This window comes from Acidithrix ferrooxidans (assembly GCF_000949295.1).
GTDB classification, from domain to species: Bacteria; Actinomycetota; Acidimicrobiia; order Acidimicrobiales; family Acidimicrobiaceae; genus Acidithrix; species Acidithrix ferrooxidans.
On the sequence record NZ_JXYS01000031.1, the window covers coordinates 1 to 57,671 of the forward strand.

General features: G+C 47.3%; 47 protein-coding genes and 2 pseudogenes (1 of these 49 running past the window's edge). 11 read left to right on the forward strand and 38 right to left on the reverse strand.

Annotated elements, in window-relative coordinates; genetic code table 11:
• Together AXFE_RS19100 and AXFE_RS21360 are read right to left on the reverse strand one after the other, a co-directional pair.
• Positions 1-584, reverse strand: a pseudogene (locus AXFE_RS19100) (IS1595 family transposase); the annotation flags it as partial.
• Between the two features lie 562 nt (positions 585-1,146).
• Positions 1,147-1,263 (reverse strand): pentapeptide repeat-containing protein, encoded by a 117-nt coding sequence (locus AXFE_RS21360; protein WP_200891207.1) that lies wholly within the window; start codon positions 1,261-1,263, stop codon positions 1,147-1,149.
• Positions 1,264-1,789: 526 nt separating this feature from the next.
• Between AXFE_RS21360 and AXFE_RS06720 the strand changes: the two genes are divergently transcribed.
• Positions 1,790-2,026 carry a YgaP-like transmembrane domain gene (locus AXFE_RS06720; RefSeq protein ID WP_052605130.1) on the forward strand — a complete coding sequence of 79 codons (237 nt, stop codon included), beginning with the start codon at positions 1,790-1,792 and terminating at the stop codon, positions 2,024-2,026.
• A gap of 199 nt (positions 2,027-2,225) precedes the next feature.
• Here AXFE_RS06720 and AXFE_RS06725 read toward each other — a convergent pair whose 3' ends face one another.
• The 8 genes from AXFE_RS06725 to AXFE_RS19110 all read right to left on the reverse strand — a co-directional run bounded on the left by AXFE_RS06725 (position 2,226) and on the right by AXFE_RS19110 (position 10,027).
• Positions 2,226-3,167, reverse strand: coding sequence for an HpcH/HpaI aldolase/citrate lyase family protein (locus AXFE_RS06725; RefSeq protein WP_052605131.1), 942 nt, complete (start codon positions 3,165-3,167; stop codon positions 2,226-2,228).
• Positions 3,168-3,663: 496 nt separating this feature from the next.
• Complete coding sequence (locus AXFE_RS06730; protein WP_200891208.1) at positions 3,664-4,452, reverse strand: dienelactone hydrolase family protein; 789 nt, start codon at positions 4,450-4,452, stop codon at positions 3,664-3,666.
• 178 nt (positions 4,453-4,630) lie between these two features.
• Positions 4,631-5,092, reverse strand: coding sequence for a pyridoxamine 5'-phosphate oxidase family protein (locus AXFE_RS06735; protein ID WP_052605132.1), 462 nt, complete (start codon positions 5,090-5,092; stop codon positions 4,631-4,633).
• Positions 5,093-5,965: 873 nt separating this feature from the next.
• Positions 5,966-6,775: a hypothetical protein gene (locus AXFE_RS06740; protein WP_052605133.1), complete on the reverse strand. Its 810-nt coding sequence runs from the start codon at positions 6,773-6,775 to the stop codon at positions 5,966-5,968.
• 9 nt (positions 6,776-6,784) lie between these two features.
• On the reverse strand, positions 6,785-8,191 hold the full coding sequence (locus AXFE_RS06745) for a class II fumarate hydratase (protein ID WP_235347693.1): 1,407 nt from the start codon (positions 8,189-8,191) through the stop codon (positions 6,785-6,787).
• Positions 8,192-8,607: 416 nt separating this feature from the next.
• Positions 8,608-8,844 (reverse strand): hypothetical protein, encoded by a 237-nt coding sequence (locus tag AXFE_RS06750; RefSeq protein ID WP_052604442.1) that lies wholly within the window; start codon positions 8,842-8,844, stop codon positions 8,608-8,610.
• Positions 8,845-8,904: 60 nt separating this feature from the next.
• Positions 8,905-9,861, reverse strand: coding sequence for an IS1380 family transposase (locus AXFE_RS06755; RefSeq protein WP_082058548.1), 957 nt, complete (start codon positions 9,859-9,861; stop codon positions 8,905-8,907).
• On the reverse strand, positions 9,794-10,027 hold the full coding sequence (locus AXFE_RS19110; RefSeq protein ID WP_052605135.1) for a hypothetical protein: 234 nt from the start codon (positions 10,025-10,027) through the stop codon (positions 9,794-9,796). Before AXFE_RS19110 ends, AXFE_RS06755 begins: the two co-directional genes overlap by 68 nt.
• A 512-nt stretch (positions 10,028-10,539) precedes the next feature.
• Between AXFE_RS19110 and AXFE_RS06765 the strand changes: the two genes are divergently transcribed.
• The 3 genes from AXFE_RS06765 (at position 10,540) to pyk (ending at position 14,400) form a co-directional block, all read left to right on the forward strand.
• Positions 10,540-11,796 carry a C40 family peptidase gene (locus AXFE_RS06765; RefSeq protein ID WP_152625913.1) on the forward strand — a complete coding sequence of 419 codons (1,257 nt, stop codon included), beginning with the start codon at positions 10,540-10,542 and terminating at the stop codon, positions 11,794-11,796.
• A 54-nt stretch (positions 11,797-11,850) separates the two neighbouring features.
• Positions 11,851-12,792, forward strand: coding sequence for a zinc-binding dehydrogenase (locus AXFE_RS06770; protein WP_152625914.1), 942 nt, complete (start codon positions 11,851-11,853; stop codon positions 12,790-12,792).
• Between the two features lie 186 nt (positions 12,793-12,978).
• On the forward strand, positions 12,979-14,400 hold the full coding sequence (gene pyk / locus AXFE_RS06775; protein WP_052605138.1) for a pyruvate kinase: 1,422 nt from the start codon (positions 12,979-12,981) through the stop codon (positions 14,398-14,400).
• A gap of 444 nt (positions 14,401-14,844) precedes the next feature.
• Here pyk and AXFE_RS06780 read toward each other — a convergent pair whose 3' ends face one another.
• The gene (locus AXFE_RS06780; protein WP_052605139.1) at positions 14,845-15,615 is read right to left on the reverse strand and encodes an SDR family NAD(P)-dependent oxidoreductase; all 771 of its coding nucleotides are present in this window, start codon (positions 15,613-15,615) and stop codon (positions 14,845-14,847) included.
• A 145-nt stretch (positions 15,616-15,760) separates the two neighbouring features.
• On the opposite strand from AXFE_RS06780, the gene AXFE_RS06785 reads away from it, so the two are divergent.
• Together AXFE_RS06785 and pncB are read left to right on the forward strand one after the other, a co-directional pair.
• Positions 15,761-16,651, forward strand: coding sequence for a prolipoprotein diacylglyceryl transferase (locus tag AXFE_RS06785; RefSeq protein ID WP_052605140.1), 891 nt, complete (start codon positions 15,761-15,763; stop codon positions 16,649-16,651).
• Positions 16,652-16,689: 38 nt separating this feature from the next.
• Positions 16,690-17,973 (forward strand): nicotinate phosphoribosyltransferase, encoded by a 1,284-nt coding sequence (gene pncB / locus AXFE_RS06790; RefSeq protein ID WP_052605141.1) that lies wholly within the window; start codon positions 16,690-16,692, stop codon positions 17,971-17,973.
• Positions 17,974-18,143: 170 nt separating this feature from the next.
• Here the strand turns inward: pncB and AXFE_RS06795 are convergent, their stop codons facing one another.
• From AXFE_RS06795 to AXFE_RS06835, 9 genes are all read right to left on the reverse strand, one after another.
• Complete coding sequence (locus AXFE_RS06795; RefSeq protein ID WP_052605142.1) at positions 18,144-18,695, reverse strand: DUF501 domain-containing protein; 552 nt, start codon at positions 18,693-18,695, stop codon at positions 18,144-18,146.
• Between the two features lie 6 nt (positions 18,696-18,701).
• Positions 18,702-19,400 carry an SRPBCC family protein gene (locus AXFE_RS06800; protein ID WP_052605143.1) on the reverse strand — a complete coding sequence of 233 codons (699 nt, stop codon included), beginning with the start codon at positions 19,398-19,400 and terminating at the stop codon, positions 18,702-18,704.
• The gene (locus tag AXFE_RS06805; protein WP_052605144.1) at positions 19,388-19,954 is read right to left on the reverse strand and encodes a nucleotidyltransferase family protein; all 567 of its coding nucleotides are present in this window, start codon (positions 19,952-19,954) and stop codon (positions 19,388-19,390) included. The genes AXFE_RS06800 and AXFE_RS06805 overlap by 13 nt, the downstream gene beginning before the upstream one ends.
• Before the next feature lie 2 nt (positions 19,955-19,956).
• Positions 19,957-21,201, reverse strand: a complete 1,245-nt coding sequence (locus tag AXFE_RS20730) for an XdhC family protein (protein ID WP_052605145.1) — start codon at positions 21,199-21,201, stop codon at positions 19,957-19,959.
• A 128-nt stretch (positions 21,202-21,329) separates the two neighbouring features.
• Positions 21,330-22,448, reverse strand: coding sequence for a vWA domain-containing protein (locus AXFE_RS06815; protein WP_052605146.1), 1,119 nt, complete (start codon positions 22,446-22,448; stop codon positions 21,330-21,332).
• A 42-nt stretch (positions 22,449-22,490) separates the two neighbouring features.
• Complete coding sequence (locus tag AXFE_RS06820; protein ID WP_082058549.1) at positions 22,491-23,498, reverse strand: AAA family ATPase; 1,008 nt, start codon at positions 23,496-23,498, stop codon at positions 22,491-22,493.
• A gap of 17 nt (positions 23,499-23,515) precedes the next feature.
• The gene (locus AXFE_RS06825) at positions 23,516-24,334 is read right to left on the reverse strand and encodes an FAD binding domain-containing protein (protein WP_052605147.1); all 819 of its coding nucleotides are present in this window, start codon (positions 24,332-24,334) and stop codon (positions 23,516-23,518) included.
• A gap of 54 nt (positions 24,335-24,388) precedes the next feature.
• Positions 24,389-26,764, reverse strand: a complete 2,376-nt coding sequence (locus tag AXFE_RS06830) for a xanthine dehydrogenase family protein molybdopterin-binding subunit (RefSeq protein ID WP_052605148.1) — start codon at positions 26,762-26,764, stop codon at positions 24,389-24,391.
• Positions 26,765-27,223 (reverse strand): (2Fe-2S)-binding protein, encoded by a 459-nt coding sequence (locus tag AXFE_RS06835; protein WP_052605191.1) that lies wholly within the window; start codon positions 27,221-27,223, stop codon positions 26,765-26,767. It abuts the gene before it with no gap.
• A 270-nt stretch (positions 27,224-27,493) separates the two neighbouring features.
• Here AXFE_RS06835 and AXFE_RS06840 point away from each other — a divergent pair, with 270 nt between their 5' ends.
• Together AXFE_RS06840 and AXFE_RS06845 are read left to right on the forward strand one after the other, a co-directional pair.
• A complete protein-coding gene (locus AXFE_RS06840; RefSeq protein ID WP_052605149.1) occupies positions 27,494-28,069 on the forward strand; it encodes a GNAT family N-acetyltransferase in 576 nt (191 codons plus the stop codon).
• Positions 28,070-28,120: 51 nt separating this feature from the next.
• Positions 28,121-28,633 (forward strand): DUF1707 SHOCT-like domain-containing protein, encoded by a 513-nt coding sequence (locus AXFE_RS06845; protein WP_052605150.1) that lies wholly within the window; start codon positions 28,121-28,123, stop codon positions 28,631-28,633.
• A 1,024-nt stretch (positions 28,634-29,657) separates the two neighbouring features.
• On the opposite strand, the gene AXFE_RS06850 is transcribed toward AXFE_RS06845, so the two are convergent.
• The 18 genes and pseudogenes from AXFE_RS06850 to AXFE_RS06940 all read right to left on the reverse strand — a co-directional run bounded on the left by AXFE_RS06850 (position 29,658) and on the right by AXFE_RS06940 (position 54,706).
• Positions 29,658-30,206, reverse strand: a complete 549-nt coding sequence (locus tag AXFE_RS06850; protein WP_052605151.1) for a hypothetical protein — start codon at positions 30,204-30,206, stop codon at positions 29,658-29,660.
• A gap of 543 nt (positions 30,207-30,749) precedes the next feature.
• Entirely contained in the window at positions 30,750-31,286 is a 537-nt protein-coding gene (locus AXFE_RS06855; protein ID WP_052605152.1) for a molybdopterin cofactor-binding domain-containing protein, read from the reverse strand.
• A 5-nt stretch (positions 31,287-31,291) separates the two neighbouring features.
• Positions 31,292-32,236 (reverse strand): annotated as a pseudogene (locus AXFE_RS19115) (IS1595 family transposase).
• A gap of 29 nt (positions 32,237-32,265) precedes the next feature.
• Positions 32,266-34,065 carry a xanthine dehydrogenase family protein molybdopterin-binding subunit gene (locus AXFE_RS06865; protein WP_052605154.1) on the reverse strand — a complete coding sequence of 600 codons (1,800 nt, stop codon included), beginning with the start codon at positions 34,063-34,065 and terminating at the stop codon, positions 32,266-32,268.
• 474 nt (positions 34,066-34,539) lie between these two features.
• Positions 34,540-34,854, reverse strand: a complete 315-nt coding sequence (locus AXFE_RS06870; RefSeq protein ID WP_052605155.1) for a septum formation initiator family protein — start codon at positions 34,852-34,854, stop codon at positions 34,540-34,542.
• Between the two features lie 168 nt (positions 34,855-35,022).
• A complete protein-coding gene (gene eno / locus AXFE_RS06875; RefSeq protein ID WP_052605156.1) occupies positions 35,023-36,297 on the reverse strand; it encodes a phosphopyruvate hydratase in 1,275 nt (424 codons plus the stop codon).
• A 289-nt stretch (positions 36,298-36,586) separates the two neighbouring features.
• Positions 36,587-38,047, reverse strand: a complete 1,461-nt coding sequence (locus tag AXFE_RS06880) for a MazG nucleotide pyrophosphohydrolase domain-containing protein (RefSeq protein ID WP_052605157.1) — start codon at positions 38,045-38,047, stop codon at positions 36,587-36,589.
• Positions 38,048-38,881: 834 nt separating this feature from the next.
• Positions 38,882-39,910, reverse strand: coding sequence for a peptidylprolyl isomerase (locus AXFE_RS06890; protein ID WP_052605159.1), 1,029 nt, complete (start codon positions 39,908-39,910; stop codon positions 38,882-38,884).
• A 194-nt stretch (positions 39,911-40,104) separates the two neighbouring features.
• Positions 40,105-40,653, reverse strand: a complete 549-nt coding sequence (locus AXFE_RS06895; protein WP_052605160.1) for a YbjN domain-containing protein — start codon at positions 40,651-40,653, stop codon at positions 40,105-40,107.
• A gap of 46 nt (positions 40,654-40,699) precedes the next feature.
• Positions 40,700-44,191 carry a transcription-repair coupling factor gene (gene mfd / locus AXFE_RS06900; RefSeq protein WP_052605161.1) on the reverse strand — a complete coding sequence of 1,164 codons (3,492 nt, stop codon included), beginning with the start codon at positions 44,189-44,191 and terminating at the stop codon, positions 40,700-40,702.
• A gap of 15 nt (positions 44,192-44,206) precedes the next feature.
• A complete protein-coding gene (pth, locus tag AXFE_RS06905; RefSeq protein ID WP_052605162.1) occupies positions 44,207-44,785 on the reverse strand; it encodes an aminoacyl-tRNA hydrolase in 579 nt (192 codons plus the stop codon).
• Positions 44,786-44,795: 10 nt separating this feature from the next.
• Positions 44,796-45,329, reverse strand: a complete 534-nt coding sequence (locus AXFE_RS06910) for a hypothetical protein (protein ID WP_082058551.1) — start codon at positions 45,327-45,329, stop codon at positions 44,796-44,798.
• Positions 45,330-45,470: 141 nt separating this feature from the next.
• Positions 45,471-46,442 (reverse strand): ribose-phosphate diphosphokinase, encoded by a 972-nt coding sequence (locus AXFE_RS06915; RefSeq protein WP_052605164.1) that lies wholly within the window; start codon positions 46,440-46,442, stop codon positions 45,471-45,473.
• Between the two features lie 2 nt (positions 46,443-46,444).
• Positions 46,445-47,557, reverse strand: coding sequence for a bifunctional UDP-N-acetylglucosamine diphosphorylase/glucosamine-1-phosphate N-acetyltransferase GlmU (locus AXFE_RS06920; RefSeq protein ID WP_152625915.1), 1,113 nt, complete (start codon positions 47,555-47,557; stop codon positions 46,445-46,447).
• A 206-nt stretch (positions 47,558-47,763) separates the two neighbouring features.
• A complete protein-coding gene (locus AXFE_RS06925; protein ID WP_160291757.1) occupies positions 47,764-49,206 on the reverse strand; it encodes a glycoside hydrolase in 1,443 nt (480 codons plus the stop codon).
• Between the two features lie 522 nt (positions 49,207-49,728).
• On the reverse strand, positions 49,729-50,658 hold the full coding sequence (locus AXFE_RS06930; protein WP_052605167.1) for a hypothetical protein: 930 nt from the start codon (positions 50,656-50,658) through the stop codon (positions 49,729-49,731).
• Between the two features lie 890 nt (positions 50,659-51,548).
• On the reverse strand, positions 51,549-52,961 hold the full coding sequence (locus tag AXFE_RS06935; protein ID WP_052605168.1) for a M20/M25/M40 family metallo-hydrolase: 1,413 nt from the start codon (positions 52,959-52,961) through the stop codon (positions 51,549-51,551).
• Between the two features lie 107 nt (positions 52,962-53,068).
• Complete coding sequence (locus AXFE_RS06940; protein WP_152625916.1) at positions 53,069-54,706, reverse strand: long-chain fatty acid--CoA ligase; 1,638 nt, start codon at positions 54,704-54,706, stop codon at positions 53,069-53,071.
• 469 nt (positions 54,707-55,175) lie between these two features.
• Between AXFE_RS06940 and thiO the strand changes: the two genes are divergently transcribed.
• From thiO to AXFE_RS06955, 3 genes are all read left to right on the forward strand, one after another.
• Complete coding sequence (gene thiO, locus AXFE_RS06945; protein WP_052605169.1) at positions 55,176-56,303, forward strand: glycine oxidase ThiO; 1,128 nt, start codon at positions 55,176-55,178, stop codon at positions 56,301-56,303.
• Positions 56,304-56,525: 222 nt separating this feature from the next.
• Positions 56,526-56,744, forward strand: a complete 219-nt coding sequence (gene thiS, locus AXFE_RS06950) for a sulfur carrier protein ThiS (protein WP_052605170.1) — start codon at positions 56,526-56,528, stop codon at positions 56,742-56,744.
• Between the two features lie 207 nt (positions 56,745-56,951).
• A protein-coding gene (locus AXFE_RS06955) for a thiazole synthase (RefSeq protein ID WP_052605171.1) crosses the window boundary here: on the forward strand, positions 56,952-57,671 show its 5' portion. Its footprint extends 93 nt past the window's final position; the window shows 720 of its 813 coding nt (coding positions 1-720); the start codon lies at positions 56,952-56,954; its stop codon lies beyond the right edge, outside the window.

Sequence of the window (57,671 nt, forward strand, 5' to 3'; positions counted from 1 at the left end):
AAACATCTTTGGGTGATTTAGCAGTGGTATCTTTGATTACTTCCATGAAGCAATGAGTAGGAGCACCATTGCTAATCGACACTCCAATTAGGACATTGGTTTGTTTTGTTCCCTTTCCTCTTCTGCCTTCGCCATGGCTCTCACCACCTAAAAAGAACTCATCTACCTGGACGTTTCCTCCAAGTTTATATAAACCATTTCGGTCAGCCATTGCTTTTCGTAGCTTATTTAGCATCAACCAGCCAGTCGAATAAGATACTTGAACGAATTTAGCAATGGTAGTAGCCGAAAGACCACGCTTGTCGTTGGACAATAGATAGATAGCGGAGAACCACTTGGATAAAGAGATATGGCTTCGATGGAAGATGGTTCCGGAGGTAACGCTAGTTTGACGGTGACAAGATTTACATTGAAAAAGTGGAGCTCGAGATGCTGCATTTCTTCGATGGTTTGGCCTGATTAAGGTAAACTGGTCAGAGTCACACTTTGGGCATCTAAATCCCTCATAGCATAAGCAATTTGATCAAATGATCTTCACATGCTTCCTCTGAAGCGAAGCGTACCATAAAGCCTGAGATATCCACCATGCCTCCTTTATCGAACATCTGTTCTACTAAAGATTAGCTCCAATCTGGTCTCGGTGGAGGCGAAACTTACGAAACTTGATAAGTATGAAACTATTTGATATTACGCTACCAAATCAAAGAGTAAATCTATCTCGAGAACCGTCCTCCATCCAAGATATTTTATCAAACATATATAGCTCAAAATAGCAAATATCATTTAGAAAAAGCGATTCAACCACGGGCATAAATCCAAATTTATCAATGGTTTTATCTTGAGTAAATATAGTATAACATAGCGAGATAGGTATCTATAATGCATATCCAATCAGATCAATATTCAAAAATGACTACAAGCATGAAATCGTCAACCAAGCAGCCGCCAAGGTCAACTCAGTCTCTAAAAATATCCTATTTTAAATGAACAATCACAATATTCACCACCGAATCAATGGAATTGTTCTTGTGAATATCGATCTTTGAGAAAAACTTTTGCAAGGGGGACTACTGTCCACTGTCCTATCTCATAGAACGAAGATACCTACGGTGCCTACCGACATTCCAAATTGGTTTTCAACTTCCGCTAGTTAGCCCAGTTCAAGTTAGCCCAGTTCAAGTTAGCCCAGTTCAAGTTAGCCCAGTTCAAGTTAGCCCAGTTCAAGTTAGCCCAGTTCAAAAAGAATGCTATTAGTTCGGCCACGTTCTAGCGATTCAAACCCATTTCTTTCATTTTTCTAACCGCATTATCTGCTCAAATTAAATCGCAAAAACAAATTATAGATAGAGTATCTATTATAAAACTTTATTCATTCTATATTAATAATCACAACCTATCATTTGGCTACCTCCGAAAATATCACTCATCATTTATAAAATTCTACAACAAATTACTCATAAAACGTGTTAAAAATTCGACACTATCTCGAATTTCAACTCATCAATAAAAGGGTTCATCTCTAATCAAAAATGACCCCATTGTTAATTTGACGCAACCAAACTCACAGAGCTTAGTCAAACCATGCACCAGGGCGCGGGTTTGAGACTATGCATTAAAAATCAAATCGCCTTCCTCATAATCAGGCCGATCATGGCAGTGGTCTGTCCAACATTCTTCACAGCCCAATAGGCGCTCCAAAAAAGCAATAGGGCACGAAGACCTTGCCATTCGATTACAGGAATAGATATATACCATAGGGGGTATATATCTATATAGAAAGGAGATCTCATTGAAATTTATTACCTTTATGAACAGCACCACAGGGAGATCCTCGCGAATTATAGCCGGACTAATCTTGATTTTCGCGGGCTTGATTCCAGGAAAGGCCTGGATAGTGATCTCGATAGTTGGACTTGTACCTTTCGTAGCCGGAATGGCCAACAAGTGCATTCTGATTCCGCTCATCCACAACACACCGAGCAACCGAGGAGTGAGCGATGGTGGCGATCCCAAGAGCTTGAGCTAGGGTAATGCCACTAACTTAGCCACATTGCAAGCTCGATTAATTTAATCATAATGCATTAAGGCGAGCCAAAGAGAAGAGGTATCTCCATTTCATCGTCTTCCTACTTAAAGATATAAAATTCCCCGTGTATTCATGCTCTGAACAAATACACGGGGAATTGGTCAATAATCTATCGCCCTAGAGCTGTGGCGTCTTGTATTCAGTCCTCGACGACTCTCTTCATGCCAGCTCTCTCACCTCGAGTAACGAACTTGGTAGCCATCTTTCTTGATGCTTCATCGATCATCTCATCTCCGAACATTACTGCACCTTTTCGATCACCTTCGGTAGCAACTTTGTAAGCGTCCAAAATTGACCAAGCTAGCTCAAACTGTTCGGCGGTTGGCGAATACATCTCGTTAATCACTGTAACTTGATCAGGATGCAAAGCCCATTTGCCGTCATAGCCCAAGGTTACAGTACGATTGCAGTAGTCTCTAAGCGCTTGGCTGTCTTTTACCTTCAAGAATGGTCCATCAATGACCTGCAACCCGTAAGCACGTCCCGCCATCAAAATCTTCGAGAAGACATAATGAAAATGATCGCCAGGGTAATTAGGAATCTGAACACCACCCGTCAAAACAGGCATCTCCATCGAAGCTGCAAAATCAGCCGGTCCAAAGACAATTGTCTCGAGGCGGGGAGAAGCCGCACATATCTCTTCGACATTTATCAAACCTAAAGTCGATTCAATCTGTGCCTCGATCCCAATATGACCCTTAGGAAGGCCAGCGTTGATCTCAACTTGGGTTAATAGGCGATCCATGGCTATCACGTCTGCTGCGCTCTGGACTTTCGGGAGCATAATCTCATCAAGACGCTCACCAGCATTTCCGACAACTTCAATAACATCGGCGTAAGTCCACTTGGTATCCCATGCATTCACACGCACGCACAATACACGATCATCCCATTCGAGGTTACGTATCGCCTCTACCACCTTGGCCCTAGCACCCTCCTTTTCCAGAGGTGCTACCGAGTCCTCGAGATCCAAAAACGACATATCGGCCGGAATCGTTGGCGCCTTTGCAAGAAAGCGCTCAGAAGATCCGGGAACTGAAAGGCAGGAACGCCTTGGTAAATTTCTACTTCTATCAGACATTCAAAAATAATAACTCAATTTGATCACGCACTACTAGTCAAAGACCTAAAACTAAATGTCAGCCCCAAAATAAATACCAGCAAAATCCCACTAAGAGATGGGTTTGTTGAAGATAAGTGACAAACTTCACATGACATACAAACAAAAAGTCATCGATCTCAGCCGTATGCGAGAGGGCTTTTCCAGTCTCGGAAAAAAATACTCCTTCTGTTTTCATCTGTAGCCTCTAGTGAATCTCCAATAGCCCTATAAACAAGGAAGGCCGCTCAAAGGTATCTATCAATAAAAATCCAAAAAGAGTTCAGTTTTCTCGTTGATTCCAATTGAAGCCATAATTGCCCGAACTATAAAAATTATCCCAATGGATTACCTCATAAGGCAACCCATTGGGATTATTAAAAAGCAGAAAACGACCGCTACATCGTCTCTGGAGAGCAACTTCCACTCAAAAAAAGCACATCACTAATGAGTAAGCACTTTGACCTTGCACCGGTGGCTACCTAAGGGATTCCTCTAAAAACGGAATCAACCTATCCCAAGCCTGATTTGATGCAGCTGCATCATAGACCTCAGGTCTCGCATCATTGAAAAATGCGTGCTCAGTATTTGGATACACAAAAAACTCCGCATCTTTACCAAGTTCGACCAAGCTGCGTTCCAGTCCCCTGGATACCTTTGGCGGAGCAAAATCGTCGATCTCGGCATAGTGACCTTGGATGGATGCAGTTATCGCCGAATAATCTGGCGCCGCCTCTGGCCAAGGTATTACTCCATAGAACGGTGCAACCGCACCAACCGCATCTGGTCTATTGGCCGCCAAGACTAATGCCAAGCCTCCGCCCATGCAAAACCCAACGACACCGACCTTAGATGTCTCGGCCCGAACCATCAGTTCATCCACAGCACCAGAAAGATCCTTGGCGAATTTATCGATCTCAAGAGCCATCATGTACTTGCCCGCTTCGTCTGGCTCTGTCGCGACTTTGCCGTGGTACAAATCTGGTGCGAGAGCCAAATAACCAAGGGCGGCGAAACGGTCACACACGTCCTTTATGTGGTCGACAAGACCCCACCACTCTTGAATTACGACTATTGCTTTGCCATTGCTAGTGGTCGGCGTCGCGAGATAACCAACGCCATTTGTTCCATTACTTGGAAACTCAATCATTTTGCCCATAATTCTAAAGATAGCAGAAAAGTAGATCCAATTAGTTCGATGACCAAAAGACTGTGAAGCAAATGCCGCAAAATTCCTCAGAAAGGAATTGAACGATTCAAAACTCAATGATCCAAAGGCCTTTTATCGGCTCAACCCTGGGTTGAAATAGTATTTGGACAGAGATGAAAGCTCTCTGGATCTCAAAAATCTAACGTTATAATCACTCCTTCTTACAAGCAACTCTTTCGAAAGTAATCCTTAGAGCTTTGAAAACCCTAGTCGCTAGAGGTGAATGGCTGAATTCTCAATAAGCGCCGGCCAACTTCGAGTGATCCCATGAAACCATCTTCGTTGCTTTAATTATGACACCAACTCTCTTTGGAGCACTAGAGAGAAATACGAGCGATGCAGCAGGATCAGCCTCTGGGTAATATCTCGAAAAGACTGAATTTCCGATGCTCCTAACGACCTCTAAATCTCGAACTATCTCACAAGTGCCCACTATCTCGACGCCTCTAAGCTGATCATAGCTATTGCCACTCTCCACCAAACAAGTAATAGATGAGTTGCGCTCAAGGTTCTTTACCTTTTGACTCTTGGAATAGGTCCAAAATGCAAGATCATCGCCGTAAAATCCATACCACATAGCGACAAGGTGAATTGCGTTAGACGGCGAGTGAGTTGCGACCGACATTGAAGACGGAAGGTGCAAAAAGGCCGCTAATTCATCCTCGGTCATCTTGATCAGGTCTCTTCTGGTGGCCAATGTGATCTCCTATCGTAAAAAGCGTCCTAAAGTTCCAACATTAGCCAGCAAAGCGTGGTGTGTCTTGGACCTCACGGATAATTGTCAACATATCCAAGATTTGCAGGACATTGCAGGGCAATAGGAGGGAAAACTTGAGGCAAAGTGGCAAATCGAACTTCTCGTTGCTAGGCTCTGGCGCGAAAAAGCAGTCAGACAAAGATACGAGATCTGTTACCTGAAGATCCCCACCTGGGGTTTCGGCATTTGCGAATCGAACTCGTTCAAAATTTCAAAAGGAAAGTCAAACCCATTAAAATCGAGCGGAAGCCCAACCGAGATGGAGAGCTTTGACTTCAGAGAGCATCGATAGAGATCCTTACTTCGACCCTAATCAGAAAGCCAAGATCACCAAATTAAAATAAATAGGAGATCGAACCAATCGCACGCATTGCCCAAGTAGTGAGTTTATTGCACAAACGGACTTCAAGGGTCCAATGGTTTTTCTCTCAAAAAATAAATAGCACTAGAGATATAAAGTCGCACCAAGAGTCTCTCGCGCAAACCTTTTAGCAATGTCAAAAAGCAAGGATAGGAACTCTCCGGATTACAACGGCATTGCCTTGTCAGACATACCTTTATACGCCGTGAACATATATGCTGTGAATAAATCTCTCTTCTAAATGTAAAGAGATGAGATCCTTATCCTTGATTGTTACTAAGAGACTTGATATCACCTTAAAAAACCAATAGATCGCCTCCCGCTCCAAATCTAGAGTTGGGGAGCCAAGGTCTCAATTGAAGACCTTGAAGAATAGAGTCATAAATATCAAATCAGCCATGTTGGTATGTATAGCCACCTAAGGGCCCAACCACTAGTTACAAAAACGGACGTCAGATCAGTTCGGAGGCAACAGCATCGTTTCTTGTGCTTCTACGTGACCCCATCACATAGGTGACGCTCTCAGGATTAGCCCTAAAACCAGGCAACTCACTGAGGGTAGTTACCTCCTTGTGGAGTTCGCTACCACCTTCAGAACTCCCCAAAGCGAGGGCTCTAATTTGGGCGTCAAATAGCTCGCTAGGTAGCTCAAACCCGAACGGAATTCGGATAATAACCCTAACTCCATCCCCCAGGACTTGGTTGGCTATCGAGATTATGTGACTCGCAATTACAACCCGACCGCCTGAAAAAGAAGATGGCTCCAAAACCAATGCTGAACGATTTGGGGGGTGTGCCTTCCCGATCAACTGAGAGATCGAGTTCATAGGATCGAAATAGTTTATCTTATCTCGAGTATCCAAGGTGTCAATATTCTTACTTGAAACAGAGCGTACTGACCGTCCATTTTCTTTGGTACGGCCAGTAGTCATCGTCTCAAATGCCCGGTTCATATCTAAAAAATACAGAGCCATTCCATTGTCGATCTGGCCAAACAGACCCGATATACTCTGATCCCCTAAAATCTCATCCCGAATCAATTCGACCTCATCACCGACCTCGATAGAGAGTAAAATTCGATTGGCCAGCGTCCACAAAAGACCATTTCTTGGATGTGACTCCAATAGGCGGCGAATTGCGACTAAAAGCATTTCAGGACGGTCCGCAAGCGCACCCAACGAGTCGAGCGCAGAGAGCGCCACTACCTCTGGAGAACGATCATCAAGACCCGCTACATAGCGAAGAATTTCAAGGGGATTCATATTACTAAGTTACCCTATTAATCCACCCTTTGTCATCGCAAAGACGTCTAATGCTTTATCTGCTTCCTCTGGAGTTAGAAGTCCTTCTTCTAATACTAAAGTTCGCAAGTCCTTATTTTCGGCTAAAGATCGCTTGATAATTTTCGCAGCTGCCTCATAGCCAATATAGGGATTCAACGAGGTACCAATAGAAGGTGAAGATAGTGCGTAATTTCTACATCTTTCAACATCGGCCTCAATGCCATCAACACACTTGTGAGCCAGAGCAATTGAGACGGAAGAGATCAGCTCAATCGACTCAATTATGTTTCGCGCTATCACGGGAAGCATAACATTTAGCTCAAGGATGCCGGCGCTTCCGCCGAATGCCACAGCGGCATCATTGCCGATCACTTGAGCAACCACTTGACATACTGCTTCTGGCACAACTGGATTCACCTTGCCAGGCATAATTGAGGATCCTGGTTGAAGGTCGGGGAGGTGGATCTCTCCGAGCCCACAACGTGGGCCTGAAGCCATCCACCTCAGGTCATTTGCGATCTTATACAGAGAGATCGCGATAGTGCGAAGCACTCCTGAAGCCTCCACGAGAGCATCGCGCGAACCCTGCGCCTCAAAGTGGTTTCTAGCCTCAGTCAAGGGCAGGTCCATCCACTCGCGAAGGAGCGCAATAGCTTTAGGCGCGAACTCTTTAGGGGCATTGATACCAGTTCCAACGGCCGTTCCACCCAAGGGCATCTCGCACACCCGAGGTAGAACTGATTCGATACGCTCAATACCGTAGTCGATTGCTGCACGATACCCAGAAAACTCTTGCCCAAGGGTAACCGGAGTAGCATCCATTAGGTGGGTTCGACCAGACTTGACCACGCTCTCGAATTCAATTGCTTTTGAACCAAGTGAGGCTGACAGTTCCAAAAGAGCCGGGATCAGGTTGAACTTTAGCTCACTGGCGGTAGCCAAGTGAATGGCACTTGGGAAAACGTCATTGGAAGATTGCGAGGCATTGGTATGGTCGTTCGGCTTTACGGTAACGTCAACGAGAATCTCACTTGCCAGAGTTGCTAAAACTTCGTTCATATTCATGTTCGAAGAAGTACCAGAACCAGTCTGAAAGACGTCAATCGGAAACTCGTCGTCGAAGTCACCATTAGCAACGCGCTCTGCAGCGCTGGAAATGGCATTGGCAATTTTCGGATCCAGAGTACCAATTTGAGAGTTAGCCATTGCGCCAGCGGATTTTATGAGCGCTAGAGCCCGTATCAGGGGTTTCGATATCCGAAGGCCTGAAATGGGAAAGTTCTCAACCGCTCGCTGGGTCTGAGCTTGCCACTTTGCTTGTAACGGGACTGCAATGTCGCCCATGGAATCGTGTTCTAACCGGAAGTTTTGGGAATTTGAAGTTGTACTCATCATTCACAAAACTACTACAAATATAAATGCCGTCGCTAATTTGCAATGACCATTATGCCAATGATAACCCTAGCAACGTCATGCTCACCAGAATCAGCTATGAACAACAAATTCGAGACGCATATCCAAACCCATCCCACAAAATCTAGCCTACGCTTAGCCTGAATCCACAGAAATGGACCAGCTTGAGCCCCTCGGTGTGACTTCAAGTCGGTTTTTTGGAACTGATTTAGGTTTGACGGAGGGTCTATGGCTTAAATCTGGTTTCAGAGTGCCAAATATGACCTATTCGCTTTGTGGTTGAGCCTGTTTGGTCATTTTTGAGATTCTGAAATCTCATTTTGGCCATAGTGACCTAATCACTTGTCTTCTAGAGCAGTTCCTTCAAGTAATATTCAGTGTGTTAGGTAACCAGATGTTCAGGTGATGGCGATCTCAAACTTTCTGATCCGATCAAGAGCCTCTAAGAACTTATCCTTATAGTGCCAATGTTCTTCAAGATGCAGTATTACTTTTCTAGCTGAACGAGTGATATGTCCTGCGATCTGAAAGTAACACCGTCGAAGCTTTGGTGTGGTTATTACAGTTTCTGCAATAGCACCTATTTGTGCCCGGTTGTGTGCAGTTGCACCGTGCCAGGTTGTGTGCAATTGCACCGTGCCAGGTTGTGTGCAATTGCACCGTGCCAGGTTGTGTGCAATTGCACCAATGGCTAATTAGACCAGAGCCAACCAAACGGCATTAGCGTTCATGCATCTGGATGGAACATGATTCCATCCCGAACCTCCTTTGAGATCCTTGATGACTAGTTCGATCTGGGCATGTGCTCGGTGATCAGCCTCAAGGAAAAGCGTTTCGCCTTGTCGATCGGTAATAAATGCGTGATAGTCATAGTCACTAAATAGTGCCAGCTGAGACCCTGGAGTAGGCTTTGTTCTTCCGACGATAAGACGAACGTCTTGTCTATCTCTTGCAAATGCGCGATATTTGACTTCTGCTACATCAGCTCCACCTTCAAGCCAATAAGGAATTGAAGTCCATGTTTCTTCTGGTATGGCTGCAATAACCTGCTTCAATCGTTTTGACATCCGTGTTGTAATGCAAATGCGAACATTGCCTTGGCTGGCTGTGTCTCTTACGGCTCTTGAGAAGAACCCAGAGTCAAAACGCATGGTTATTTCACCAGTTGCTCCAGCGGCTCTGGCATTGTCGATTACCTGAGTTACAAACTCTCCGGCACCACGAGCGGTATTGGCGTTGCCTTCACGAGTCACTATTCCAAGAATGTCACCTGTTTTACCAACAGCTGCTAGGTGTGGGTGATACCCCCTTACTTTGGTATAACCAAATCCAGCTCCTTCTTTTTTGTTTCCATATACCTGACATATCGTGGAATCAACATCAATGGTGAGCGGCTCATCACCTGGACCTGCTCCAGCTAGCCAGGCTCGTTTTAGCAACAAAGCTGCAACTCGTTCAACATCTGCGATGTCACTGGTCTCAAAACTACGCAAGAAGACACCAAGAGTGGATGGTGCTGGCATTATCTGACCAAGGATAACTTGCGCATTTGGGCTTCGAAGGATTGCAGTGTCATCAATGCAATCACCACCGGCCAAAATAGATGCGATGCAAGATAGATGCGATGATAGCCATGGCTTTTCTGCCAACATTTGCTCGTCCAGGACGATCCTCTAGGTCAATGTGAGAATCAAAGAGATCCCTAAGGCCAAGTCTCTCAGCAAGGGTGATAGGGAGTATTAACCCACTGTTGGAAACTGCGTTCGAATCGTCAAAGGTGACTATCAAACACTCTAAAGCACTAGTAGATGCTCGCATCTAAAAGGTGCTCCTTGAACTGATAGATTTGAAGTGTCTTCAAACATCATTCTACCAGTTCAGAGCACCTTTTCTATGCCAAAATCAAAGTCGATCGACTAAATTTTCGGTGGATCCAGGCTTAGTCTCCACTGGTACACCAGAGCCTTGGAACCCAAGTATCGTATGGAAAAGCCATCCCTTAGGGTGAGCTAGAAGCAGCTACAATTCCCCATGTAGCCCCCGACACGAGGAGAATAATTAACCGACGACCTCAAAATCACCATTTCGTAAGAGTCAATCAATATGAGAGATTCCCTCTGCTTCCTCCGTGTCAAGGCAGCCAGAATCGTTTCGGAGTCAAGGAATCTCAAAGATAAGTTTTGTCTTATTAGAGGAAAATCCCTCAAAAACGCTCTACCTGTTCAAGTCGATTCGAAGAAGCGTCGATGAAATAAAATATTCCTTAGAACAGACATTAATGTATGGAATCAGCCAAATATCTCTGCGGAGCTTACTATCATATTTGAATTGTGACGAACCTGCCTAACAATGATACGGATTTAGATGCCGAATTCAAAGTGACCGAAGTTCGGTCCAAAAAATTTAGCCGAAAGGCGCTTACCGGAATTTCAGCTCTAGTACTAGGGTTGACCCCGATAGCAACTTTCGCAACTAGCGCATCGGCCGATCAGCTTTCAAGCGCGAAAGCACAAGCATCGGCAATTGCGAGTAAAATTGCTACCCTCAATGCCCAAGTAAGCGCTTACTCTGAAGCTTATGACCAAGCGCAGCTGAAGCTACAAACCCTAAATCAGCAGATCTCAATAAGCAAAGCCTCAATTGCCTCCACAGAAGCAAAGATCGCGGAGCTTAGAAAAAAACTAGCCGCTGAAGCTGTGAATTTTTACACCCAGGGTGGATCAGTCGTTTCCTTTGCCGACGTCTTAAATGGTTCATCCACAGATGTAACCTTGCGAGACGTCTTCGCGGGAACCGTAGCCAACTCACAACAGACATTAATCGCGCAGTTCAACCTTGCAAATGCCAACCTCAACATCGAAAAAGCTAAGTTGGCCTCCGAAAAGGCCCTAGCAACAGCGGCACTAAATAGCGCAGCCTCTTCAAAAGCCGCCGCGCAGTCCGCGATGAATACTGCGCAATCGCAATTACTCACAGTCAATTCCAATATCGCATCACTGGTCCTCCAGGCACAAAAGCAACAGCAACTAGCCCAAGAAGCCGCGGCCCTGCAGGCCCAAAAGCGGGCCCAAGCTCTTGCTCTTGCACAGCATCTTCAGCTTCAACAACAGCAGCTTCAACAACAGCAGCTTCAACAACAGCAGCTTCAACAACAACGAAGTGCGACTACTACAAGTCGTGCAAATGCTCAACAAAGCAACCCAAATGGCCAATCTGCATATGTAGCAATTCCTCCAGGTGCTGGAGCAGGTACAGCAGTGTCGGTTGCGATGGCACAAATCGGTAAAAGTTACGTATTTGGCGGTGCCGGGCCCAACTACTTTGACTGCTCTGGCTTTGTAATGTACGCATGGGCGCACGCTGGGGTCTATCTCCCGCATTCCGCTGCAGCACAATACGACTCAATTCAACACGTCTCACTCAACAGCCTTCAACCAGGGGATTTAGTCTTTTACTTCACTCCCATAGACCACGTTGCAATGTACATTGGCAATGGCGAAGTAGTAGTGGCCGATAATCCTTCATACCCAATCATGGTGCGGAGCCTCTATTGGGACGGAAGTCCCGTAGGAGCCGGACGTCCCTAGATCCAACTTGTAGGTGGATTGATTTTTATCTATGGGTCGTATGCTTGTTTTGCAATGAATGCTGCAAAGATCATAGACAAAACAATCCTATTCACCACTTGCCCAGATCCCACTATCAGCGATGAAGAGTTACTCGTCAGAGTGGCCGGTGCCGGATTAAACGCGGCTGACCTACTCCAAGTTGGAGGGTTTTATCCCCCGCCAAATGGAGTGGTTAGCGATATTCCGGGCTTGGAATTTTCTGGGACCGTAGTTGCTCAAGGATCAAAGGTACCCACGAACTGGATCAATAGACCAATAATGGGTATCGTCGCAGGCGGAGCCCAGGCCGAAATGGTAAAGATTCACTTTAGCAACGCAATAGAAGTTGACCAAACATTACCCCTAGTGAAGTGGTCCGCGATACCAGAGGCCTACACAACGGCTTACGATGCACTCTTTAGCCAAGGTGAGATTAGCGCCGGAGATAGAGTCTTGATCACTGGAGCTACTGGAGGTGTCGGAACTGCCGCTATCGCGCTTGCAAAATTTGCTGGCGCCACAGTCTTTGGAGTATCACGGACCGACGAAGGACTCTTGGCCATAGAACGCCAGGGGGCTATGGCAATCTCGCCATCGCAAATCGCAACATCTGGCCCTTTTGATCTTATATTAGAACTCGTCGGCGGGGTCAATATGGCCTCCAATCTTCAAGCTCTATCGCTTCTTGGCAGGATAGTCATAATAGGAGTCGGAGCAGGGCCAAAGGCTGAAGTCGACCTTCGTATGATTATGGCTAAAAGAGCGACTGTTAGAGGTTCGACACTAAGACCCCGAAGCGTTGGAGAGAAGGCGCAGATTGCGCAGCGAATTCAAAGCCACATCCTACCCGCAATCAAAGATGGAACTTTCGGACCACTCATATCAGCGGTCTACCCCGCATCGAAGGCCGCACTTGCCTATAGCGACTTTAGCAAATCAAAAGTAGGCAAGCTCATCTTGGATTTTTCGATCTAAACGATAATTTCAAATTTAAAAAGGGTCGCCATCTCAAATATTTGCCACCGCGGCTTGATAAATTCAAACCCTTTTACACCCATGCAGGTCAATCCTGTAACTTTGTTGCCTGGTGTACAACCTTTGTTTAATATCCAGTGGCTAAGGTCGTATGTAGTTTTAAACTCGAAGTAAGGAAGGGGACCCTTGATCGAAGATAAAAAGACCAAAATTGTGGCAACTCTCGGGCCCGCTTGTGCCAATATTGATACGGTAGTAGCGATGGCCAAAGCGGGAATGAATGTAGCTCGTCTAAATTTAGCTCACGGAACTCCAGCATCAATTGTACGACTAATTGGACTGGTCCGCAGAGCAGAGCGACATACCGGAAAGATGATATCCATTCTTGCCGATCTTCCTGGTCCAAAGATGAGGATCGGCAAGTTAGACCAAGCAATAGGGCTAAAGGGCGGAATGACCGTAAGGCTCGCCCCTACCGGTTCGCCGGCAGTCGATAATGATATAAATATTCCTGTTGATTTCCCTGGAATCGCCAGAGCGGTTGGACCAGGTTCACTCATCTACCTAGCAGATGGATTTATCTCTCTCAAAGTAGTTCGAGTCGAAGGTGAAAGCATCCTCTGCACCGTTGCTGCAGGCGGAGAATTGTCATCCCACAAAGGAATCAACCTTCCTGGTGCCACCCTTGACATTTCATCACTCACAGATAAGGACGCGGAGCTCTTATATTTCGCCCTCTCCAGGGGGGCAGATGCACTTTCAATCTCTTTTGTCCAACGGGCTGAAGACCTCCATCGGGCAAGAGCTATCGCAGGAGAGCACGGCTTTTCTCCATTTCTTTTCGCCAAGATAGAACATCCAGCAGCACTTCGAGACATCGATGCAATCCTCAATGCGTGCGATGGGATTATGGTGGCACGTGGCGACCTTGGCATCGAACTTCCTCTCGAAGAAATTCCACTGGTCCAAAAAGACTTAATCTTTAGGGCAAACTGTATCGGAAAGCCAGTCATAACGGCAACACAAATGTTGGAATCGATGGTTGACTCGCCAAGACCGACTCGTGCTGAGGTAACAGATGTGGCGAATGCAATCTTAGATGGCACCGACGCAGTAATGTTAAGCGAAGAGTCCGCAATGGGTAAGTACCCGGTTGAAGCGGTTGCAACGTTGGCCAAGGTTGCTCGATACACCGAGGAACACGCCACATTTATACCGTCACGTGAACGGGTTGCCGACTACATGCGCGATCACGCCACAACAATTCCTGAAATTGTCGCCTTATCGGTGCTCTCTGCGGTGGAAAAATTGGATCCGGACTACATCGTCACTCCGACCGAGTCAGGATCGACTCCTAGATCCATTGCCAAGTTCAGAATGAAGCCTTGGATCGTAGCGCTTTCACGAGAAGAAACGACCGCGAGACGCCTAGCCTTTACTTCAGGGGTTGCTCCCTTAGTCATCAAGCCTCATGATACAACCTGGGAGATCAAGACTCGAGAGGTTATGACCGAGATCGACCCCACGACGTCAGTAGTACTCCTAACACAGGGGTCACAAGGCCGAATATCTGGAGACACAAACCGAATCGATATCATCACCATATAGCCGCACTTATCCGATCCCAGTGATCTGAACCTAAATCAGATCACTGGGATCACTTTAACATTTACCGCAGCTATCGGTCTCTTTGCCAAATACCATCTGGACCAGAAAAGGTTCCATGAGACACTTAGGCAGTGCCTATATGGCTATCACATAGCGATTGAGTTATCAAAAACCACCTCATGAGAGACAGCTAGAATGAAGCAAGCCACCATTTTCTGACGCATATACACTTTTCGCATCCGCACCACCTAAATACGCACATTAAAGCAAACTACGACTAATGCGCTTTACAAAGTTCATGCGCGACGCCACTACAGGGTTACCATCTCGACAAGTCACTCAAAACCACAGACCAAGACCCTCCGACCCACCGGGTCGTAAAAGAGTATGACAAAGAGACAATTCAAGAAACCTCTTGAGCCAGTAGCATTCATCAACTAGCCACTAAGTCAGAGACCACCCGCCATCCACTACAAGCGTTTGGCCAGTAATGTAACTAGAAGCATCCGATGCCAACAGTAGCAAAGGCCCGTCGAGCTCATCGATATTACCACCGCGTCCCAGTGGCGTATTACGATTAATCCAACTCAAACCTCGCCCTTCCTCAAACATTACAGAAGTCATTTCAGAAGGGAACCAACCTGGAGCGATAGCATTGACCCTTATCTTATGCTTGGCCCACTGATAAGCCAACTCTCTTGTCAGATTCACGACACCAGCCTTTGAAGCGGTATAGCTTGCCTGAGGAATAGAGTTCGATGCGATAAGTCCAAGCACCGATGCAACATTTACAATGGTACCGCCACCACCCAAATCAATCATTTTCTGGGCGACAAGTTGCGATAGGACGAAAACCGATGTCAAATTTGTCTCTACTATCCGCCTAAATTGAGCTGGCGACTCCTCAAGGGCCGACAATGGCTCGGCGATTCCGGCGTTGTTGACACAGATGTCTATCTTTCCGAAGCGCTCAATCGTTCTGGCAACCAGATTCTCCAGGTCGTGATCCAAGGTGACGTCACACACCACGTGAATGGAATCTTGCAAGGTGGACGAGAGCGCCGCAATACGTTCTTCTCTCCGTGCTGCTAAAACCACCGACGCTCCCGCCTGTGACAATACCGTCGCAAGGCGAGCACCGATCCCACTCGACGCACCAGTTACAATCGCAACTTTACCCTCTATGCCAAACTGGCCTGGCAAATGCTTTGTCATAGATCTCCTCCTCAAAGCTTTAAAATAGCTCTAAAATATAATTGACCAAAAAGATGGAATCATTACGCTTCCAATGCACTTACTATGTAACGACCATTTCAGTGATCATAGAGAAATCTATGCACCACACAATTTTAGGTGAAACATGAAACCAATACCCATCGTTTTCAATATCGGTCCCGTTCAGGTACACACCTATGGTATCGGATTGGCTATCGCATTCTACGTTGCCTATCGATATTTCGAGAAACGACTTAAAGATTCAGGGATGCCATACAACTGGGTTGGAAAATCGTTCCTGTGGATAATTGCGGCAGCTGTAGTTGGCGCCAGAATAGTCCATGTCATAGCAAATATCTCATACTATTTGAAATTTCCAGCACAAATTCCCTTGATCTGGCACGGCGGCCTCTCTTCGTTTGGCGGATTAGCAGGAGCAATCCCCGTTGGTATTTATCTAAAGCGTAAATATGCTCCAGACCTTCGCATCGCCGACACCTTTGACAAGCTGGTTCCAGCGCTCATTTTAGCTTGGTCGATAGGTCGCATTTTGGGGCCACAGTTGATGTTCCAAGGTGGAGGACGACCTACCAATGCTTGGTATGGTCTACAATACGCCGGGCAGGTCGGATATCGAATACCAGTTCCCATTTTTCAGGCTACTGAAGACTTTATAATCTTTCTGATTCTCCTTAAAATTGAAAAATGGATGACTACAAAAGCTCCACCGTATCGAAGCGGCAGCCTAGCCATAGCTGGACTTTTTCTATGGTCGATCCCAAGATTTTGGGACGAATACTTCTGGCTAGCAGTTCCCCGCCTATGGGATGCAGTAGAGGTATTCTCCATTATTTTGATCATAAGCTCGGCATGTGCATTTCTAATTCTGAACTCGCCAGAAAGACGCAACTCTCAAAACACACAGGTCTATGACGGCGAGGGCGAAGACTCGGCCAATACCGGAATGACCAATGCCAACGATAACGAACACATCTTAGTGGATGGCCTTCAACCTGACGAAAACAAACCATCTTAAAGATCACAGAATAGATCATCTAAAACCAAGAAGGAATCTTGACTGAAAACCGCCTTGAAACTACAGCTCTACATACCGACAAATATGAATTCACGATGCTCGATACTGCCATAAATGCAGATAAAGCATTCCATAGAGCCGTCTTCGAGGTCTTCACTCGAAGCCTACCTCAAGGGCGAAAGTACGGAATCGTAGGGGGCCAGCAACGCCTTCTTGAAGCACTTTCTAGATTCAAGTTCTCAAAAGCTGATATCTCCTTTCTTCATAGAGCTAACTTTTTAAGTGAGCGAACAATAGGTTATCTAGAAAGTTTCGAATTTCACGGCACTATAACCGGACTCCCAGAGGGAAGCTTCTACTTTGGCGGAACGCCGATTTTGAAGATCGAAGGGACCTTTGCAGAGTGCCTAATAATCGAGACATTGGTCCTTTCAATTCTAAATTTCGACTCTGCTCTAGCTGCAGCTGGCGAGAGAATGGTAAGGGCTGCCAATCGACGTCCAATAATCGAAATGGGCTCCCGTCGGATTCATGAAGAAGCGGCTCTAGCCGCAGCAAGGATCGGATACATCGTAGGGATGGCATCTACGTCAAATCTTGGTGCCGCACGCATTTACAATATTCCAGCGTCTGGCACAGCAGGCCATGCATTGGTAATGGCTTTTGAAAATCAAATCGAGGCATTCCATGCTCAAGCTATGACGCTAGGGGCATCATCTACCTTTTTAGTGGATACATACGATCAAGAAAGCGGAATTTTAGATGCCATTATGGCTTGCGACGGGGAACCAGGAGCTATTCGTATCGACTCAGGAGATCTTTTTGAAGGTGCCACCAACGCGAGACAACTTCTAGACTCTAAGGGCGCCAAATCGACGAGAATCATCGTCACGGGCGACCTGGATGAATTTGAGATCCAACGTCTGAGAGATGCCCCAATCGATGGCTACGGTGTAGGAACGCGCTTTGTAATTGGCTCAGGACACCCTAGCGCCAATTTGGTTTACAAACTCTCCGAGATTGAAGTCAATGGCGAAATGGTTGGCGTCTCTAAGGCTTCGATCGGCAAGGAGACGATTCCGGGATCGAAAAAAGTAACTCGCCACTTCGATCAAGATGGCCGTTTCATCGCCGAATCTATCTCACCCACGGCAAAAGAGAGTTCTCAAAATCAATATTTCATGGCATCGAGCGCAATCGATCCCTATGTAACATTTATCGAGAGAGGAAGAATATCCTTTGGCCTTTCTATCGAAAAGATACGCTCGTTCCACGCAAATCAGATGAAAGCTCTGGAAAGGTTCGTCGAATTGAACGACTAGCGACCCCTATTTCAACACAATAAGGCGCTCTTTGGTAGTTAAATCGACGGTCTAATTTGAGATTATCAAACGGAGCGCAGTCGCAACTACCACCTCCACTATCAAAGATCACCTCAAATAAGCGCCAGCCCCAGGGTGAACCATCAAGAATTATTCACCCTGTGCAATAGTTACGACAACGCGTCAACGTGAAGGTCGCTGACGCAACCCAAACCCGCTGGCATCCCAAGAACTCGAACGTCACTCAAGTCCAAACTCTGCGGGTGATGCTCCAATACATAGAGAGTTGGAGCATCTACCTTAGAGACGATGTGCCAGCCCACATGGGCATGTAAACATTTGAATCCACTTCTAGTGCCGCCAACCCCTCCTGAGGGACGAGGACCCAAATAGTCATCTGGAATCAAACCATCGCGGATAGAAGAATACGTTCTATGGCCATATTCGACCAGGTCAAGGTCAAGACTCTCTCGGATCTCTTTGATAATTCCACCCGACTCTAGCCGTGAAACCGCAAGAGATATTGGTGGGTCACAGAGCCAAAAGAGAGTCGGCATCGGAAGCCTCTCCTCAATTATCGGCCAGCATGCAATCACGCTAGGGATACCTGTGGAGATGCGCCTAGCCACAACCACGAAGCGCCCTTGAGGAGGTCGCCCCAAGAGGCGCTCAACATGGTTGTAGTCGACTTCCGAAGGACCTTCCCAAAGATCAATATTCAATTGAACTTAACCTTTTCGCTTTCTTGAGCGGCGGATTAGTACCATAATCAAAAAGAGCAAACTGCCCACTGCAGCAGGAACGACCCGCTTTATTATTGGCGATCCAGCGACGCCCAAAAGGTCTACCGGAGCAGTTTCAGTAGGTGCAAAGGTCTTCTTTATGGTTGGAGGCTTTTCATCGTCGTTGGAGCTGACCGCCTCTTTGGCCGGAGACGCAGCCGGGTCCGAGGATTGTGGTTCTGCCGAAGGTACCTCTTTGCCATCGTTTTCAACCAGCGCCTCAAGCGATACTACGAACTGACTTAGAAGCTTGTTTGAAACATCAGCCAAGACCCCTCTACCGAACGAAGCAACCTTGCCAGTTATTGCTAAATTTGTCGTAACGGAAACGTTTGTCGAATTCTCATCTCCATCCAACTGTGCCGTTACGGTAGCCGAGGCGTTACCTTGACCCTTAGTGTCTCGACCTTCTGCCCTGAGAACCGCTGTATGTGTCTCTTTATTTAGCTCTATAAAAGATGCTTTTCCTTTGTAGGCAGCAGTAATAGGTCCCACCTTAACCTTGACTGATCCACGAAATTCATCGCCATCAATCTCCTCGAGAGCAGCTCCCGGGAGACAAGGTGCTATCTTTTCTACGTCAGTCAAAAGCGCCCACGCTTGCTCTATTGGAACATTTACAGAAAACTTATTTACCAATTCCATCTATCCAACTCCTCTTTTGTATCAATATCAATCGGCTCGCCAACACATTCAACCTCTAGCAATTGCGCCGAAAATTGCAAATATAGCGACCTGGCTCCAACCTCACCCTCGCTCGGAATGAGGTCGAAAAGCTCGCGGGAAATTCGAACCGGGTTACGACGTCTTCCCTCATATGTTGCTACCATAATAGGCGAGGTTTCGCCTGCATGTGCAAGAGTTAACCATGGGGATGAACCAATTAAAGGTTGATCCCCCAAACCAACAATTACCTCGGACGCCTCGAGGCTCTTCGCCCACGCCAGCCCAATCGCCAGAGAAGATGCCATCCCTAAATTGGGGTTAGGATTCAGAAGTGAAACCTCGCCCTCATGCAGTAAATGCGATAGATCAATCACCCCAAAGACCACGGCAATTGGCTCTATAGATGCTCCCCGAAGCCCCGCCAGCGAATGCTCAAAGACTGTAGATCCCCGAAACGGCGCCTCTAATTTATGGGTATCTCCCCTATATCTAGAACCAGATCCACCACAGAGTAAGATCCCAGCCATAACCATTGTCAACGGCTCCTAGGATGAATTGGACCTTCGCCCAGCGCTAATGAGACGGGTACCTTATTGGTCCGTAGTGCAATTATCTCTCCAGCAATGGAAATAGCCGTCTCCTCGGGCGTCCTAGCCCCAATATCTAACCCAATTGGTCCCATTACCCGTGAAAGTTCGTCAGGATCTACGCCTACATCTATCAGGCGTTTGCTGCGCTCTTGATGCGTCCTTCTCGACCCCATCGCACCTATATAGCCCACTTTAGTCTTGAGAGCTCCGACAATTGCTGGTACATCGAACTTTGGATCATGGGTAAGTACACAGATAGCATCTCTTTGTCCAAGTGAGCCACCAATCCGATCTAAATACTTATCCGGCCAGTCCACGACCACCTCGTCAGCCATCGCAAACCTCACACGCGTAGCGAAGATTGGTCGAGCATCGCAAACCGAAACACTATATCCCAACAACTTACCAACTCTAGCAAGGGCAGCAGTAAAATCTACGGCGCCAAAGATAATCATGCGAGGTGGCGGAGCGAAGGTCTCAAAGAGAACCTCTACCTCTTCGAGCTTTGCTTGTCCATTTCTGCCGTAATGACGAACCATGGTCGTGCCAGACGCCAATGCACCTTGACTATCTCGAATGATTACATCCGAAAGGGTATCATTCTCTAAATTCGAATAAATGGCTTTACCGTCGACAATTATCAGCGTTGATCCAACGCTAGGAAGCGCCCCAAAGACTTCAAAGGCCGACAACCCTTCACTGGAGATCTGTAGCTCTACAGGAGCATCATTCCCAGGAACTGCACCGATACCTGAGACCACGGTGGCACGCACAAATGGAGTATTTTCATCCAACAGTCGAGCGACTAGATCATATGGTCGATCCACATTGGGTTCAATTAAGATTCGCAAAGTACCGCCGCAGGTCAGACCCACAGCAAACGCCTCATCATCTGAATAGCCAAAGACCGATACGCTTGGACATGCCTGCACACCAGATGCATCCACATCCATTACAGTATTATTGCCGACGGCTACGCTAGTGACACCCATCGCCGCGAGTGCCTCCATCACCACGGCTCCCTCGACGCAACCGCCAGAAACCGAACCCGAAACTTCTCCTATATCGCTTATTGCCATGGTGGCACCAGGCTCACGCGGACTGGACCCTTCGGTACCTACTACTCGCGCTATTGCTACAGCTTTACCCTGGGCACGCCATCGGATCAAATCAGATAAGACATCTCTCAATGTATCCTCCTTTCAAATAAAAAATCAACCTAACGCACTTGACGGCTCTCTTGTAGATGGACGCAGGCCACAACGAGACGCCCTTCATTCACGAAAACGATCGATAAAGTGGTCAAGGGCCTTCAAAATCATGGCGCATCTAAAACCCTAACCAAATTTGCTAGCGCATTCAGGGAATGCCCCTCTACAAAGACGTCGACATAGGGTAGAGCTGCGGCCATTCCGCGAGCCAGGGGTGCATATCCCTCATGAGCCTTTAGGGGATTAACCCAAATAACTTTACGTGCCACCCTATGAAGCCTCGCCATCTCCAAACCAAGATGATCTGGATCCCCTCGATCCCAGCCATCAGAGAGTATTACGACGTTGGCTCCCCTCGCCATTCCTCGCACCCCATAGTTGTTATTAAACTCGCCGATCGTCTCACCTAATCGAGTACCGCCTGAGAAATCTGCAACGCGCTTTGATACGTCATTCAAAGCTTGGTCCGGTTCGCGCCAAGTCAATTCACGAGTAATTCGAGTCAGCCGGGTGCTGAAGGTAAAGACCTCTATTCGGCTACGTGCCAGAACTGAAGCATGCACGAATCGTAGTAGCGCGCGGGCGTAAGGATCCATAGATCCAGAGATATCCAAGATAAAAACGATGCGCCTAAATCGCTTTCCATTGGTCTTATAAACACGTTCTATAGGCTCGCCATATCGAGAAATTGCCTTGGACACGGTTCCTTTGAGATCTAGGAGGCCGCCTCTGCGATCTCTAATCATCCTTCTGGAGCGCTGCTTAGATCCAGAGAATCGCATCATTGACATCATCGCATAAAGTTGCACGAGCTCCACTCGCGTACATTTAGCAAAATCCTTATTAGAAAGTATCTCCTTGGCTGAAAAACGCAATGTTACGTGGTTCTCATCTTCGGGAATATCTTGAGTTTCATCGCTTTGGTCTTCTTCATCACTGGCGATATCTATAAAAAGCGTCTCATGAACTTGGGGCTCGCTAAAGAGTGAATCGTCATCGAAAATACCACCATCGAAGAACTTGGCAAATGCTCGATCGAACTTTGCCAAATCCTCAACGCGCTTTACCAAGGTAACGCGTGCCACCTCGTATACCTTTGCTCTGGTATCTATTCCAACCAGTTCCATTCCTCTCAAAAAAAGAGAAAGAGAATCTGGATCAGCCAAAACCTCATTTGCTCGAAGGTGTTCCCCGAAGCCCACTACTATCTCGTAGGTATTTGCCATATCTCAAACCTTAGTTACCAGGGCTAAGTCCAACTTTAAGAGTTAGCTTGATTTTGCAATCGCCGCCCGCACTAACGCCGACACATCTGCCTCTTTAACTTTCTGCGCGTCTTCTCTATACTTGACTACCGCAGAAAGTGACGCCTCAAAGATTGACTCTGTTATCTCGCTTGCACCTAGTGCTATTAGCGAACGGAGCCAATCGATAGATTCGGCGACGCCTGGCGGTTTAAATAAACCCATCGCACGAAGAGAACCCGACAAAATAGCGACCTGAGAAGCTAAAAAGCGATCCGCTCCTGGTACGCGTGTCATGATGATCGACACTTCGGTCTCAAAGGAAGGGTGATCTACCCAGTGGTAGAGACATCGTCTCTTTAGTGCATCGTGAAGATCACGTGTCCTATTCGAGGTGATAATCACGACCGGCGGGACCGGAGCAAAGATTGTGCCGAGTTCGGGAATGGTAGCCGCATAGTCTGAGAGGGCTTCGAGCAAAAACGCCTCGAACTCATCGTCAGCCCTGTCAAGCTCGTCGATCAATAGGACTGCCGGCAAGGTGGCGCCACCAACCGTTGGCAACTCGTCCCCTGCTGCTATAGGATCTAGAGCCCGAAGAAGGGGTCTGCGAACCAAAAACTTCTCGCTGTAGAGATCGTCCTCTATGGATTCATCCACCTTCAGGCCATTGGTGTCTGATAAAACTTCAACGGTACGTAGATGCAAAAGCTGCCTGGAGTAGTTCCACTCATAGAGTGCTTGGGATACGTCGATCCCTTCATAGCACTGAAGGCGAACCAGTGGAGAACCTAGCAGCCTAGAAAGACTCTTGGCCACCTCTGTCTTTCCAACACCAGGTTCACCCTCCAAAAGAAGCGGACGGCGAAGGCTAAGAGCCAAATAGATAGCGGTGGCCAAAGATTCAGAGGCTATGTAATCACAATCGCGCAGCTCTCGAATGAGCGCACTTGGCGACTCTATCGAGAGCTGCTCACAAATTGATGGCAACTGCGCCAAATCGTCATGGCTTTGACGCGTCTTTGGATCCATCAAACTCCTTTGAATGATTAACTTGAACTTGCCTCTTCCAAGGCTCGTTTTACTAAAACTGAAGCAAGGTGCCGACGATAATCCGCCGAAGCATTTAAGTCTGCGGGGGGATCGATTCCCTCCGCAGCTAAGGCTGCGGCATCAGAGATTGAAGCACCTGAGTTCATAGCTGCCTCGGTAGCTAAAGCACGAAGCGGCATTGAGCCCATATTAACCAACGAAACTTTCGTCGATCCATTCCTTACGGCTGCAACTCCTACAATAGCCCAATCCTGAGCCCTTCGGTTGAACTTCTGGTACGACCATCCACCATGTATCTTAGGAACCTTGATTTCAGTCAAGATCTCGCCCTCTTCAAGTGCCGTCTCCAAAAAGCCCAAGAAAAACTCCGAAGCCGGGATCTCTCGAGTACCATTTGGCCCCTGAGCAACCATTGTTGCATCTAGCGCTAATACAGCTGCTGGAAGGTCTGAAGCACCATCGCCATGGGCTACGGAGCCACCGATAGTACCGCGGTGACGAACCGATGGATCTCCAACCAAAGATGCTACGTGAGAGAGCATAGGCACGCTTGAGCCCAGCACCGCCGAGACCTCTAGGTCCCGATGTCTCGTTAAAGCACCTACTGCCACGTACTCGCCGCGATCCTCTATATAGGACAACTCGGAGATGCGTCCAATATCAACCAGCTTTGACGGACTCGCTAGGCGCAATTTCATTAGAGGTAGGAGTGAGTGGCCGCCCGCTAAGAGCTTTGCATCCTCCTCGTTCGCAAGAATCGATATGGCTTCAGCCACCGACGATGCTCGAACGTAGTCAAAAGATGATGGAAACATTACCCTTTTAACCCTTCTTTGGTTTGATAACTACAAAAAATATGCAATTGCCTATCATTTTCCGGCATTATTAATGGTCTCCCATACTCGCTGTGGAGATGCAGGCATATCAATATGACTGACACCTAAATGGCTCAATGCATCAATGATCGCATTGATGATAGCTGGAGGTGATGCGATAGCGCCAGCTTCACCGATTCCCTTTACTCCAAGCGGATTTGTCGGGCTCGGTGTAACCGTATGATCCAGCTCAAAGAACGGAAACTCGGTCGCAGATGGCACAAGGTAATCAGCCAATGTGGAGGTTAAAAGGTTCCCAGCTGCATCATAAGATGCCTCTTCATAGAGTGCCTGAGCGATGCCCTGAACCAATCCTCCATGAATCTGACCTTCAATGATCAGTGGATTAATTCGATTTCCACAATCGTCCACCGCTAAATAGCGAACTAACTCGACCTTACCAGTCTCAGTATCAACCTCGACAACGGCAAAATGGCTACCATAAGGGAAGGTAAAGTTAGGTGGATCCCATGTTACCGACGCCTCCAGATTGGGCTCCATTCCGTCAGGGAGGTTGTGGGCGGTAAAGGCCTCAAAGGCTGCTGCTGCAAGTGGGTAGGCCTTCTCTGGAGAACCTTTCACAGCAAATGTGCCATTTGAGTATTCAAGGTCATCCGCTGAAACTTCAAGTTGATGGGCAGCAATTGCTCGCGCCTTATCCAAAACCTTCTCGGTTGCAAGATGTATAGCACTTCCACCCACAGATAACGATCTCGATCCATAGGTATCCATACCATATGGAGCAATTGCAGTGTCAGAGTGCAGCACCTCGATGTCATCAGGGGAAATACCCAACTTATCTGCAACAATCATAGACCACGATGTTTCATGACCTTGTCCATGTGGTGCAGTTCCAGTTACAACCTGAACCTTCGATGTGGGCAAGATGCGAACTGTGGCAGCTTCCCAGCCACCCGCACCGTAGTTCAAGGATGCCAAAACCCTACTTGGGGCAAGGCCACACATCTCTACAAAGAAAGAGAGGCCGACACCTAAAACCTTGGTCGATCCAGCGTCAATCCTTGCCTGCTTCTCCGCAAGGATGGGCTCTATATCCAAGATAGAAAGGGCCTTGTCAAGGTTCGCCGCATAGTCGCCGCTATCGAAGGTAAGTCCAGCTGCAGAAGGATAAGGGAAAGCCTCCTTTGGAATAAAGTTCCTTCGACGAAGCTCAATCGCTGAGACTCCCATCTTGCGAGCAAGGGCATCCACCGCTCGCTCGATTGCATAAGTTGCCTCAGGCCTACCCGCGCCTCTATATGCATCGGTTGGAGTCTTATTGGTAAAGACTCCGGTGCAGGAGAAGGAGTAATTTGGGATGTCGTAGACTCCATGATACAAAAATGCACCCAAGAGTGGAACTCCTGGGGTTACCAGCTGGAGATAAGCGCCCATATCAGCAAGGATATTAACCCTGACGGCAGTAATCTTCCCATTTGCGTCAGCAGCCAGTTCAATGTCTTGGACCTGGCCTCGGCCATGAATCGTAGCAAGAGCGTTCTCGGTACGCTCCTCAGTCCATCGAATCGGCTTACGCAACTTACGAGCTATCGCTAGTGCTAAAACCTCTTCGGCATAGACATTCAACTTCGAGCCAAAGCCGCCGCCTACACTAGGCGCAATGACACGGATCTTAGTTTCAGAGATACCCAAGGTTAGCGCTAACATAACCTTCAAAATGTGTGGGATTTGAGTGGAGGTATATACGGTAAAGTCGCCGCCAAAGGGAGCCGGAACAACCACTAAGGAGCGAGGTTCCATGGCTGCAGGGATCAGTCGTTGCTGAATATATCGTTCTTCGACGGTATGAACAGCATTAGAAAACGCTTCGTCCACTGCATCCTTATTTGGAATTAGCTCCCATAAATAACTCGAATTGGTCGCTAGATCCTGATGGATAACCGTTGAATCCGAAACCGAGTCCTCGAGATCGAGCACCGGAGTCAGCTCCTCATATTCAACCTCTATCGCCTCGATCGCATCGATCGCCGCAGTCTTGGAGTTGGCGACGACGACGGCCACTCCATCACCTACATAGTTCACTTTGCCATTTGCCAAAGGAAAATGCGCTGGGTTCTTCATGTCAGCCGTTACAGGCCAAGCACAGGGCATCGGTCCAGCCCAGTCATCCTTGAGGTCATCATAGGTATAGACTGCGACCACCCCAGCACTGCTCTTTGCCGCTGAGGTATCGATGGAGACGATCCTAGCATGGGCCACTGTCGCTCTCAAAAGCGCAATATAGAGTGCACCTGGGATAACAAGATCATCTGAAAACTTTGACTCACCAGTCAGAAGGCTTGGATCCTCCTTGCGAAGCATACGAGTTCCAATTACACCGCCAGAGGTCTTGGGCTCAGTAACAGTCATTTAGACCTCCGCCGTCTCATTTGCTGCAGCCAGCACAGACTTGACTATATTGTGATATCCCGTACACCGACAAAGATTTCCCTCCAGCCCGTGGCGCACCTCTTGTTCGGTTGGATGTGGGTTCTCGGCCAAGAAGGAAGAGGCGGCCATAACCATACCGGGGGTACAATACCCACATTGCAGACCATGATTCTCCTGGAAAGCTCTTTGAAGCGGATGCAATTCACCGCTAGGGCTTGCCATTCCTTCAATGGTCTTGATCTCTGCTCCATCTGCCTGCACCGCTAACATTGTGCAGCTCTTGACCGACTCGCCATTTACATGCACAGTGCATGCCCCACAAGACGAGGTATCACAACCTACATTTGTGCCGGTGAGACCCACTTGGTCTCGTATGAAATGTACCAACAAAGTCCTTGGCTCGACGTCACGGGTGACGCTGGACCCGTTGATAATCATGGTAACTTCCACGACAATCCTTTCCCGATTAAGGTCAACTAGCTAAAGCTAGCATTTAGTGACACACTTCACAAACCATTTCAAAGAGATTTGCTCTTTTGGCAAAGAAAAAAAATCAAATTTCCCTTTGGCTGCATAAGGTTATTAGCAATCGCGTCTAAATGTCGGTCATTAGTAATAAAAGAAAAGGTAAAAGGTCGGATCTTACGATAACTGCTCAGCTAACCTTAACTGATTACAATGTCAATTATTTTGAGAGGAAGTCGGATAATGTTACGTCCCCTGCGTGACACCGATTTCGACAGGTGGAACGAAGTACGAGTTCGATGCGGTGATTGGCTTACCCAATGGGAGCCGCTACCCCCAGAGGGTTGGGGTGACCCAAACGGCAAGCGACTCTATCAATCCCGTTGCGTCGCCCGGGAACAGGAGAGTCGCCTTGGCAGCGCCTATGCCTTTGGCGTATTCCTTGAAGACAACTTTATCGGTGAAGCAAATCTTTCTGGGATTCAACGCGGTCCAGTGCAAACAGCCAACATCGGATACTGGATCGACAAAGAACGCGCCGGCAAAGGATATATCCCTGAGGCGGTAGCGGTAATCTTCAAATTCGCATTTGAAGATCTAGGTCTCCATAGAATCGCGATCTCCATAGTTCCCCGAAATGAACCAAGTCACGGAGTTATAACAAAATTGGGCATAAGACATGAGGGTATTGCTGTTAGATATATTGAGATTAACGGCGCATGGGAAGACCACGATATCTTTGCAATCACAGTTGAGGAATGGATTGAGAGGCGGAGATTTTTCATGGATAACTTCATTTTGAGGACCCCGCACCGATAACTTCTCATAAACCTTTGGGCAATCTTTATGTTTCGGTGGTAGATTCAAATCATGGGCGATGAACTTTTTTTACGTGCGAGTGACCAGGACAGAAATAAGGTCACAAACTTCCTATCGGATGCCCTTGCAAAAGGGTTTATAACGACCGACGAAATGCGGGGTCGTCTAGACGTTGCGATTGCGTCAAAAACTTTTTCAGACCTTCTGACCCTCGTCAAAGATATTCCCGGCGGAGCCGAATTAGTGCGAGACGCTGCGCGCTCTCATATCCGCTCCAACTTCGCCACACCCCAGTCATACTCAACGTCATCGCATCTGGATCTAAGGCCACCACACAACCACAGACATCAAACTAACCGTCATCCGGGTCTTAGGGTCGCCGCATTGATACTTGGGTTCATGTTCTTCTTTCAAATGGCAACTGCTGGAGCTTTCATACTCTTCAAACTCGTCTCTTTCATGTTTATTCTCGGAATAATGATGGCGCCGCTCTTTATAATCTCAAGGATTGTTCGACGATCCCCACGAGGTTCTTTCAGATTGATCAGAAAGCGCCACTTCTAGAAGTAGTAGCCTAACTAAAAGTTTTAGCCACCTATTCCATGTTCCTATATCACCCATTTCCGGTGATATAGGATGTCTCCTTTAGCAATTCATAGTTGCTGGATCATTGCAACTATATGGAACTAACCTTCTCTCAAATCACGACCAATGACGCGTGAGATTTGACAACCCAATCGACCCAAAATACCATGCGCCATCGATGAACCATGATGACGCATCGACCAGTTCTTATTTCACTGCTATCGCACCGTGATCTGATCGCGCTTCAAATGGCCATATTCCATCAAAATTTTCTAAGCACAGGACATGAGACAAACCTTCAAATAGTTCGGGCATTAAAAAGATCGACCAGGTCCAAATGAAGACCAAAACAAACCCACATCTGGCATAGAACTTCCGCAAACGTCTCAAGAGATGCGGGGATTTAATTTCCCAAAGATAAAGATACAATCCCAAAGATTATAAGCGCGACCTACAAACCGGGTATATGCATTTAGCATCATTCGCAATAGACAAGTCCCATAGAGATATTGAAATCAATCATTCCCATCTACTGGATCGATCAGAGGTGGGACTTGCGCTGCGACAATTACAATAATCGGCACAACGTTGCCCGCTGGAATTATGGAATGTCCTCAATCGTCTTCTTAATGATTGATATAAAAACGAAAACATATGCCTACAACTTGAGCTTGTCGCAACGGCATAAGCACGTCTTCTGCGGGCAATTTATGAAACTTTGATATCTTTGCGATTGACCACAATCTGCGCGAAATTTCCCGCATCACCAATCGATTTTATCCATGAGATTTCGTAAAACTTGCAAATCTGTGATCAATTCAACTACTTTAAATCGATATTTAGCACCTCAATCCTTGTCAGGCGATTTTGACGAACAATCGAACTACAAATTTGGCCTGGGTAATTTGGCCTGGGTAATTTGACATGGGTAATCCAGTTTATTTTTACCCATGGGAATACTTAAATGTGAAAGTTGAATACGCGATACTAGCGAATTCTATCACTATTTGACCTTGCTACGAATGATGGAAACCGACCAGTCGCAACCTGATGAAACGGAAATTCGACCAAGAGTTGCGGCCTTACCCAAGAAAGTTCCAGATGATATACCACCAACTTTTAGGGGACGACTAAGAAGCGATGTCGTTGTAATCGATTGACCATTCGTGGCACTTATGATCGACAAAGAGATGCTTAGACTCGCAGACGTCGTCGTATCGATACAATCCACAGACCAAACACCGCTCCATAAAAAAGAGAGATCGATCGGGCGCGATGATCTTGTGCCACTTCCACTTAGTGATATGAGAGTACTTCCCGTCGGAGGCGTAGAGTCATTTACCGAAACATTCGTCACAGCACCAACCTGCGCAATTGAAGGATCAGTCGTACTCGTCATAACTTTAGAGGTACGAACCACACTGTTGGTCGGCGAACCATTAATAATGCTTGTTAACAGAAAAACAGACGCCAGCACGATAACCAAAATCACGCTAGAGACTAACGCATTTGCAAGCCATGGAATCTTCCGTTGTGAGATCTGCTTGTCCATGTCTATAAATTTAACCTCGTAGCCACTTCAAAATCGGCTGGCCATTCTCTTGCTATCTTTACATTCTATTGCGCGAAATCATAACAAGGCGAGGGCTCTCCCTGGCCGAGCCGAACTTTGGAGTTCACGACAAACTAGATCAATCGAAAACACTGAAAGCGCTGGGTCATATTGGATAAGTCTAAAACTGTGGCGGTTTAGATAAAATCTCATCCGAAGGTAAAGTCTTGCAAACTTCAAGACACCAAGGCATCACTTATCAATAGGCACTTGATTGGCTAATCATTGAAGTTATTTTCGCATAAATTACTCAAACACCATGCATATTAGCGTCATCAACCCCATCAACTTGGGATCAAAATCATATATTGGGCGTTTGATAGGTGCTAACTTTAACTTTTAGATCTAAAGGAATAAAACTCCCAATCCGATAGTTATAATTAATACAACTTCCCCCAAAGTTTGTAGGCCTGCTTTCTCTCCCCCCCCCATAAGAAGAGCAGGCCATTTAATTTTTTTAGGGGATCAGAAGTTTTAACGCAACTAATTTTTTTTAGCGGTTGAGATTGCCTGCCATACGCGCATTGGCGTAGTCGGCATCTCTATGGTGGTTACCCCAAACACACTAAGAGCATCGATTACCGCGTTCCAAACGGCTGGAGTCGATCCAATTGTGCCGGACTCCCCAATACCCTTGGCTCCAAGGGGATTCCTCGGAGTTGGGGTTTGAGTATGGAATACTTCAAAGAGTGGAAGTTCGGTGGCAGAGATTACCCCATAATCGCTAAAGTTAGAAGTTGTTGGATTTCCATATTCATCATAGGCGACCTCCTCTAAAAGCGCCTGAGCAATTCCTTGGCCGAGACCACCTTGGACTTGGCCCTCTGCAAGTAGCGGATTTAGCAATCTGCCCGCATCGTCCACGGCTATCATGCGTAAAATCGACACCTTGCCCGTCTCACTGTCAACCTCGACAACTGCCAAATGGGCACCAAAGGGATAGGTAGATCCATCAGGATTAAAGTCCACCTCCGCAAAGAGATCGATGCCCTTTGTCGACGAAGCTTCATATAGTTTCATACTTATCAAGTTTCGTAAGCAAGAGCCATTTTGGAATCAGATTCGCGGAGTAGCGGATGTGGAGACGCAAACACACATGTATTGAGAAGTCGCTCTACCAAGGACATTTCAAAGTGCCTTCGGTTGAATCGGTATGCGAATTCCTCGAGGTAAAGTTGCTTATGTTCCTCACGTCCGTGGTATGTTCCGTCGATAAATTTCTTGCAGTTCCCAATTTAGGATCTTGAGCCATTTGAATGTTACATGTGCTTGTTCGTCTTTGGATAGAGTGAACCAGTGCGCTAGTCCAAGGTCTTTCAGCACATACCCCATAACTTGGGTTACCATCACTTATCAGCTTGGTATTAGAATCTAAACGTCTCACAAAAACATCTTTGGGTGATTTAGCAGTGGTATCTTTGATTACTTCCATGAAGCAATGAGTAGGAGCACCATTGCTAATCGACACTCCAATTAGAACATTGGTTTGTTTTGTTCCCTTTCCTCTTTAGCCTTCGCCATGGCTCTCACCACCTAAAAAGAACTCATCTACCTGGACGTTTCCTCCAAGTTTATATAAACCATTTCGGTCAGCCATTGCTTTTCGTAGCTTATTTAGCATCAACCAGCCAGTCGAATAAGATACTTGAACGAATTTAGCAATGGTAGTAGCCGAAAGACCACGCTTGTCGTTGGACAATAGATAGATAGCGGAGAACCACTTGGATAAAGAGATATGGCTTCGATGGAAGATGGTTCCGGAGGTAACGCTAGTTTGACGGTGACAAGATTTACATTGAAAAAGTGGAGCTCGAGATGCTGCATTTCTTCGATGGTTTGGCCTGATTAAGGTAAACTGGTCAGAGTCACACTTTGGGCATCTAAATCCCTCATAGCATAAGCAATTTGATCAAATGATCTTCACATGCTTCCTCTGAAGCGAAGCGTACCATAAAGCCTGAGATATCCACCATGCCTCCTTTATCGAACATCTGTTCTACTAAAGATTAGCTCCAATCTGGTCTCGGTGGAGGCGAAACTTACGAAACTTGATAAGTATGTATAGTTTCGCCCATGTGACTGCTTTGGTCTTAGTACCAATAATGTAAGCACCACCTACGCTGACATCAAAGACTACGTCAGCCGGATCAGCTTCCAGTAAACTCGCAGCCAACTCCCGCGCTTTGTCAGCAATCTCCTCGCTAGCATTTAGTACCGCGCTCCCTCCAACCTGGAGCGAACGCGACCCAAAGGTTCCAACGCCTCGTGCAACTCGATCCGTATCGCCATGCACAACTTCTATGTCCTCCATAGCAATACCCAGCGTCTCACAGACAATCATCGACCACGAGGTGTCATGACCCTGACCGTGTGGTGAAGTCCCCGTGTAAACGATCGCCTTTGCGTCCTTTAGTATCTCCACCCGGGCAAACTCACCCGAGGGGAATGGATTAGTGACTTCTACATAGGTTGAAAGGCCAAGGCCCAACAAAATTGGATCCTTATCCGCGACTCTTCGTGCCTGAAGTTCCCTCAGTCCCTTATAGTCAGATCTCTCCAAGAGCACTTCCAGTGCTAAGGAGTAGTCGCCAACGTCGTAATTTGATCCCGCTGCACTTTGATAGGGAAATTGATCTGGCCTAATAAAGTTCTTCAACCGCAATTCTGCCGGATCCATCCCCAACTCATTCGACAACAGATCTATTGCTCGCTCAATAGCAGCAGTCGCTTCGGGGCGTCCTGCACCTCTGTAGGAGACGATCGGAGTGGTATTAGTTAGGACCGAAACAGAATTGAACTCATACTTTGGAATCTGGTAAACGCCGGTCCCCATAACCTTGGTCAGATAGGGTAAGAATGCACCCACCATCGGATATGCGCCCGCATCCTGCACTACATCTAGGCGATAGCCAGTTATAATGCCCTCCCGTGTAGCGCCAAGCTCGATTCTTTGGTGCTGGGCCCTACCGTGGCCCAATCCCATCATGGACTGGCTGCGTGTCTCGACCCAACGAATCGGCCTACCCAAGACACGGGAGACACAGGCTATCAAAATCTCCTCAATGTAAACCGTACCTTTAGCGCCAAATCCTCCACCTACATCGGGAGTGATCACCCTTACCATCTCTTTATCCACCCCTAGGGCATCAGCAACCTGGTCCCTGTGAGAGTGGGGGACCTGGGTGGATATATAAAACTCACAGCGATCATCTTCGAGCCACCGAGCAAGCGCACCCCTCACCTCAAGAGGTGCTGGAGCGAGCCGTTGATTGACAAAACTCGATCTAACTACAACATCAGCATCGTCAAAAAATTTATCGGAAAAGTCACCAGCAAATGTGGTTGCGATATTCGTACCCGCCTCTGGAAAGAGCAAGGTCTCATCTCGCAGTGCTACAAGCGGATCAATAACGGCTTCTAATGGCTCGAATTCAACAAATACGCGCTCAATAGCATCTTCTACTAAGGCTTGCGAGGTTGCAACGACCAATGCTATTGGATCGCCCGCATAGCGCACGTAATCGTCAGCGAGCCACTTTCGAGCCATTGCAGCATTAAACATTCGAGGTGGAGGTGGAGGTGGAATCTCTAGATCACTGTTTACAAAGACAGCTACCACGCCCTCTAGGTCCAAGGCTTCGGTAACATCGATGGTCAATATCTTGGCAAAAGCCATAGATGAAGTCACATATCCTGCATAGAGCATGCCATCAAATTTCAGATCGCTAACATAAACACCCCCGGAGGTAAGAAGTTTCGGATCCTCTTTCCTCAATACGCGGTTACCAAGAATACTCATAAAACTCCCCTAAAATCGAACCGTATTTCAACTCTGATGCACCAAGCCTGGTACACCACCTTTTCGGGCCTCTTGTTTCAAATGGATTCCTTGAAAGATTCAATAAATCAAAGTTCTAAGTTGCATCGCTAAAGCGAGGTAATAAACGCAAATAGGATAGCCACCACTTATTCGAAGTTAGAGAGCCCTCCCATATACACTTTCCATCAATCAAAACCACCCACTGAGAAAGATCAGTAAGACTTTAAGATGGCAGATATTCTTCAATTCCATGAATATCCCAAATCCGCACGCACCAAAAAGTGAATGGAATTTCTAGCATTTCAATTCTCATCCGAACTACTCATGCAAAGCAATCAAAAGGCTATCAGTCCAAAAATGGAAATTCCGGAGGTTATCGATATTCAATAGAGAAAATCCAGAGAATCGCCGATTTTACAGAGAGAAGACTCTAAAGAATTCAGGGGACGATTTCTAACCGTTGGGGCTACCGGAGGGTAGTGGTGCGAGGCTCTTGGCCCCGCTGTAGACCATATTCAAATCTACCTTCGCAAGGTAGGCAATCTCATTTGGGCTATTCAACTTACTTATCTGGGCCAAAAGTTGCCTCTGGCGAAGTTGAAGTTGGGCCAGCTGAGTGTTCGTCGCCGTGAGATTTGTCTTCGCAACAAAATAGGCATTGATAGGCGACCAAAGCAAAATGCCCGCCAAAACTATAGATGAAGCTACCAAAATTAAATAGCCCCTAAAAGGCTTGACAATCTTTGGCTTTGCGTCGATAGTAGTCACATGATAACAATACCATGGTTGTAATTATCCAGTCCACATCTACGTCGATTTGGCCGCGACTAGAGGTGTCAATCGGCCAAATCAAACTGATAAACTCGAGCTCTGAGTTATCACAAGGTCGATAAGCACGTTCCTTGGAGAGGAATGCACTAGAGCAAGATCACAAAGCTACTTCTTTACTCGAGATGCTCCTGCGAAGCGAGCAGTAGCGCCTAGTGCCGATTCAATGCGAAGAAGCTGGTTGTACTTTGCCACACGGTCGCTTCGAGCAGGCGCACCAGTCTTTATTTGACCGGCACTTGTAGCAACCGCAAGATCTGCGATAAAGGTGTCCTCTGACTCACCTGAACGGTGTGAGATAATCGAAGAGTAGCCCGATCTCTTAGCAAGCTCAACCGTATCTAAAGTTTCGGTTAGAGTGCCAATCTGATTTAGTTTGATCAGGATCGAATTCGCGATCCCATCTTGGATTCCTGAAGCCAAAATAGCTGGATTAGTAACAAAAAGATCATCACCAACGAGCTGAATACGGTCCCCCAAACGCTGCGTTAAGAGTTTCCAGCCCTGAGCGTCATTTTCAGCCATACCGTCTTCGATCGAGACGATCGGATAACGATCGACAGCATCTACCCAAAAATCCACCATCTCAGCACTTGAGAGAACGCGGCCCTCTCCATCGAGATGATATGAACCATCGACATAGAACTCCGATGCTGCTGGATCTAGAGCAAGCGCTATGTCAACACCTGGCTCAAACCCCGCCTTCTCAATCGCGGTAACCAAGATAGAGAGCGCATCTGTATTGGCCTTCAAGTTTGGTGCAAAACCACCCTCATCTCCAACCCCGGTCGATAGGCCCATCTCCTTCAACAGGGAAGCTAGCACGTGGTAGGTCTGACTACCCCACCTAAGAGCCTCAGCGAAGTTCGGAGCGCCAATTGGCATAATCATAAACTCTTGGAGATCAATAGAGTTATCGGCATGGGCACCCCCGTTGATTACATTCATCATTGGCGTTGGCAAAAGATGGGCATTCACGCCGCCAAGATAACGATAGAGAGGTTGGCCCAAAGAAATGGCTCCCGCTCGAGCCACGGCCAACGAAACACCCAAAATTGAATTAGCGCCAAGCCGATCTTTATTTTTGGTACCATCTAGGGCGATCATATCTTGATCTATCGCCCGTTGATCAAAGGGCGAACGACCCACCAAAAGCGCCGCTAAGTCCTCATTGACATTTTGGATTGCGCTACGTACGCCTTTGCCTCGATAGCGATCATCGCCGTCTCTCAGTTCAAGAGCCTCAAGCGATCCCGTTGATGCACCCGAGGGTACAATCGCCAAAGCATGAACGCCGTTATCTAATCTGACCTCAACCTCAACGGTAGGGTTGCCTCGAGAATCTAGAACTTCTCTCCCAATAATGTCTTTGATTATGGTCATACCTAACAATCTCTTTTCACTTCGTTGATCCCACGTTGAACCTCGCGGATATCAATTGCAACTGTGTTCATAAAGCTAATACCGACCAAGCCAAGGCCAACTCCGATATAGAGTTCGAAAGATAACAAGGAGGATAATTGCCTCTAGCCTAGTTAGAAACCGTACAAAAAAACTCCTCGAATCAATTGGTAAAATAGGCTTATTGTTGCATTTGCAACCACAAAGAAAATGCCAAGGCCCAAAGAAAGCCAAAATGCCCGGTTTAAGAGCTACAAATCACCTCCAAAAGCTACTCAGCGGCCTCGTCCCCTGAAAACTGACTTGCAAATTGGCGAGCCCTTAGCCTAAGGCCCGACTCAAGGTCAACTCCCATCGCCTTGGAAAGCATAACAATCTCAAATATAAGTTCAAGGAGATCCGCTTCGCTAAATTCCTCCAAGGAGCCAAAAGATCGAATCGAGCGGACCAACTCCGGCATTTCAGGTATCACAAAGCCAAAACCACCCGCCTTTCGTATTACCTTGCCGGCATATAAAAGGCCAGGAAGTGACGATGGAATGTCATCGATCGGAGAGGAGTCTGGCTTTTCCTCCCGTTTTATCTTCTCCCAATTGCTCGCAACTTCGCTAGCTCCATCCACCTTGAGACCACCAAAGACGTGAGGATGGCGGCGAATCAGCTTCTGGCGAATGGCATCAAGGACAAACCGCATGTCAAAGAGGCCACCCTCTTGAGCGATAACTGCGTGAAAGAATACTTGCACAACCAAGTCTCCAAGTTCTGTCCCAAATTCATCGCAATAGATCTGGTGATCAGAGAGAAATTCATCTCCGAGTGCGCCAGAGTTGGAAGTCTCTGAATAGAACTTGTCGATAGCATCCACAACTTCGTAGGCCTCTTCGACCAAATGTTTGGAGAGACTTTGGTGGTCCTGATTAGCATCCCAGGGACACTTTACCCTTAGCTCACGAACTATCTCCAAAAGTGAGGTAAAAGCGCTCGCCGAAGATTCAGTAAAGTCATTCAGAAGAAGTGAAGTCAAATGGTCAAAGGGCAAAGAGGAGACCTCGGCGAGACCAATCTCCCTGACGAGCTCATCATCTAATCCCAAGTGATATAGGTACGTCATGGAATAGGCCTTATCAGCACCAACCAATAGGTCCGCTATGGACATAGCGATGATCTCAGACCACACCTGTCCTATCAAAAGATCTCCAGCGTATCGATCGAAATGATCCAAAAACTCTGTAGAATCGACCAAGGTTAAAGGTGATTCAAACGGGTCGCGATTCAGCCTAGAGAATGCAATGTCCAAGAACGATACGCCGGCTTCAACTTGAATAGAATCCTTGAAGATCTCACACAGATGGCGCACACTCGCCTCTGCTACATTTGGCGAACCTGGAACTACGAAGACTACCTTATTCAACTCATCTAGCTCTAGTTTTCCATGAATTAGAGTCGCCGATTGAGCAAAATCCTCTATAGATACACGCTGACGAACAAGCCCCTCGATAAGCTTGGCCATAGTCTCATAGATCGTATCAAAGTCATCAAATCGATCGTAGAGAAGATCAAAGGAAAAAACTGGCGAAGCACTTTGAGCCAAGCTATCCAGCACCGAAGCCGCACTCGGATGATTGGTTGTTCTAAACACCACAAGGTCGCCCGAGGCAATCTCGGCCATGGCTCCAAGGGTTAGATAAGAGTCAGCACCTGGGCCCATGCCGACGATCGTCAAGAAAGCCATTTAATCTCCAAATTCTAGGTAAATCTACTTAGCAACTTCGCAGCCAACAACCAAAAACCCTAGTAGCTCAAGTGCGACTTATCGATTGAGCCATGATTCTACGAATCTCCAGTCTGCTCAGTGCCATAAGCTAAAAATAGCTACACAAAAAGAGAAAGCCGACAATGCTCCAGGTAAAAACTGCTGGCATTGAATCTGCCTCGTAGCAGCACGCTCAAAAACCACAGCCAAATTGAAGAGGTAGGGGTAAGGGGTAAGGGGTAAGGGGTAAGGGGTAAGGGGTAAGGGGTAAGGGGTAAGGGGTAAGGGTAAAGGAATCGATAATCATAAGATCTATCGTCTCAACAATACTAAAAGTATTTTTACAAAGGACCGATGTCAAATTGCCTATCACTACTGATTGATCTCTTCACGTATAGAAATAGCCCTTAGTCATCAGGTGCTGCCTTGAGCGGGTGAAGCCGGATAATTGCATCGTCAAAAATTTAAAGGCGCCTGATTATCCGGCCCCCAAAGTCGCAATCGAAGTTGACCATGAGCCACTTAGTCGAGCTATTGCTAAAATAGAATTTCCACAGCGTTTCGATTGGCTTCCCATAACGGGATCCCATAGAACTCCAGACGCATTTCAACCTAGCCAAAGACAATCAAAAGACGATGGCGCAATTAGCACCCACACAAAGGCTGATCTTTGGATGTTAAAAAGAGAGGGATCCTTAGACCATCTCACCATCTCACCCTCTAACTCAATCCACCTACCACCTATTCGGGGACCTTTCGTGGCAATCTCGATCACTCAGAGTCAATCGCTCAGATAGCACTTCAGAGTCGGCTTTATGGCTTGGGCAACGCAGGAGGGTTTACGGCGGAATTTGAAGTATTTATACTGAAGGTTCCATAAGCAGGGTTCACATTCACGTTAGCCCCCTTAGCCTCGCCAGCTATGAAAGCATTTAGGCTCGCGCTCCCATTCGCTCCAAACTTATCAGAGACGATATTTGCTATCGAGTTGGTAAAACTAATTTGCGTCCTCGAAACGACCATCGGAATGGAATAACTAGAACCGAGCGCCACTGGAGTTAGCGCCTGGTTTGGAACCCCCGTGGCCACTTCACTGGCAAATGCGCTACCAAAGGCACTTGCAAAGTTGGCGTCGAGCCCACAGCCAATATAGCCGCCGTTAGGAGCGGTATTCGTATCAGTTGAATTGCTCCGAGCTAGAGTCACAAAGCTCGCTCCAGCCCTAAGTTGGCTTAGGAGGGATTGTGCTTTAGCTAGGGTCGGTACCAAAATGTGAGCAGCGCAGATCTGATCAAATTGAGTTGGATTTGCCTGATAATAGGAGCGAAGTGCCGGAATCGAGATATTCGCCTTGGTTATATAGGCCTCTAAAACCGTAATATCTGCGGTATCTGAAGTCAAGATGGCCTGATACGACTTAGGAAACTGGTCAAATATAGCGGTGCCACCATATGATCCAACTGCTGTCGCTTTCGCGACTGTCATCTCCGAGGGAGAAATATGCAATCCCAACTTAGCTACAGCTTGGGAAATGAGATCGACGGAGATTCTTCGATTGAGGACTTGATCAACAAATTTGGTCGAAAAAACCTTTGAACCTGCACTGTTAGATGCAAATACTGGTTCTTGGGCTGTTAATTTCGATACAAAAGTCTTGTTAGCAGCTAAAGATGCCAACTCTGAATTTAATGAGGATACAGAGATATAGCTCGATCCTACCGAAGCGGCATATGGAGTCACATTACAGGCTGATGCAGTGATCGCTAGTGCGCCAAAAACGCCCCCAACCATAAGTCTCTTACGAGAAAAGATCGAACTATTGCGATTACCTCTAATAAACATTGAACCCTATCTTTATAAATCTCTATCTAAGCAAAAATGCGCCGAGCCAATTTCACCAAGGCCGAAAAGCCATGAATCTGGCGATATGTCACTCAAAAACCCTATGGCACACAAGCTCAATATCTCAATTTAGTCCTTAAACCAAGATAATCCCAAAAGCACAAGTTAAAAAAACTTCTATCTCTACCTGGAAATTACTCCTCTTCGTCCAACTCCAAATCCAGAGCGGCGATAAAAGTGTCAATCGCGTTTGTGAAGGTCGAAAATGCTGACTCAACGCCAACCCCGCTCACCAATTCGCCTATTGACATGTGAGCCGCAAGCGCTACACCAATTAAGATCTCATGAACCTGAGCGAATGACTCAATCGCAATCTCTTCAATTTGAGCGTCATCTAGATTATCAATACCGCCAACGATAAGGCTCGAGCAGAGTTCAACCATCGAGTCATCAAAGTGATAAGATGCCGAACCCGGAATCACACCCTTATTGATCTCATTCAACAAGAGCAACAGCTCCATCTTGAAAGTCTCATCCACCTCAAGCTCGAAGACAACGGATACTAAAATCTGATCGCTGTCAGGGGCCAAGGTGGCTATATAACCCAGTTCAAGAGTGTCTGTGGTGATTCCGCCAAGACATGTCAAAAGACCATCTTGACTTTCTATACCCCATCCTGATTCCGCCAAAAAAGTTGCAATACTTTGAGCCAAGGGGCTAAGGCTAATTTCCGGTTCTGTCATGATACTCCTGATAAGAATTTGGCATCCAAAAAGGTACCCTAAGAATCTAACCTATCCTCGCCGACTTGATGTTAGCACGTTCAATAAGTAGATCCATAATGGAGAGAATTACCTCTACTGGATCCAAAGTACTATCAACTTCGATCGAGAGAGTCTTAGAGATGTCTCTAAAGTCTGCTTTGGCAAAGCGTCGCCTCAAATTTACAAGGGCACTCAACGCTGGTGAAAATCCAACCATTGTAATCCGCAATCTACTTTGAAATGACGTGCTCTGGATTACACCCTTGACCTCGGTCATAGCCAAATAAAGAGCCCGATTGCGAATTCTCGTCACATCGCAGAGGGCTTTGGCTTCATCAGGAACAGGACCAAAACGATCTTGCCAAGCCAATTGAATCGCTGAAATTGCCTCGTCATTTTGACAGTCAGCCAACTCCTTGTAAGTTTCTAACCTAATCTCATCCTTTTCAATGTAACTTCGAGGTATCGTCGCACTCACAGGAATATCAATTCGACATTCAACCGGTAGTGCAACCTCCTCTCCATTTAGATAGGCAATGGCCTCTTTTACCATCTTGACGTAGAGGTCGTATCCTACAGCTGCAATGTGGCCACTTTGAGTATGACCAAGAAGGCTTCCCGCTCCTCGAATCTCAAGGTCACGCATAGCAATCCTAAAACCCGAACCTAGCTCTATCGCCTCACCAATGGTCTTGAGCCGTTCGTAGGCTTCTTCGGTAAGCTTGGTGTTAGGAGCATGAAATAGATATGCATAAGCCTTTACGCCAGCACGTCCAACTCGACCTCGAAGCTGGTGCAACTGCCCTAGTCCCAACAGCTCAGCTCGATCGACAACCAATGTATTCACCGTTGGCATATCGATTCCAGATTCAATAATGGTGGTGCAAACCAAAACGTCGAACTCGCCACGCCAAAAATCTTCGACAATCGTCTCTAGGTGTGACTCTTCCATCTGGCCATGGGCAACCGCCACTCTCGCTTCAGGAACAAGCATTCGAATCCTCGAGGCAACCGCTTCTATATCCATCACGCGATTATGCACATAAAAGACTTGACCCTCGCGAAGAAGTTCGCGGCGAATCGCCTCAGTAACAGCGGCTTCGTCAAAGTCACCCACGTAGGTCAAAATAGGCTGACGCGACCCTGGAGGAGTATTTAAAAGCGATAGATCGCGCAAACCGGTCAAAGACATCTCAAGCGTCCTAGGTATTGGAGTGGCACTCAAGGTCAACACATCCACATTGACGCTAAGCGCTTTAATGGCCTCTTTATGGGTCACTCCAAAGCGTTGCTCCTCATCAACGATCAAAAGACCGAGGTCCCCAAATTTAACGTCCTTCGAAAGAAGGCGATGGGTCCCAATAATTACATCAACACTTCTATCACCTAGAGAGGCAATGATCTCTTTTGCCTCCGAATTCGACAAAAAGCGCGATACCACTTCAACTCGAACTGGAAATGGGGAAAACCTCTCCGAAAAAGTCTGATAGTGCTGCTGCGCCAGAAGAGTAGTTGGGACCAAGATAGCTACCTGCTTGCCAGCTTGAACCGCTTTAAAGGCAGCTCTTATAGCGACTTCGGTTTTGCCAAAGCCAACATCGCCGCAGATGAGACGATCCATGGGTCGATCGCTCTCCATGTCGGCTTTCACTTCGACTATCGCCTTTTGCTGGTCAGGCGTCAAGGTGTAGGGGAAGAGTTCCTCCATCTCCACTTGCCAATTCGTATCTGGAGCATGAGAAAAACCAACTGCTGCTAAACGCTTTTGGTATAGCAGGACGAGCTCTTGGGCTATTCGCTCCACCGAGGCCTTTACCTTGGCCTTCGTCTTTGTCCAATCGGTGCCACCCATTCGAGACAAAGTGGGATTATCACCACCCGAATATGGGGTTAGGGCTCCCATCTGATCGGTTGGAACAAAAAGCTTCGCCTTATCGCGATATTCGATCTCTAAATAGTCGCGCTCAACACCACTTATGCTGCGTCGCACCATCCCAAGATATCGCCCGACTCCGTGATAGTCATGTACTACATAACCGCCCGCGGAAAGGCTATCAAAGAAAGCGCCTACTCCACGAGCGCTGCGGGTAGAGTAGGTCGAGGTGCGACGTACCCTATGACCAGTAAAGTCGCTAGGTCCTATAACCACAAAGCCACCGCGAGCACTTCGAAAGCCAACTTCGATCCCAGAGATAAAACATCCGACTCCGCCTCGGCGTCGATTGCTGAGAGCGACTTCTAGCTCGTTAGTATTGCGAATAGCAAAGGCGCCAACGCCCTCGTCCTTGAGGGAAGCGATAATCCGATTCGCCATCGCAGCAGAGTCAGCGCTGACCAACACACAAAAACCAGCAGTCATGTCACTACGAATGGCCGATACGATAGTCTCACTTCTATGATCGCCGAGACCTACCCCACCAATATCAATTACAGTTGAATCGCTCGACCTAGCAAGTGAATCGCGGAATATCACTTCTCCGCCAAAATCGCCAAAGAGATTATCGGCTCGTACATACAGCGTCACACTGGAATATTCGTCGCTCTTTAGCCCCCAAGTTGGACCTAGCACCGAGATTAGATCTTCTTCTTCCGAAGCAATTGCGGAGATCCTCTCAACAACTCTGGGTGAGTCAGACACAATAACGGTGTCACCCTTGGTCAATAAAGATTCAAACGCGGTATCAAAGGATGAGAAAAATGGAGTCCAGGACTCCATTCCTTCGAAGTAAATTCCTTGAGAGATCTGTTCAAAGATACCAGATAGGACCCCCATGGAATCGGCTAAGGTCAACGCCTCGCCACGTTGGGAAGCATTTGGGCGAAACTCACGTATTGGAAAGATGGTAGCCTTAGCAAGCGCTTCTGTGCTCAACTGATCTACAAGTGAGAAGTTTGACAATCGATCAATTTCATCGCCAAAAAAATCGATTCGTATTGGCGACGGTAGTCCAGGCGCAAAGAGATCGACGATCGATCCCCTTACCGCAAATTCACCTAAAGACTCAACTTGATATTCACGTCGATAACCAAATTCCCCAAGCGATCGAACGAGTTCAGCCATATCTATGGTTGAACCCACGTTGACCTCAATTGGAGTAAACCCAAGGCTAGAGAGGTCGATCTTCTGGGCTAACGATCGAGCGGGAACGATCCAAATAGCCGTTTTGGAGATAGCGCTCTCCCGATGCGTCAACTCCCAAAGACACCTAAGGCGCATAGCCATCGTCTCCAGACGTGGAGACAATCTCTCAAAGGGCAGAGTATCCCAACTTGGCATAATTGCCGCAAAAAATTCGTCCTGAAATGGTTCTAGATCCCTAGCCAAGACTTCCGCGTCCGCCATTGAAGGCACTACCACAATGACCCGCTGGGAGTCATTCCTAGCACGAGCGTAACGGGCTACCAAAAAGGCAAACCCTGGCTCTTTTAGATAGACGCTCTTACTTCGAGACAACGAGATCTCATCGAAGACCCCTCTGGAATCCAAAACCTTGGCAAGATGAGAGATTATAGACATATAAAAGCTGAAACGCTAGTTCCTGTTGATTTCATTCATTGCGGCATCGACCCCTTTTCCCAGTACATTCTGTAGGGCAGCTACGCCAAGTTCAAATGCACCTTCATATCCGGCCAGATCGCTCGGCTTCAACTGTGTAAGGACGTAGTCGCGAACCGGTTGCGTCCCAATCGGACGTCCAATTCCAACGCGTATTCGCACAAAATCAGAGGAACCCAGTTGTGCCACAATAGACTTTAATCCATTGTGACCTGCGACTCCTCCACCACGTTTTACCTTTATGGATCCCGGTGGGAGATCTAGTTCGTCGTGTATGACGATCAGATCAGAAGTTTCCTTTAACTTATAACGTTTGGATAGGCCCGCCAAAGCATTCCCAGAATTATTCATAAATGTTTGAGGGAATGCAAAGGCAACGACATCCAGTCCATCTCGATCCTCCGCTAAAAGGCTGTGGCTTCTAAGTGAAGGAATGAGCTTGAGACCTCGATCCTTGACGGCTCTATCTAGGACAATCGCACCGAAATTGTGACGGGTATTCTCAAATTGGCGACCAGGATTTCCTAGGCCTAAGACTAATTTAACAGATCGCAACGGCGATCACCTACTCAGCTTCGCGAAGTCCAGCTTCCTTGCCGACGACGGTATCACTCGGAGTTAGAAGTGTAACTTTCGCGGGCAAGCCCAGTGCAGACGCCAAGATCATTCCATCGACCAGTAACTCCGGTCCGACATCAATAGTCGCAGGAATCTCTGAAGTTGGTCCCGATACCTCTAGGTTGTCGAGTTCAAGCTCAACGCCCTCACCTGCTACCAAAGTCACCGTGACAACGACCTCTTGATTCGCTGAGAGCAATTGAAGGTCCATATGAAGAAGGCTTCGCCGAACTGGATGACGTTGAATATCCTTCACCAAGGTCGTCTGAGGCTTTCCGTCAATCTCAATCTCCAAAATTGCACCCATTAGCTTACGATGAATGACTAGGGCATTAAGTTCTCGAGCAGGTACTGCTATCGACCTTGGTTCGCTTCCCTTTCCATAGATCGTTACTGGCACAAAACCTTGCCTTCTAAGGCGACTTGAAGGTCGGCTACCAAGCTCTCTTCCGCTTAGGGCCTGCAATATGGAATCGGACACTTTTAATAAACCTCGCGTACATCAAAGAACTAGAACGTATGAATTCACTCGTCAAAAAGAGTTGAATATAACCCAAAGCATCCTAGTGGTAAAAAGCCAACACGCCGCCCTAATCGCTCTATAGCCGGCAGGGCAAAATCGTCATGAAAGGTTTTCTCCACCAAAGATATCCGAGACGGAGGTATCCTCAAAGACTGCGCCAATAGCTGCCGCTATTACTTGGGCGACCGAGAGCACCTCCAACTTGGCGATCCTCCTCTCAGGAAGAAGGGGAAGGGTGTTGGTAATTACAACCTTAGAAATTGGCGACTCTTCGAGGCGCTTAGTCGCTGGATCGCTCAAAATGCCATGCGTAGCCATCGCCCAAACTTCAGCTGCTCCTTGGCTTATCAACAACTCGGCTGCAGCGCAGATAGTTCCTGCAGTATCGATCATGTCGTCGATAATAACGCAGCGTTTACCTGCAACATCCCCAACGACATCAAGTGCCTCCACAACATTGGCTTTGCCACGAGGTCGTCTCTTGTGCACAAATGCAAGTTCCATGTCCAAATAGAGCGAAAAGCGAGAAGCAACCTTTACACGACCAGCATCGGGAGCCACGATCACGGTATCGGCGGTGTGGTTGGCTTTCAAATAGTCAATCAATACCGGCATCGCAGTCAAATGATCAACTGGACCATCAAAGAACCCCTGGATCTGACCGGAATGCAGATCTAAAGTTATAATCCTGTCAGCCCCCGCAGTGGCTAGAACGTCAGCCACCAATTTGGCCGTGATTGGCTCACGACCCGAGGCCTTTCGGTCTTGCCTTGAGTAGCCATAGTATGGGCAGACCGCCGTAATTCGCTTTGCTGAGGCCCTCTTAGCGGCATCAATCATATTCAATTGTTCAAAGATCGCCGAATTTACCGGGTAGGCGTGTGATTGGATGATAAAGATATCTTTACCTCTAATCGACTCGCCAAAGCGACAGTAGATCTCCCCGTCTGCAAATTCCCTTAGGTCAACTTGACCCAAGGGTACATCGAGGTGGAGCGCAACTTCGGCAGCGAGTTCTGGGTGCGACCTACCTGAATAGATCTCAAGACGTTTACGAGGGACTAATTCCACATTTACTCCAAAACTACAAACGATCCACTTTTTGACGAATCGTCGATCTTTACACCTGATCGAAGCACCGCATAGGGTCCAACAATAGCATCTTCACCGACCCGACAACCTTCAAGGTCCGATCTCACAACCTTAGCGCCATCTTGGATCACCGAGTCGCTAATACGTACCTCGGGACCAATCTCAGCACCTCGGCCCACCGTCGTTTGACCAATTAAAAATGTACCTGGCCAAATTGTCGTATCTTGGCCGATCTCTACAGTGGAATCTATATAAATGCTGTTCGGGTCCACCAAGTTTACCCCTTTGAGCATGAAGGAGGCATTGATTCGCTCTCGCATCTTCGCCTCTGCACTAGCGAGTTGACGGCGATCATTTACGCCCAAGGCTTCATCTGGGTCAGAAATCTCGTATCCACTTACATGGTATCCCGCCTTAGCAAGAATCTCCACAACGTCAGTAAGGTAATACTCGCCTTGTACATTTGACGGATTCAGCCGACGCAGCGCCGGAGAAAGCACATCCAAGTTAGCCACATAGATCGACGAATTTACATAAGTACAGTCTCGCTCTTGGATTGTCGCATCCTTGTGCTCAACGATCCTGAGCACCTTTTCGTCCTTACCAAAGATCACCCTTCCGTAACCGCTGGGATCCAGAAGATCGGTATAACTCACGCTAAGCGCAGAATTATCTCGTACGTGACTAGCAAATATAGCCTCGATGGTCTCGGCGCGAATTAACGGCGTATCACCGGGAACCACAAGAACCATAGGTGGCGCGTCGGTATCAAATGCTATCGGGTCTGGCAAGGCTGTCATGGCAGTTGCCAGAGCGTCGCCCGTCCCTCGCTGAGCCTTTTGTTCGACGAACTCTATATGCATTCCGGCGGGAGCCAGCCTTAGTATGGAGTTCCTTACAACATCGGCACGAAAGCCCACGACGACAACCACGTCGGTTATGCCTGCCTTTAGAATCTCCTCTAAGATATGCAGGACCATAGGCTTACCGCAGATACGAACTAGCGGCTTGGGACGCGACGACTTCATTCGCGTGCCTTCTCCTGCCGCCATGATGACTCCAAAACGTTTGCGCACTTTAGTTTTGTCTTGCATAAAATCATCTACCTCGTATAGCAACTATATCTTGACTCTCGTGGACTTTGGCCTCTTGTTGAAACCTTCATGGCACAAGTAACGCGTAACCGATTCGGCTATATCGTGCATTTGCTATCGGCCAAAATCTGAATGACTAGCCCTCTAAAAGCTAAATCTTAGAGACTAAGACGGTATCCTTATCGAATCTTTATCGGAACAGATAGCTAGCGAATCGGCGTTGGCGAGACCATAACCGAACTCACACTCTGTGGCGCAGAGTTGAATGTCAAAACATTCTGCGCCATTGACGCATTTGAAATCTTCGCCCAGGAGCTACGTGCACTCGTGAGAGCGCTAGAGACTACCTTTGATGAACTAAATTGCGTTGGCAGGGCAATCTTGATCTTCACTGTAGGGGAATTGACTGATCGATCGTCGATCAGAACGACAGACCAGCTACCTAGCTTTTGACTAGCGATTGCCTCAATCCCATTGGGCAGACCAACTACGCCATGTAGAACCGATCCGATGGGCATGAACTTAGAAAAGTTACCAAAAACATAATACCGTTTAGTCAAATAGAACTTATAGTTGTGGTCATTTGGATAGTTAATGTCGTAATAGACGAGGCCGTCATTCCTACCGAGAATGTTGACGTTAGAGGCGCATCCGCTTGAGAGATTGGGCTGGCAGCCAATATTAGGCGAAAGCGCAGTCCACCAATCAAAGGCCGAATCCCCACCATAGAAAAGATCGTTAAAGATGGATTTAGCGAGCCACATACCAGAGACCATGGTTGGATCGTATTGATAGCCAAAACGCTTTCCGTTGAAACAGCAGATCTCCGTCATCCAGGAGTTGAGTCCCAAACGAGCAAAGACACTCTTCATATCGCTTAGGACCTGAGGGCCTGGATAATCATAGCTATGGTGTGCGAAGGCGGCTATGTACTTAATTGCATTGAGATGATGAACCCAGTGGGACACCTCAGGAATAAGCTGGAACGCTATTTGAGATGACTCATCTGCTATTATATGACACCAAGGTGCCGACTTGGCTAGATCCTTTCCCAAAGTGCTCACAAGCAGAGCCCGAACAGGCACAGGGACCCTCATCCCCTCTTGCTTGCACGGCGCCATCGAAAAGTCAGGTTCGTTCATCGGAGAGAGATAGCTAACGTCTATCCCCAAGTGTTTCTTTAGGCCTACCACGACGTGGGTCAAATATCTTGCGTAGGGAGCAACCTGCCGGAACGACAAAAATCCCCGACAACTCAGATGGTTAGAGGTAAAGATTGGTGGGGCCGAATTGACAAAAGCAACTAAATCCTGAACATGATAAGCCTTGGCCATCTTGAGAAAATAGGTTCCCGCTGGGTCGTTGTTGAAGTTATAACTTCCATTTGCATTCAAAAAAGTCGGCGGGGCCTTCCAAGACGTTGTGACCCCGACGCCTCCGCCACCCACATTGTATCGAAATTGGCTCATCTGGAGCCCCTTGGATGAAAAAAGCAACTTTCCGACTTCGAGACGGCTTGACTTGGGCATCGAATACACAGGACCAGACCACCATGCACCAGATGCCCCAAAGCCAGCAATTTTCTGCAACTTCGTCGGAGAAACTACCGCGTTAGGGACTACCGGGGCACCCCTAATTAGCTGTGACACGCGGACCAAGCCCAATGAGAGAAAAATTATCGTCGTTACGACTAAGGTAACACGCAGACTTTTACTCACCGATTTAAGGTCAGCAAATAACCACTTGCTATTTTCTTGGCCCTGCGCATTCATGACAAAGAAAGAACTTACATCCTAAAGATTAAAGACAGGTAACACCAAAATGCCAAAGCTTCAATTCGATCGAATCGATGAGTCTGCCACTCAAGCTGATAGCACTCGTCACAGGCTAAATCACGGGCTAAATCACAGGCCAATCAATCCAAGCCCAACAGAGGAAGAGCAAATTGGCCTTCACCCGATCACAAAAAGCGACGGGCCGACTTTGGACGAACGTTAGCTCCTAAGTTATCGATCTCACGGCGTAAGCATCCATACAAACCGCGGCAAGTAGGCGACACGTGAACCCCGTCATCGCATTCAGATCTGGAAATCCTAGCGCGGATTGGCTTTGTTCTGAGATTGACGAGAGGGATTCCAGCGAGATAGTGATAGACAGTTATGGCTATAGCTTTAAATACCTCGCCCTAAAAACTCTTCGAAGTAACGAGGAAGATCCGATCCTGCCGGCATCTGTTCACTGCGAACCGTTGCCTTGACGCCCAGATCCCCTAACATATTCTCCAGCATCGCCAAATATTGAATCGCTGAGTTACCAAAAAGCTCACAGACGAAAAAACCATACTCACCCTGGGACAGTTTCCCTATTGTGCCGCGGGCCAACCTGTTAGTTCTTATGGAAAACGAGAGTTTGTGGGTCACAACGTCATAGTCGCTACTTGGGGTTTTACCCGGCTCTAAGACTAGATCAATCACTCCGACAAGCACAGGTGTGAATAATCGCCTTCCACGTTCACCTTCGCGCCTGAGCGCACCAAAAAAGTCCCCTACGCCAAGGGCTCCATTTCTTCTCTTTGACCTCAGATCATCTTCAAAAGCGTCAATCGAACGCTCAAGACAATCTCGCTCTAGTTCAAAGGCCAAAACCGTTGATAACAAGCGAGCCATCAAATGGATTTCATCTCGATACTGTAAAATCGCCTCATCCATCTTCTGGGTGGAGATGCCGCACAGCGTACCAAAAAGAGAACCGTCCGAATAGGTTATCGGAACCCCTACGTAGGCGCCAAGGCCATGGGTCAAAGCTACTGCCGCTTCCATGTATTGACGAACGTCTTCTAGACAGGGCACGATATTAGGCCCTAGCCCGGCTATCATTCTTGAGCAGATCGAATCGCTCCAGGAAAGAACCGCCCCTGCCTCAATCCCGAATTTTGACCCTGCTACCTCCAAGATCGTCCAATACGGATCAACGGTACGAGTCACCATCCAGAGGTCTAACCCTACCTTTTGCTGCAGATATGCTAGAAGTGATCGTGAGGCATCTTCAAAGCTACCAAACCCGGCCACCGGTGCACTACTTTCAGCGAGCTTGATATCCAAGATCGGCCACCTTTTTTATTTATTGGAAATGAACCCCATCGGCCAAGTCGCATCCAAACATCCCAACCGCCGCTTTGCAGATAAACATTTGAGATCGCTCTACGATTCTTAATCGACACCATATCAATCTATCTTGAACTCTGGCTCGTTTAAAACTAGATCATCCCAGTTGCTAAATTCACCTATCTAAATCACGTATTGAATAGAGTATTACTGCTCTATTCGAATTAGAAACCAACAGGTCTCACTACATCGGTATTATCACGGTATGACCATCATGCAAAAAAAAATTACTAGTAATAACTTGAGATAAATGAGAAAGATATCGAATTTAATCCGGTGGTTTAATCACCACCATTTCAAATCAATCGCTTTTTGCGCATTTCATTTCAGGCAAGTGATAAGTCAACTGGTTATTGAGGTCATTACTCTTATGTCGCAGACTAATGGTCTTAAAAACCAGACAAGCTAAACGATGTAGGCAACATGTCAAAGACCATTCCAAGACACCTCTGGCGGTCCCTATCGACCACGACCTTCGTTAAGTTGTCATATAGTGCAATAATTACCAATTTTATGAACAGATCAATCAGGCATATTTAGATATTAAATGTGCCAATAGCGAAACACCTTATTTCATTATCCTTAGCTATAGCACAAGAATATAAAAAATAGATTACCTCACGTTAAAGATAAAATTATGGAAGGCAAATAAGTGAATTTACCCTTTGAATAATTTCAATCATGCAGTTAACGGGTAAATTAGCCGACCATTGGCACTTCAATCAAGCCATTAAATTTGCAAAATTGTGCCACAATAGTGATGTTCATTTAAGAAATTGCCATCCTTGGGGCAAGTAACCAATCTACCGAAAAATTGCTACACTAATTCATTCACATAAACTAGCGGCAATGAGAAGGTGGCCGACCACAGTGCATATTCCAGAGGCAAAAGCAATGTTGAGGGATTCGTTTGGCCCATGTGCATTAGAACCAGGCCCAAGCGCACCCGTTGCTACAAATTGCGCAGTTGGAAACCTTTCGCCGAGCATTGCTAAAAATGGGATGCTGCCACCTTCACCGCAAAATCCAGGATCTTTTCCAAAGGCATCCTGGGATCCACGTGAGAGCGCATCCATCAACCAGGGCGCAGGAATATTGGCAACCCATCCTGCGGCGGGCTCCTCGCACTCTATCTCAACGAGAGCCCCATAGGGAGGGTCGTTCGAGAGGAGTTCGACGATCGCATCCTGTGCGGCGAGGGGATCCACCGATGGAGGAATTCTAAGTGAGATCTTAAGTTGGGTATTGGCCCGTAATACATTTCCGCCTTCATCGACATCGGGAATTCCAGAAATTCCGATAGCCGAGAGAGACGATTTCCATGTCTGAGCTAAAATTCGCTGCGCGCCGTCGCCATCCAAAGCTAGACCATCAACAATAGGAAAAGCCCGTGCCAGCGGATCACGAAGTTGACTATCTAACGCGTTCGCGCCATCAATGAAAAACTGCGGAATCTCAGGACGAAGGAGTTGGGGTATCAGTTCACCCGTTCTCTCGTCTTCTATTCTAGACAACAGCTGTCTAAGTATCCGAAAGGACGATGGCACCACGCCGCCAGCTTCACCCGAATGTACGCCGTGCTCTAGAACTTTGACATTTACCCTTATGACTAAATTCCCTCTAAGCGAGGTAGTCACCCAAACTCTTTCAAAGTCCAGGCCACCCGCATCGAGGCATACCACCAAACCAATCTCGCCCAGCACTTCCTTGGCGCGATCAAGATGAGCAGAAAGATCCGGACTGCCGCTCTCCTCGCTTGCCTCAATTATCACAACAGACCGTGGATACGGTAGCCCCCGACGCGCAAGAGCATCAATCGCCAAAAGGGCAGCAAAGATCGAATAACCGTCGTCGACCACGCCTCGCCCATACAGTAAGTCTCCTCGCATATGGGGTTCGAAGGGGTAGGTTCCCTCCATCCAGGGGCCGCTAGCGGGCTGTTTGTCAAGATGACCATACAAAAGGACACCAGGAGCCACAATCTCAGGAGATGAAGGTGGAACTTCGATCACTAAAGCAGGTGTCCGACCTTTGATCTGCGAGACCCAAGCCACGCAACCAGGTATCTCGAGCTGCCCAACGAATGCGCTGAACAACTCGAGCGCTCTTGCAATCTCTCCAGATTCTTCCCAGTGCGGATCAAATGCCGGAGAAAGAGACTTTATGGCTATGTACTTTTCCAGATAGGGAATGGCTACCTGGCGAAACTTCTGGTCGATATCATCTTTAATGCTAGTCACGCCTTAAAACTTAGTCTTAGCAACAAGTCTGTCTGTCGCAATGTCGCCATGGCCGTAAAATTGCCAGAGTCCACTTCACCTATCAACTTCTCGAATGAAGCTCTCGCCTAGATCGTCTCTATCGCAAGTTTCTCCTGTGAATAGAGATTACGCAGAACTTTCTTGTCGAACTTGCCAACTGACGTCTTTGGAATCTCATCCACGAAGCTCCACCGTTCAGGTAGCCACCACTTTGCCACCATCTTTAAGATATAGTTTGAAAGCTCTGTTGCACTGAGTTCACTTCCCGGGGCCACAACTACACAAGCCAGCGGCCTTTCATCCCATTTGGAATCTGGTACACCAATCACGGCGGCCTCATAAACCAATGGATGTGACATAATGGCATTCTCTAGCTCAACCGACGAGATCCACTCTCCGCCAGATTTAATCACGTCCTTAGTGCGATCGGTAATTCGAAGGTACCCCTGCGCGTCAATAGTGCCCATATCTCCGGTCTTCAACCATCCCCCATCAAAGCTCTCGGGATTGACACCCTTGTAATAGCTACTTGCTATCCAGGGGCCGCTAACTTGAATCTCGCCTAACGTCGTACCATCATTAGGAGCAACAATGCCTTCGGCATCGACAATTCTGATCTCAACCCCCGCTACCGGGCGGCCAGCTGTTACCTGATATTCGATAGCACGTTCTGGATCGGTTCCGACTGGCGGAATGGCTAGGGTGCAAAGAGGCGATGTCTCAGTCATCCCCCAGCCCTGGACGAGTGAGATATTATATCGATCCCTGAAGCCCTCGATCAATGAACGAGGAACCGAAGAGCCACCAGCCGATAGAATCCTCACAGATGAGAAATCCACCTCGTTGTCTTTTGCGTAATGCAATAGATCATTCCATATCACCGGCACCCCAGAGGCCACAGTTGGAGCGAGTTCGCTAATCATCCTAGCCAACGGGGCAGCCTGAAGAAATCTCCCTGGCATAATCATGTCGGCACCGACCATCCACGCAGCATAGGGTATTCCCCAAGCATTTGCATGAAACATTGGCACTATCACAAGACATCGATCCATGGTAGAGAGGCCAAGCGAGGCGGACGATGATGCTGCAATTGAATGCAACCAAGTTGAGCGATGAGAATAAACAACGCCTTTAGGCTTTCCAGTTGTTCCACTGGTATAGCACATCGCGGCAGCGTCGTTCTCGTCGTCAGGCTCGACAAAGTGACCCACGTCGACACCGTTTGCAATCAACGCCTCGTATTCGTGAAATTGAATATTTGAAGTATTGCCGAAAGCCTCTATCGCGCTGTGGTCGTAGCCACCAACTATGATGACGTCTCGAACACAGGTTGAGCGACCTAAGACTCTCAACAAAAGTCCCAAGACAATCCCATCCGCGATAATGACCTTATCTTGGGCATCGTCCACAATAAATTCCAATTGGTCTGCAAAAAGGCGCACGTTTAAGGTGTGCAAAATAGCACCCATAGAAGGAATCGCAAGGTAAGCCTCAAGGTGCTGATTGTGGTTAAAGCAAAAAGTGGCTACTCTGTCGTCTTTGCCCACGCCGAGGTCACGAAGCGCACCTGAAAGAGCGTGCGCCCTCTTGGCCACCTGAGTATAGGTAAATTCAACGACATTCTCTCCATCGAAGTTGAGGATCTTCGAATTCCCATAAAGCATCTCTCCATGGCGAAAGATAAACGGGACAGAAAGCTTTGATTCCTGCATAGTAGATTTCAAGTTATTTTCTCCCACTCGTTCGATAGCCAGCCCATGTACTCTAACTACAAGGGCAGCTCAATCTTTAACTGCTAAATTCAAGCGACTAAAGTAAACGCTGGGCAATCTAGGCGCCAAAAGCCCAGCTACTTAATTCTTATCCAAATTGCAAAGCAATGCACGCTTATTTTGAACTATCTCAACTTGATAGGTGTAAGAATTTAAGCTAGTCGAATATATCAAGCTGAAACATTGATGAAGCAAAGATATGGCATCTATAGAAGTGATCACTTAAGGAGAGACCAGAATTCGAACCTCCACTTGGCCTCCCTCAATACCTTTCGTAACTTCAAATCATCCAACCCAGCATATGAAGTTAGTCAAAGCCGACTCAAAACCTAAGGTTGATAGTAGGCAAGGTATCGGCCTTAGAGGAAATCACTTATCACATTATTTTGACCACCCAATTCAACGACCTAAGATGTCCTAAGTGAGCAAAGATCAAAAAATAGCAATTATTGGCGGCGGGATTACCGGGGCGTCTATCGCCTACCACTTGGCGTCGACAAAATCACTCAACATCTCCGTACTGGACGCAGATGTGGCCAGGGGTGCCACCAGGGTCGCCGCTGGGATGTTAGCACCCGTCGCAGAAGCCGTCTATGGAGAAGAACGCCTCTTAGATACGATGCTTGGAGCTGCACGATACTGGGGGGAACTCGCCGAGAAGCTAAGAGATGACTTCGGTCTGGACGTGGGTCTGCGAAACACTGGATCACTACTGATTGGAGCTACCCCAAATGACACAGTCGAGATCAACCGTGCAAAAAGTTTTTACGACAGACTCGGACTTGCCTGCACCTACCTTTCTAAGAGCGAACTCGATTCGATAGAACCAACCCTTTCACCCATGATTTCTGGTGGTATCTTTACTGAGATTGACAACCAAGTTGACAACAGAAAAGCACACATCGCCCTAATTGAAGCTTCCAAGCGCCTAGGCGTTGACTTCGTAACGCACGACGCGACACAGATAAATCGAATTGGGGACTCCTTCGAAATCTCCCTTGAAGACGAGACTTGCATCAAAGCCGACAAAATCGTTCTTGCATTTGGCGTAACCAAGGATGCCATCAAGGGTGTTCCCGACTTTATCTACGACTCGCTCAGGCCAGTACGCGGAGAAGTAATACGAATAAGGACAAACAAATTCACACCTGCTCCAGAGCGAATTGTTCGCTACTTGGTAGAGGGCAGACCGGGCTATATCGTTCCTCGCCTGGACGGGGAGATTGTTATCGGTGCCACGCAAGAGGAAAAGGGATTTGACGCTAGCACAAAGGTGCGATCCACCTATGAACTACTTCGTGACGCTCTGAGAGTAATACCTGCATTGGGAGAGATGGAGATCGCCGAGATCAACGTCGGCTTTCGGCCAGCCACTAACGACAACTTTCCAATTTTGGGTCAGGTCGAACAAGATCTTTTCTGCGCACTTGGTAGCTTCCGCCATGGAATCCTGCTCTCTTCAATAATTGGCAGGGGAATTGCCGAGATGATCTCTGGGCCTACAACCTCTATCGAACTAGGACTATTTACTCCAAATCGCCTTAGGTAAGCAGTCGCAAATTATAAGGATAGAAATTGGGTAGAAGAATGAAAAACAAAAAAGACACGGTAGAAAGTAAAACAAGACCACGCCATACCTCTGGTAATAAAACAAACCGAGATCGCCCCTACCTGTCGCTTGGGGCCAACCTTAATCAACTAATGGCCTAGGGCAATCCATAGAGGTCCATACAGAGACGGTCTTTATGATCTAATTTGAAAGAGCAATTAATTGAACCTTCGAAAAGACATCGATATAACCATCAATGGCAAGGCTTTATCGATCAATGAATCAATAAGTTTGGCAGCGCTATTGGACGAACTAACCATTCCAACAATAGGGGTAGCAATCGCAATCAACCAAGAAATCATACATAAAAGCCAGTGGACCATGCGAATAATTACAGGTGGCGAAGAAATTGAGATAGTATCGATTGTTGCAGGTGGATAATATCATCTATGACATTCAATAGTAGTTATCTGCCTCGATTCCCATAAATTCGAAAGGAGATTTGACTCCTCCAAGTACTAGGATACCAAGCATAAAACCCGTAGAAATGTACTCGTCTTGGCGGTTTTGATCTGGCACGACTAAAGACATATTAAAACTAAGAACATACGGGACCAAATCGAAAGACCACTGCGAAAAGATATTCAAATGACAACTACCGCACAAGCAAACGCGACCGAACCAGTCACTCCCTATCCCCCGCTAGTCATCGGTGGCGAAGAGGTCTCTTCGCGTCTCATAACCGGCAGTGGAGGCATGACTTCGCTCAGCGCACTAAAGGCAGCATTGATTGCCTCTAAAACATCTCTAACGACCGTAGCAATTCGACGATTCGAGCCGACCAGTTCAATGGGACTTTACAAGCTCCTAGGTGAGCTGAACTTGAAAATCCTGCCCAATACTGCGGGCTGCTATAGCCACAAAGAGGCAATATTAACCGCAAAGTTGGCATCTGAGGTGCTAGGGACGAAGTTCATAAAGATCGAAGTGATCGCCGACGATGCCACCTTGCTTCCTGATCCAATAGAAACTCTACGAGCCACTGAGAGCCTCGCCAATGAAGGCTTTCTAGTTATGGCTTATTGCAGCGACGACCCGATCTTGGCCCGAAGACTAGAACTCGCAGGGGCGGCAGCAGTTATGCCTCTGGGATCGCCCATCGGATCGGGCCTTGGAATACTAAATCCCTACAACATAGAGTCGATCACGAACCACTCAAACGTTCCAGTCATCTTAGATGCAGGCGTAGGTGGGGCATCAGACGTCAGTCAAGCAATGGAACTTGGCTGCGATGGCGTGTTGGTCGCATCAGCGATCAATCGTGCCCAATACCCAGAATTGATGGCGAAGTCTCTCGCGCTGGCGCTT

Coding starts and splice junctions, on each gene's coding strand:
- AXFE_RS06725 (WP_052605131.1), bottom strand. CDS start 3,167: ATGTCTGATAGAAGTAGAAATTTACCAAGGCGTTCCTGCCTTTCAGTT.
- AXFE_RS06740 (WP_052605133.1), bottom strand. CDS start 6,775: ATGAATCCCCTTGAAATTCTTCGCTATGTAGCGGGTCTTGATGATCGT.
- AXFE_RS06745 (WP_235347693.1), bottom strand. CDS start 8,191: ATGATGAGTACAACTTCAAATTCCCAAAACTTCCGGTTAGAACACGAT.
- AXFE_RS06755 (WP_082058548.1), bottom strand. CDS start 9,861: ATGTTGGCAGAAAAGCCATGGCTATCATCGCATCTATCTTGCATCGCA.
- AXFE_RS19110 (WP_052605135.1), bottom strand. CDS start 10,027: ATGCGAGCATCTACTAGTGCTTTAGAGTGTTTGATAGTCACCTTTGAC.
- AXFE_RS06770 (WP_152625914.1), top strand. CDS start 11,851: ATGAATGCTGCAAAGATCATAGACAAAACAATCCTATTCACCACTTGC.
- AXFE_RS06780 (WP_052605139.1), bottom strand. CDS start 15,615: ATGACAAAGCATTTGCCAGGCCAGTTTGGCATAGAGGGTAAAGTTGCG.
- AXFE_RS06785 (WP_052605140.1), top strand. CDS start 15,761: ATGAAACCAATACCCATCGTTTTCAATATCGGTCCCGTTCAGGTACAC.
- AXFE_RS06800 (WP_052605143.1), bottom strand. CDS start 19,400: ATGGAATTGGTAAATAAGTTTTCTGTAAATGTTCCAATAGAGCAAGCG.
- AXFE_RS06805 (WP_052605144.1), bottom strand. CDS start 19,954: ATGGTTATGGCTGGGATCTTACTCTGTGGTGGATCTGGTTCTAGATAT.
- AXFE_RS06815 (WP_052605146.1), bottom strand. CDS start 22,448: ATGGCAAATACCTACGAGATAGTAGTGGGCTTCGGGGAACACCTTCGA.
- AXFE_RS06820 (WP_082058549.1), bottom strand. CDS start 23,498: ATGGATCCAAAGACGCGTCAAAGCCATGACGATTTGGCGCAGTTGCCA.
- AXFE_RS06825 (WP_052605147.1), bottom strand. CDS start 24,334: ATGTTTCCATCATCTTTTGACTACGTTCGAGCATCGTCGGTGGCTGAA.
- AXFE_RS06830 (WP_052605148.1), bottom strand. CDS start 26,764: ATGACTGTTACTGAGCCCAAGACCTCTGGCGGTGTAATTGGAACTCGT.
- AXFE_RS06835 (WP_052605191.1), bottom strand. CDS start 27,223: ATGATTATCAACGGGTCCAGCGTCACCCGTGACGTCGAGCCAAGGACT.
- AXFE_RS06840 (WP_052605149.1), top strand. CDS start 27,494: ATGTTACGTCCCCTGCGTGACACCGATTTCGACAGGTGGAACGAAGTA.
- AXFE_RS06845 (WP_052605150.1), top strand. CDS start 28,121: ATGGGCGATGAACTTTTTTTACGTGCGAGTGACCAGGACAGAAATAAG.
- AXFE_RS06850 (WP_052605151.1), bottom strand. CDS start 30,206: ATGGACAAGCAGATCTCACAACGGAAGATTCCATGGCTTGCAAATGCG.
- AXFE_RS06855 (WP_052605152.1), bottom strand. CDS start 31,286: ATGAAACTATATGAAGCTTCGTCGACAAAGGGCATCGATCTCTTTGCG.
- AXFE_RS06865 (WP_052605154.1), bottom strand. CDS start 34,065: ATGAGTATTCTTGGTAACCGCGTATTGAGGAAAGAGGATCCGAAACTT.
- eno (WP_052605156.1), bottom strand. CDS start 36,297: ATGACCATAATCAAAGACATTATTGGGAGAGAAGTTCTAGATTCTCGA.
- AXFE_RS06880 (WP_052605157.1), bottom strand. CDS start 38,047: ATGGCTTTCTTGACGATCGTCGGCATGGGCCCAGGTGCTGACTCTTAT.
- AXFE_RS06890 (WP_052605159.1), bottom strand. CDS start 39,910: ATGTTTATTAGAGGTAATCGCAATAGTTCGATCTTTTCTCGTAAGAGA.
- AXFE_RS06895 (WP_052605160.1), bottom strand. CDS start 40,653: ATGACAGAACCGGAAATTAGCCTTAGCCCCTTGGCTCAAAGTATTGCA.
- mfd (WP_052605161.1), bottom strand. CDS start 44,191: ATGTCTATAATCTCTCATCTTGCCAAGGTTTTGGATTCCAGAGGGGTC.
- AXFE_RS06920 (WP_152625915.1), bottom strand. CDS start 47,557: ATGCAAGACAAAACTAAAGTGCGCAAACGTTTTGGAGTCATCATGGCG.